Raw genomic sequence first — 56,999 nt, forward strand, 5'->3', positions numbered from 1 at the left:
CGCTTCACCCGCCTGGCGCACCTGAAGTCGCTCAAGGAGGCGGGCGTGCTCGACGACGAATTGCGCCGGATCAGGATCGAGGCGTGACGTGGCCGAGCAGGTCCAGCAGCGCCCGCCAGGAACCGGCGCCCGCGTCGCGGTCGGACACCACGGTCACCGGCTGCGGCCACGCGATGGCCAGGTCCGGATCGTCATAGGCCACGCCGAGATCCTCGGCGGGGTCGTGCGGGCGGTCGATGCGGTAGCAGACATCGGCCACCGGGGTCAGCGCCTGGAAGCCGTGCAGAAAGCCCGGCGGCACGTACAGGTGGCGGAAATCGCTGTCGTCCAACAGGAATGCCTGCCGCAGGCCGAAGGTCGGCGAATCCGGGCGGATATCCACCAGCACGTCGTGCACCGCGCCGTGCGCGCACCGCACCAGCTTGGCCTCACCGCGGCCGGACCGGCCGTGCAGGCCCCGCACCACACCCCGGAACGACCGCGACTGCGAATCCTGCACGAAGGTGGCCGAGCGCCCCGGCGCGCCCAGATACTCGTCGAACTCGGCGGCGTCGAAGGTCCGGGTGAACAGGCCCCGGCCGTCGTGATGCGGCTGCGGGGTCAGCACCAGGACGTCGGCGAGCTCGGTCGGTTCGATGCGCACCAGGCCATCGTGCCATGAGCGGCGAGACCGCGCGCGGGTGTCGCGGCTGCGGCTCCGCATCGCTGATCCGGATCCTCGACCTCGGCAAAATGCCTGCCGCAGACGACTTTCCGGAGCTGGAGACGGAATCCGCCGCGACCGAGGCCGCTCATCCGCTGGCCATGGACTACTGCACGGCGTGCGGGCTGGCGCAGCTCGCCGAGGACGACACCGTCACCGCCGAACCGCGCGGGGTGGAGCCGCAGGCGCTGCGGGATCAGGCCGCCGACGCCCTGGCCCGGGTCGCCGCCGCCGGATGGCTGTCCGGCGGCACGGTCCGGGAATTCGGCAGCCCGCACGGCGGCAGCTGGCTTCCGCTGCTCACCGAGCGCGGCTGCACCGAGACCCGGGACGCCGCCGATGTGGTGATCGACTGCTTCGGCATCATGCACGTGCCCGATCAGCGCGCGGCCTTCGCGGTGCGCGCGGCCGCCACCGCACCCGGCGGAGTGCTGCTGCTGCAGTTCCACTCACTGCACGCCATCGCCGCGCACGGCCAGTGGAATGCGCTGCGGCACGGGCATTTCGCCTACTACACCCTGGCCGCGCTGCGCCGATTGCTGGCCGACGCGGGCATGAGCGCGGTCACCGCGTGGGAGTTCCCGCTCTACGGCGGCACGGTACTGGTCGCCGCGGTGCACGGCGAGGCCGAATCCGATGCCACCGTGCAGCGCATTCTGGCGGCGGAATCCGATGTGGCGGAACTGCTCCCGGACCTCCAGCACGCCGCCGACGAGCAGGCTCGCGCACTGCGCGCCTGGCTCGAGGCCGAAGCCGTTGCCGGACACCGGGTGTACGCCTACGGCGCGGCCTCGCGGGCGGTGGCGCTGTTCCATCTGGCGGGCGTGCACCGGGGACTGCTCACGGCGGTCGCCGACGCCTCCCCGGGCAAACAGGGGCGGCGTATGCCGGGCACCGACGTGCCCATTATTTCCCCGGCGGAACTTGTTGCCGCGCAGCCGGATCGAGTCTTCCTGACGCTGCCGGACCTGCTGCCCGAGGTCCGGTCGCGGCTGCCCGAACTCGAAGGGAGGTGGGTGGTACAACCGGACGGGTCACCGTAGGCGCAAACGAAACAGCTTGGCACGCAATGTCGGTCGCCAGGCAGCGTTCGCACTATCTGTGACCGCGATCATGCGAATGCACTCACGCACCGGTCAGTCTGGTGGGATAGTCTCAGCGTGAGGTCGATCACCGGCCAAGGGGGAAGTACGGCGATGTCCTGCGTCCCGATCGCACTGGGGAAATCAATTGCGCGCGTGCCCATTACGCGCACGCTGCACCTGATGAGGGAATGGGAACAATCATGAAGCGCTCCATTTCGCGTGCCGCGGCGCGCACCGTGGCCATCGCGGCCGCCCTGACCATCGGCCTGTCGATGAGCACCGGCACCTCGCCGGCCGGCATCGACTCCGCCAACTCCATCGTCGACCGCCAGGACCGCACGGTCGAGGCCATCCAGATGGACACCGGCATCCAGTTCGTACCGCCGCTGGACGGAAACCCGCTGTCGCGGGAGTGGTTCCACAGCGGCAAGGCCGCCTGGAAGATCTCCGGCCCCAAGGCCGAGGACTGGTCGGGCACCATCTCCGTCGGCTACCAGGTCGGCTTCCCGGCCGCCCTCAACGGGAAGCTACGTTTCAGCTGGTACACCCCGAACCTGGGCGTCGAGGTCGACAGCGATCCCAGCCTCATCATCAACGATCTCGTGCCGCGCGCGGGTGTCGAGGTCGAGGTCGGCTTCGGCCCGGGCATCGAGACCATCGAGGCCGCCAGCGGCGATATCTCGGGCACCGACGGCTACATCCAGATGTCGGGCTTCCACGGCACGGTCACCGGCGTGCTGGGCCAGCTGTCGATCCGGCCCTGGGTCAAGATCGTGACCAGCAATGGCGACACCGTCATCACCTACGGGCCGCTCTGGCAGATCTGATCCGCGCGCGCAGGCGATCTGCGGCGGCGACGGCCAGTCGTAGATCGCCCGTCAGGACCGGGGCGCGGCCCACCAGCTCGGGGTACTCCGCGCGCAGCCGATGCTGGAAGCGCCACAGCTGGGCCAGCGGGGCGGCGCCCGGATCATGCCAGGCGGCAAGGGTTTCCGGCTGGCCGTAGAAGGACCCGAAGGCGCTCATCCGGGCGATCAGGTCCACATGCATGGGGAACGCCGGATCGCCGCGATAGCCGCCCACCCGATCGAAATCGGCGCGGCGGAAGACGGTGGCCGCGGTGGGGCCGAACTCGGCGGGACCACGGCGCACGATCGTGCGCATCAGGGTGCGAATATCGCGCTGCCCCAGCAGATTCGGCAGCCCTACCTCGGTGGCCAGCACCTGGCCCTGTTCGTCGAGCAGCTGGAATTTGGCGCAGCACACCGCGATCCCGTTGTCGGCCATCACCGTCACCTGCTGATCGAACGCGCCCGGCAGCAGGATGTCACCGGGGCACACCACCGTCACCAGCCGGCGGGTGGTCAGTGAGACCGCCCGATTGCGGTTCTCGCCCTCGGGCAGCGGCACCTCGTTGCGCACCACGCGCAGCCGTACGTCGGCGAAGGATTTCGCGATGGTTCCCGTCTCGTCGGTGCTCGCGTTGTCGAGCAGGATCACCTCGATATCGGTGTCCTGCTCCAGAATCGAGCGCATCGTCCGCTCGAGGCCGCGCCCGGCGTCACGCGCCGGGACGCACACCGACAGGATGCCCATCCGCTCCCCCTGATCCCACGTCGTCGAATCGACACATCATGCGTCAGAGCACAGTGCGGCGTCCACCACATCGTCGAGGTCCGCGCCGCGCTGCGCGCCGCCGAACATATCCGGGATCTGGTTCAGGCTGATCACCACCGAGCGGTCGCCGGCCGTGCCGCCGTAGACGAAGCTGCCGTGCATGGTGCCGCCGTGCCCCCAGACATCCAGGCCGCAGGAGCTCACCCGGTGGAACAGGCCCAGGCCGAAGTCGTCGGATCGGCGGAAATCACCGGAGGGAACGGTTTTCCGCATCTCGTCCAGCTGGGCCGGGGCCAGCACCCGGCCGCCGACGAGCGCGGCGAAGAAGCGGCTCAGGTCGGCGCTGGTGGACACCATGGCCCCGTCGGCCAGGCCCCAGCCGGGGTCGATATCGGTGAGATCGACGCGGAGTCCGTCGCCGAAATCGTGGTAGGCGCGGGCGTGCGGGCCACGAATCACCGACTCCGCCGGGAAGACCGGCCAGTAGGTGTCGGTCAGCCCCAGCGGCAGCAGGATGCGGCGGGTCACCTCCACGCCCACCGGGACGCCGGTCACGCGCTCCACGATCTGTCCGGCCAGCAGGTAGTTGGTGTTGGAGTAGACGGCCCGCTCACCCGGCTGCCGGTCGGCGGTCTTGGCCAGACCCATGCGGATCAGATCGTCGGCGGTGCGCCACTGCCGCAGTGCCGCAACCGATTCCGTATCCAGGTCGGTGAGATAGTCCGGGATCGCGCTGGTGTGCTGGAGCAGCTGTCGCACGGTGATGACCGTGCCGTCGCCGCCGGGGCCGCGCACCACGCCCGGCAGGTAGCGCTCCACCGGGACGTCCAGCTCGATGCGGCCCTCACCCACGAGCTGCAGCACGGTGGCGGCGACGAAGGTCTTGGTATTGCTGGCGATCCGCACCTGGGCATTGTCCGGGAAGGCCGCGCCGGTGCCGAGATCGCCTGTGCCGGAGTTGATCTGGCTGCTGCGCTCACCCCGGGTCAGCACCAGCTGCGCGCCGGGCACATCCATGCCCGCCACCAGGGCGTCCAGGTCGGCGTGCAGTCTGCCGTCGAGGGCGTCCGACTGGGCGTCGGGCGTTCCGGTGGTGACGAGCGCCGCCGCCGCGGCGATGACGACCACACCGAAGGTCTTGGCGGCCGTCGAGAGTGCGGCACCGCGTCGCATAGGTCCTCCAGAAAGAGAGTGGCCGGCGAGGGGAACCGGCCAGCAGGACATACGCGAGGTGTGCGCACGCGGTTCTAGATCGATACGGGTCGTGATTTCAGAAGGTCATGCCCGGGGCCGTCCATTCGCTGCACAGCCAGCGGCCGTCGACGTACTCCATGGTCATGGTGATGTTCTGGGTCTCGGTGGTATCGGCCTTGCCCTGCGTGGAATTGACCACCAGGATCTTCGCGTCGAACGTGTAGCGGGTGCCGCTGCCGGAGGTGACCGTGCAGGTGGCGTCGGTGCCGCGGGAATGCTCGGAATCGGCGGCCACCAGGGCGGCGACGCTGGGCATGATCAACTCCGCCTTCCCCTTCCAGGAGCCGGTCGCACCGGCCATGACCTTGGCCAGCCAGCCGTCGCCGTCGTTGTAGTCGTAGGTGGTCATGAGCAGGGCGTAATCGCAGGCGGCGCGGTTCGCGGCCTGCTCGGTCGCCCCGGCGTCCCCGGCGCCCGAGGAGGAGCCGGAGTCGCCGAATCGCACCGCGCCGCTGCCGAACCCGATACCGGCTCCGGCCGCGACCAGCAGCACGACGAGGAAGGCGAGCAGCAACCTGCGCCTGCCGCGGCGCGGGCGGGCCGGTGGCGCGCCGTGCCGGGTCGGTATGACGTCCTGTGGATCCGGACCCTGCTGCGGATAGGTGCTCGAATCGGTCGGATAGCTCACCGGCGGGCCGGGCGTGGACCCGCGCGTGCCGGGCGCTGTCGGCGGACGGCCGGGCTGGGTGGGGGCCACGGCGGCCCGGGTGGTGCCGAATCCCGGGTGGGCCGTGGGTGTTTCGCCTCGCACGAACGGCGCGGCCAGTGCCTGCGCGGCGGCGGCCGCCAGTTCGCCGCAACTGGTGAACCGGTGGTTCCGGTCCTTCGCCAGGGCGCGTTCGATCACCGGGTCGAACGCGGCCGACACATCCGGGTTCACCGCGCTGGGCCGGGGGATCTTGCCGTTGAGATGGCCGTTCACCAGTTGGGCGGTGGTGCCGCCCGGATAAGGCAATTCCCCCGTCAGCATGTGAAAGAAGGTGCAGCCCAACGCGTAGACGTCCGCGCGCTGATCCATATCGGCCCGCAGTTCGAACTGCTCCGGCGACGCGTACTGGAAGCTGGCGTACACCTCGCCGGTGCGGGTGAGCGCGCTGGTCTGATCCAGGGCTTTCGCAATCCCGAAGTCCGCCAGGAAGACTCGCTGCTCCGGCCCCCACTCCAGCAGGATGTTGCCGGGCTTCACATCCCGGTGCAGCACCCCGGCCCGATGCGCGTGATCCAGTGCCCGCGCGGTCTCCCCCAGAATCCGCACCGCGTAGTCCGCCCGCAACGCCCCCTGCGCCAGCACCGCGGCGACATCGGTCCCCTCCACGAACTGCATGGCCATCCACAGCCGCTCCGCGGCGGTCCCCCGCGCATACACCGCAACGATATTCGGATGCGACAGCCGGGCCGCGGTATCCGCCTCCCGCAGAAACCGCGCCCGCACCTCGACGTCGTCGCCCCCGGCACTACTCAGCAGCTTCAGAGCCACGAACCGCGGCAGATCCCGATCCCGCGCGAGATAGACCTCCCCCATCCCGCCCACGCCGAGCAACCGCTCGATCCGGTACCCCGCGAAGACCTCCCCCGCCGCCAGCTTCCTCCCCAAATTCCCACACCTCCGAGTGCGACTCGCCGCCCACCCTAGCGCGCCCCCGCAGCGCCAGCACCACAACGGCCAGGACACCCGCACCGGCGACGATCGGAAGAATGGATGTCCCAATCTGATCCGCGGCGCGGGCGATCGGATTGGCGAACCCGAGCCGATCGAGCGCCCATCCGAGCGCCGCGACGATCACCACCGCCGAACCGCCGACGCGCAGCACGGGCTGCGCCCGGGTGGTGGCCAGCACCAGCAGCGGCGGCAGCGCCAGCGCGACCAGCAGCAGCTGAACAATCTCGATACCCAGATTGAACCCGAGCACGCTGAGCGCCAACTGCCCCGTGGACAACTTCAATTCGGCCAGCGTGAACGAGAACGCCATCCCGTGAATCAACCCGAACACCCCGGCCACCAGAGCTTCCCGTCCCGGAAACAGCGGACGGATCGCATGCGCGCCCCCGACCAGAATCGTCAGCGCGATGAGCGTCTCCACCGGACTCGCCGGAATCTCGATCCGAGTGAGAGCGCTGACCACGAGCGCCACCGAATGCCCCACGGTGAACGCCACCGTGACCGCGAGAATATGCCGCACAGCCCGCCGCCACCGACTGTCGGCGTACCACCGCCCATTCCTCGCGATCAGCACAGCGGGCAGCAGCAGCGTGAACAGAAACAGCAGATGATCGGTCCCCTCCAGAATGTGATGCCCGCCGAGCACCACCATCCCCGCGAACCCCCGCCACACGCTCGCCTCATCGAGATCCACCGCCAGCGGCGGCACAGTCATGGTCTCGCCGTCCACCCGGACAACACCGACCTGCCTGGCAGAGTCATCCCCCTCGACCTGTCCCGCACCCCAATCCTGCCGAACCGACACCACAGCCACATGCGTGACCACCTCACGCATGACGACGTCATACCCCAGCACGAGCCGCCGCATATCACCCCCCGCAGGCGGCGTCAGCCCCGCGAGGACAACAACCTCCTTGTATCCCCCCACGGCCGATTCCGCGAAATCCACACGCACATCCCGGATCTCAACCTCCCACGGCACCCCCTCAGCCGAAGCGACCCGCAGATGCTCCCCCACATACCGCACCAGCCCCTCCGAATCCTCAGCCGACAGCTCCGTACGCACATCGACCGCGATCCCACTGGCCTCCGCAAGATTCCCCGCAGGTATCAACAACTCGGCATCGATCACCCCCTCCCCCACATCGAGCAGCACAGTGGTCCCCGGCATCGGATGCGCCGACCCGCCGATCGGATTGCACAGCACCACAATCACTGCACACCCCAACGCGACCAGCAGTCTCCGTAATATTCGTATCACCGCCACAGCGTGCGCTCCCCCCGCCCACCCCCGGATCGGTCGATCGACCTATCTTCCCGGGGAGACCCGCGCGCGGCCCCCGAGGGTGGTGAGGCATGGAATTACCCCGAGAACATGGGCGGAGTTCTCGAGGTAATTCCGGAACCGGTGGGCTGGAACGGGTTACGCTTGGATTACCTCGATTCCTACCAAGGCGTTCAGGGAATCGCAGCTGGCCCAGGACTGGTTCTGGCCGTATTGGATGGGGCCGTATTTCCAGTAGGTGAAGGGGACGGGCCAGGCTACGCAGGTGAGTTTCACCTGGTGCCAGGTGGGGAGCTCGCAATTGGCCATTCCACCGGTGTTGAAAATGTTGTAGACGTGGCAGTTGGCTTGCCATACGGGCACGTCAGCTTGGGCTACTCCGCCACCAGCGAGCACAGCGCCCGCAGCTGCGGTGGCTACGACGGCGCCGACAGCAAGCCGCTTCGCAGATAGCATTCCGACCTCCTGAATCGATGTTGTGTGGAAAACATCGTGCGCGGAGCACACTTGTTACTTTCGCAGGCAAAAAGAACCTGTCCACCGGAAATCAGGAAAAAAATCGCAACCGGGTCAGAAGTATTCGGTGGGGATTTCAGCGACTGTTCGGGAGGTCGGAAAAACGGACATTTTCGGCGACCGCGGTGACCGAAAGACCGCTGTCGGCCGGCGTGATGGCGGTGAGCCGAGCGCCGAGGGGAAGCTCCTGCAGGGGAACCGTGAAGGTCAGCGAATCACTCAGCAGGGCAAGGGAAATCGTGGGACCGCCCGCGATGGACTGCACCGAGACCGGGGTGACCTGGATGCCGTCCGGCACCGGCGCGACCGTCACCACCACCGTCGCGGGCACCGGAACCGGGATGCCCTGCACCGAGAAGGTTCCGGTGACCCGCAGGCCATCGGGGCCGTTGGCGAGGGACTCCGTTCCCTCGGGGGCATAGCCCCGCACGACGTCGTAGGGCACCAGGGCCGTGGCTGTGGCCGTCCCCGCGACCAGGTTCGAGGCATTCCCGCCGAGCACATCGCTCAGCGGCGCGGACACATCGGTCAGATCGACCTCGAGATCCCGCACGGAGATCGTGCGATCGGTCCAGGCCCCGACGGTGATGGTGACGTCACGATAGGTGCCGTCGATGGCCTGGGTCAGGAACGGGAACCCGCGAATGTCGACTGCCGGATCCTGCGCGAGGTTGTAGCCCGCGGCGATCCTGCGGCCGATCTCGTCCTGCGCCATCGACACCGCCACCCGGTCCCCGACGACGAACGCGATCGCCAGCACAACGATCGATATCAGCACTGCGCGCATGTACTCACCCTCTCGGCCATGCCTCCATCATGCTGCCGAGACCGCCCGGCCCGCGGGTGCGCCACCCGCGGATTCCCGCCCGGACCGGACGAAAAGCCAGGTTGCGTCACGCCGGAATGATCGTGTTAACTTGCCCCGCAAGTTATCTCGTGCACAGTTCTACCCCGGGGGGAACCTTGAAACTCATATCCATGTGTGCTGCCGCATGCTCGGCCGCCGCTGTCGCCACCCTCGGCGTGGTCGTCGCCGCCGGCCCCGCGCAGGCGCAGCAGCCCCGGACCTGCATCTCGGTCGACAACCGCCTGGGCCACGACATCACCGTCTCCTTCGACTACCCGGCCATCGCTCCGATGACCGTCGGAGCAGGCGCGCGGGTCACCCCCACCGACGGCCCCGGTGGCGCTCCCCTGCTGTCCCCCAGCGGTTCCTGGACCATCGTTGCCCCGGGCCAGAAGGAATGGATCTGGGACCCCCACTACCGGGCCATGCCGGGCTGCAACGGCCTGTGGACCGTGCGCCTGCACCCCTGACGCAGTCCCGACGCCGGGCTCCCGATCGGTTCGTCCGGTCGGGAGCCTTATTCGTTTCAGCCCGAATGCCCGGTTCCCGGCGCCCCGAAGACCGACAATGAGCGAGTCAGGGGTGGCCGGCGCGGATTGGGGTGTCGCCAATGTCCGGTATGTCACGCACGAAAGCGCTGCGCGTGCTCTGGGGTGCACTCGGCGCGGCACTGCTGCTCGCCGCATGCGGCGTGGCAGGCACCGCGACCCCCGCCGAAATCGATGTCCGCACGCTGGATGTCGGGTCCTATCCGGTCGACAAGTTCCGGCACGAGCAGGGCGCCCAGGGCAACGGCGCACTGATCGAGGGCATGCGTATGTCGGAGGCCGTGGCCGTCGGCCCGACCGTCGACGAGTCGCTGACGGTCGGCCTGCGCGGCGAGGTCGTCCTCGACGCGAGCGCCGCCGAGATCGGCTACCTGGCCGTCAATTCGGCTGCCGTACTGCGGAATCGGAACATGCTCGTCGGCTATGCCGCGATCGCCTCGGACACCGCCGCACCCGCCGACACCTACCTCCCGGATCCCCCCGCCACCACCGTGATCAACCTCGTCATGCGCTTCCCGACCGAAGCCGAGGCCACACTCACCGCCCGCGAACTCGAGGATGTCGACTTCGCCTACGCCGCCGACCAGAACAAGCGCCTCGGCCTCGCCGACTATCCGGACGCCTACATCCACTGGCGGCCCGGCATCGAGAATGTCGGCGCCTTCATGGCCTACAAGGATTTCGTGATCTCCCTGCTCGTCCAGCGGCCCAGCGCCGACTCCGAGGATCTGCTGGACTGGATCCGGAAGACCTTGGACGCCCAGGTCGCCCGCCTCGACGCCTTCGGGGCCACCCCGCCGACCGCGTCGACCGGCTGACCATCGACCCGGACGGCGTCCTCGATCGCGCCGTCACCGCGCATCGCGGCACCCGCGCCCCGGACCCCGAGACCTTCGGCGTGTACGGCCCGGCCTACTTCACCCACAACGCACCCGATCAAACCCTGGTCGGCCGCCTGATGAGCGACAACGGAACCGACCGCATCGGCATCGTCGACGGCACGGCGATCATGCGCACCCGCGACACCGCGGCGGCCCTCGCCCTGAGCTCCGGGCTGGCGAATAACCTCGGTACCGCCTTCGACCCGATCGCGGGCCCCGAAACCGTCCCCGCGGTGCGGTGTTTCGAACGCGCGTCGGCCGCCGCCGCGGGCCTGCCCTACCGCTGCTATGTCGCCTACAAGCGCTACGCCGCGATCGTCACCAGCGATTCGGAGCAGGACCTGAAGCGTAAGACCGCCGCTCAGTACGCGCTGCTGGCCAACAGCCTGTAGCGTCCTGAGCGGAGAGGGGGATGAACAGATATGCGGGACTTCGCACGTAGCAATGAGATTCAGGCTCGGCTGCACGATCTGGTGCCCGGCGGCGCACACACCTACGCCCGCGGCGCCGACCAGTACCCGGAGGCCATGGCCCCGATCCTGGTGCGCGGCAGCGGGGCCCGCGTGTGGGATGCCGACGGCAACGAATACGTCGAATACGGGATGGGCCTGCGCGCGGTCACCCTGGGCCACGGGTACGCCCCTGTCGTCGAGGCGGTGGCCCGCACCATCGCCGACGGTGTCAGCTTCTCCCGCCCCAGCGAACTGGAACTGCTTGCGGCACAAGACTTCCTGAGCCTGGTCCCCGGCGCGGACATGGTGAAGTTCGCCAAGAACGGCTCCGACGCCACCACCGCGGCGGTCCGGCTAGCGCGGGCGGCGACCGGACGCGAGACGGTGGCCATCTGCGATCAGCCGTTCTTCTCGGTGGACGACTGGTTCATCGGCACCACGGAGATGAACGCCGGCATCCCGGCCGGCCGCACCGTCCGATTCCGCTACAACGATCTCGAATCCCTGCACGCCGCGCTGACCTCGCACCGCGTCGCCTGCGTGGTCATGGAGCAGGCCACCGCGCTGGCCGAACCCGCGCCCGGATTCCTGGAAGGCGTTCGGGCACTGTGTGATCGGCACGGCGCGCTGCTGGTCTTCGACGAGATGATCACCGGATTCCGCTGGTCCGCGGGTGGTGCGCAGCAGGTATACGGCGTGCGGCCGGACCTGTCGTGCTGGGGCAAGGCGATGGCCAACGGCTTCCCGCTCTCCGCGCTGGCGGGCAAGCGCGAATATATGGAACTGGGCGGGCTGCGCACCGACGCCGACCGCGTCTTCCTGCTGTCCACCACGCACGGCCCGGAAACCGCGTCGCTGGCGGCATTTCGCGCTGTCGTCGAGGCGTACCGGACCACCGATCCGGTGGGCAGCATGACGCAGGCGGGCGCGCGGCTGGCGGCGGGCGTCGATGCCGTCGCGGCCGAGCTCGGCATCGCCGACCATCTCCAGGTCGCGGGTCGGCCCTCCTGCCTCATCTTCCGCACGCTCGATCCGGAAGGCGTTGCCTCCCAACCATTCCGGACCCTGTTCCTGCAGGAGCTGCTGGAGCGCGGGGTCCTCGGCCAGTCCTTCGTCACCTCGGCCGCCCATACCGACGCCGATATCGATCTCACCGTCGACGCCTGCCGCGAGGCCGCGGTCGTCTATCGCAAGGCTCTCGAACACGGCAGCGTCGCGGGCCTGCTCACCGGCCGACCGGTCGCTCCGGCACTGCGCAGGCGTGCCTTCCCGCGCCGACTGCCCGACTGAATCGCTCCGCATGCTGTATTCATGAATTCCGTAGCGAGTCGTGAATGCGAATGCGAGTGAGGCAGTGAGCGAAAGCGGCACACCGCGCGGAGCGTCGGCGCCCGGCGGACCGGCCGCGGTATCGGGCCGAAAGTCACTGCGCCGCACCCGGATCAGACCGAGGCCGACAGTATCGCCGCGACGCCATGCAGTGAGGAGCGCGACCCCATGCCCACCATTCCGATAGTCGACGGCCACCTGCACCTGTGGGACACGTCGCACGACTGGTATCCGAAGCTGGCCGCCTTCGCCGTACAGCTGGGCAAACCCGAACTGGCGCAGCCGTTCCTGCTCGCCGACTACGAGCGGGCGGCGGGCGAGACCCGGGTCGCGGGACTGGTGCACGTCTCGGCCACCACCGCGCCGCACGCCTATCTGGCGGAGACCCGGTGGGTATCGGACCTGGCCGCGCGGGCCGACCGGCCGGTCGCCCTCATCGGCACGGTCGATCCCACGCTGCCCACCGGCGACCTCGTCGACCACCTCGAGCAGCAGTCGCGCAGCCCGCAGTTCCGTGGCGTCCGCGTCTACCGGGGTCTCGTGCCGAACACCCCGGCCGCCGACACCGTCGCCGCCTGGCTGCGGGATCACGACGCCGTCTTCGATCTCGTCACCTCCCCCGCCGACACCACCGACTGGATCGACTTCCTCGCCGGCTATCCGACGCTGCGGGTCGTCCTCGAACACCTCGGCCTGCCCGGCGGTTTCGACCAGGATCAGCGCAATGCCTGGCAGAAGTCCCTCACCCTGGCCGCCAAGGAGACCGACTGGCGCTGCAAGGTCTCAGGTCTCGGCATGATCTGCCCCGACCTGTCCTGGGACTCCCTGGCCTTCTGGCTCGAGACCACCGCCGACCTGTGGGGCTGGCGACGGCTGCTGTTCGGGTCGAATATGCCCGTCGACACCAGGGCGGGCAGCTTCACCGAACTGCTGGCCACCGTCGACCGCATGGTGGCCGCCGACGCCACCGAGCAGGAGGCCGAATTCTTCTACGCCGACAATGCCGCGGAGACCTATCGGCTCGGCCCGCTCAGTGCGCGCTGAGCTGAGAGACCAGGCGGCTGCCGGTCAACCGGTACTCCGTGCCGACCAATTCGTACATGCTGATGAATCCGTCCAGATCGTCGGAGCCGGTGTCGCCGCGGACGATCCAGTAGTGCGGGATGCCGAGCATGGCGTACACGCGCAGTTTGTCGATGGCCTCGCGGACCTGCCCGTCCTGCCAGACCGCCTCCACCACGGTCAGCAGATGCGCCGGATCGTGGGTGGTGCTGTGCTTGTCCGGGCGGTGACCGGCCTGGAACACCACGCCGTCGGCGACGAAGTTGTGGTGGCCGGTGTCGCCCCGGGCGAATCCGCTGTCGGCGACGTACTGGTCGCCGGCGACCTCGTAACCGAGCCGGCGCCAGAACTCGAGCACGGTGAACACGATCCGGGAATACCAGAACGTGACGGGCATGAGTGTCAGCTCCAATCGACCGGCTCGCAGCTCCCACGCCCAGCCGCGCGGAACACGCGGCAGGGCTTCGAATTCGGCACGTGTACGGACGCCGGTCAGTGGTAGGTCGAGCTGTGCGGTCAACGACTCTCCCCTGCGGTTCCGGCGGCCGACAAGACTGGAACACCATAACCTCAGATTGGGCGCTTGCCCGGTAGGACACTCGACCGGTAACTGAGAGTTAGCCAACTGTGTCACGGAGTTACGCGAAAACTGTTGTCACACACAACATCTGGAATAGCGGTGTGGTGACCAGTCACACATGTGAGTAGGGCCGGTTTCGCTTGATAGGGATTTTCGTGACCCGTAAAGTTACCTATCAGTTAGGCACGAAGGTGTTCCTACCTCGGCCCGACTTCTGCTAGGGGGCCACTCACTCACGTCCGCATCCACCGACGCATGTCGGACGAACAACGTTGTGCATCAACAAGTTCGTATGAATAAGGAGGGGACGATGGTTTCCTACATCGTCACAGGCGGAACCGGATTCCTGGGGCGGCGAGTCATCGCCGATCTGCTCCGCCGCGACTCGGACGCCGTGGTTCACGCGCTGGTCCGCGAGGCGTCGGTGGCCAAACTGCACGAGATGGCGCTCGGCTGGGGCGCCGAGGACCGTGTCTTCCCGCTGGTGGGCGACCTCACCGCGCCCGGTCTCGGCCTCGCCGACGAGGCGCCGCGCGCCGACCACGTCATCCACCTCGGCGCGGTCTACGACATGACCGCCGACGAGGACGCCACCTACGCCGCCAATGTGCAGGGGACGCGCGCGGTCGCGGAACTGGCGCTGGCCCTGGGCGCGGTCATGCATCACGTGTCGTCGGTCGCGGTCGCGGGGGATCACCAGGGCAAGTTCTTCGAGGACGACTTCGACCTGGGGCAGCGGCTGAACTCGCCGTACCACCGGACCAAGTTCGAGGCCGAGAAGCTGGTGCGCGAGACCGCCGGACTGCGCTGGCGGGTGTACCGCCCGGCCATCGTGGTCGGTGATTCGCGAACCGGCGAGATGGACAAGATCGACGGGCCGTACTACTTCTTCCCCGCCATCGCCGGGCTGGCGGCACTGCCGTCGCAGGTGCCGTTCCCGGTGCCGGATCTGGGCGCGACCAATATCGTTCCGGTCGACTACGTCTCGGCCGCCATGGTCGAACTGATCCTGCGGCCCGGCCTGATCGGGCGCACCTTCCACCTGACCAATCCGGAACCGCAGCCGTTCGGCGAGGTGTACGCGGCGCTGGCGCGCGCGGCCGGAGCGCCGACCGGCATCGGCACGCTGCCGGGCAGCCACACCGCCCTGCACGCCCTGGGCGGGCTGCCGGGTGTGCCCGCCGTGCGCGATTTCCTGTTGGAGCGCTTCGGAATTCCGGCCGAGGTGGCCCCGCACACCGCCTTCGAATCGGAGTTCATCTCGGAGTCGACACAGGCGATCCTGCGCGGCACCGGTATCGAGGTGCCCGCCTTCGAGGACTACGCGGCCACCCTGTGGAACTACTGGGCCGATCATCTGGATCCCGACCGCGCCCGCCGCGGCGACGGTGAACCGCTCGACGGACGCATCGTCCTGATCACCGGGGCCTCCTCCGGTATCGGCCTGGCCACCGCGCACGCCGTGGCCCGGCGCGGGGCGACCGTGCTCATGGTCGCCCGCACCCCCGAGGATCTCGAGGCCGCGGCCGCCCAGGTGCGCGCCGAAAGCGGTGCGGCACAGGCGTACACCTGCGATATCACCGACGAGAAGTCGGTCGAACTGCTCGTCAAGCAGGTGCTGGCCGACCACGGTCACGTCGACTTCGTGGTGAACAACGCCGGGCGCTCCATCCGCCGCGCGGTGGTCAACTCCACCGACCGCATGCACGACTTCGAGCGCACCATGGCCGTCAACTACTTCGGCGCGGTCCGCCTCATCCTGGCCCTGCTCCCGTCCATGCGCGAACGCCGCTTCGGCCACTTCGTCAACATCTCCTCCATCGCCGTGCAGACCAAGGTCCCCCGCTTCGCCGCCTACGTGGCCAGCAAGTCGGCCCTGGACAACTTCAGCGAGATCGCTGCCGTCGAAAACGCCGACGCCGGAATCACTTTCACCTCGGTCCGGATGCCCCTGGTCCGCACCCCCATGATCGCCCCCACCGACCTCTACAAGTCCATCCCGGTCCACACCCCCGACCAGGCCGCCGATATCGTCGTCCGCGCCCTCGAACACCGCCCCACCCGCATCGACACCCCCATCGGCACCTTCGCCCAGTTCGTCGACACCGTCATGCCATCGGTCAAGCGCGCCATCCTCCACCAGGGCTACCGCATGTTCGGCGAATCCAAGGCCGCCAAGAACATCGAGCCCCCGGCGGACAGCACCGAACAATCACCCTCGAACCGCAGCCCGCTGCTGGCCCTGGCCCCCATCGTGCAACCCCTCATGGGCCTGCCGACCCCCGCCGCCCGCATCGCCAACCGCATCCCGGGCCTGCACTGGTAATCGCCGCCCGAGTCGCCGTGGACAACCTCGGCCGACGCTTCGCGGTCACCGATGGAGAACGAGTCACCATCATCCAACTCGGCTGAACTGGGCATCCCCTTAAGGTGAAGGCTGACGGGCCTGCCCGCCGAGAGGAGTTGTCGATGGACGCCGAAACCTATGTGCCGTTTCGGAAGAGTGCGGTGGTGTCGCTGTGCGCGGAGGAGTTGGCCGGGGGTGAGCGGGAGTCGTTCCTGGAGTTCGCCAAGCTGTTGGATGCGTTGACGCACTATGGGTTTCATGTGCGAGGTGAGGCCCTGCTGGATGCCTATCAGATGGTCGATCCGGCCGAGGATGTGCGGACCGTCCGGGCGGTGACGGCAGTACAGCGGGCGGCGGCGCGGCAGGCTGTGGAGCGGGAACTGATCGCCTTGGCGGAGGCCGCGGAGTTCACGCTCATCGAAAGTAGTGAGATACAGCGGGCTTTCGACGAGCACTCACTGGTGAAGGTGCGGTTGGAGGTCGATGACGATCAGATCGAGACCGCACTGTTCTTCCGTCGCGGGGTGTCGCAGCGCACCGAACGGGTGAAGTCGCTGTTCGGGTTGCGCAAGCGGGATATCGAATTCACCAGCTACGCCAAGGTTCTCGTCTACATCGCCTTCGCCGACAGTGCGGAGGGCGGAGCGGAGCGGCCACGCCGGGGTGTGCTGTTGAAGCTGTTTCAGAACGTCCCCGCCGACGACCTCGAGATGCTGTACCCGAATGTGCGAGTGGGCATGCGGTCGGTGGACAAGCTCCTCATCGGCGTCCCGGCGGTGGTCTCGGGAATCATCGTGGTGGTCACGAAGCTGCTTGCGGCACTGGGACCTTTGGTGCTCCTCCTCGCCTTCTGGTTGGGGGTTCGCGACGAATCCGTATCCCTGAACCAAGCCTCCCTGCTCACCCTGGGCGCAGGCGTGGTCGCCTTCGCGGGGTACGTGATCCGGCAGTTCTCCAAGTTCAAGAACCGCAAGATCAAACTCATGAAGAACCTGGCCGAACACCTCTACTTCCGTAACCTCGACAACGGTCCGGGCGTCTTCCACCACTTACTCGACGCCGCAGAGGAATCCGAGGTCAAGGAAACCCTGCTCGCCTACCACTTCCTGTGCACCGCCGAGACCCCGCTCACCGCCGCCGCCCTCGACGAGCGTGTCGAAACCTGGTTCCGCCGCCGCTGGCAGATGCCCCTGGACTACGACCTTCCCGACGCCCTGCGCAAACTCCGGAGTCTGGGCCTGCTCACCGAGGACGAGCACGGCGCACTCCACGTCCTCCCGCTGCCGGAGGCGAAGCAACGCCTGGATACCCAGTGGGACAATGTCTTCCGTGTTCCCGCTGCCGGTGCGGCGGTCAGTCCGTAGCGCACAGCGCCGCGTCGACCACCTCCAGGACACGCGTCGTGGGCTCGGCGGTGGTGGGCACCTGATTGATGGTCACGGTGACCGCCCTGCCGTCGTCGGTGACACCGCCACGCACCTCGAACCCGTCGATATCGCCACCGTGACCCCAGCTGTCCTTCCCACACGACAGTGAACTGCGCATGAGACCCAAACCGTAGTCCAAGGATTCGCCTGCGCCCGGCACCGGCACCGTCTGTTTCATCTCCGCCAACTGCGCGGGCGCGAGCAATTCACCATTCAGCAGGGCGGTGAAAAACCGATTGAGATCCGCACCGGTGGAAACCATCGCCCCCGCGGCCCCCGCCACGGACACATTCTGCTCCGTGTAATCGACCCGCACGCCATCGGTCTCCAGATAGCCGACCGGATGTGGCCCGCGAATCCCGGTCTCCCCCGGATCGGGATAGTAGGTGTCCCGCAATCCGAGTGGTTCGATGATGCGCCGCGTGATCTCCGCACCGAGCGAATTCCCGGTGATCTTCTCGATCACCATCCCCGCGATCGCGTAGTTCGTATTGGAATAGGCCCACCCCGCCCCCGGCTCGAATTCCGCCGGCGCGGTGAGCGCTTGACGCACCACCTCCGCCATATCCACCGTCATCCACCGAAGCTCCGCGCTCTGGACCGCGATCTGCCCCGGCCCCGGCGTCGCCCCGAACTCGGCCGCGTACTCCGGCAATCCACTGGTGTGCTGCAACAGATTTCGCACCGTGATCCGATCCCCATCGATCCCCGGCCCCCACACCACCCCGGGCAGATACCGCTCCACGCCCGCGTCGAGCTCGACCGCGCCCTCCCCCGCCAACTGCAACATCACCGTTGCCACAAACGTTTTCGTATTACTGCCGATCCGCACCCGCGCCCCTTCCGGAAACGGGGTCCCCCGCTCGATATCCCCCACTCCCGCCTGCGCACTCCACACCGACCCGCCCGCACCGACCACCACCTGCGCCCCCGGCACCGCACCACCGGCGACCACTCGATTCAACGCCTCGACCACCGCACCCCGCCCGGCCCCGTCCCCCGCGGCACAACCCACCACCAGCCCGGCAGCCGACACCCCGGCCGCCACCATCGCCATCCCACGACCCACCTTGACCCGCACCCTGATTCCTCTCTCGCAACGGACACGGTCACGCTACGAAAGCCACCCCCGTCCGCCCCACCCAGCGAACCCCCGTCTTTCCGGTGGTGCTACCCCCACCGGCCGTCGAACCGGGGCGAGGACGCTGTCACCAGCTGCCGTCGAAGAGGGCGGCGAGGGCGGGGGCCGGGTCGGCCGCGGTGGTGGTGTTCGCGATGACGACGACGATCAGGCCCGCGGCGACGACAGCCTTGAACGTGCCCAAACAGGCCAGCACGCGGCGGGTGCGGGTGTTGGAGGGTTCGGTGCGGGCGAATGCGCGCCACAGGGTGAGGCTCAAGGCGGTGCAGGCCAGGGCCACCGCACCGGCCAGAACTGCCATTGCCACGTGGTACCAGGCGAAGTCGTCGATCATCACCTGGAGGGCGGGCGAGGTGTCGGTGTGCGGTGCGCCCAGGCCCTGCCGGACCTGGTCGAGGGTTGCGGTGACGGTGCCGTCGGCGGGGTCGGCGGTGAGCATCGGGAGCAGCGAGGCGAAGGGGGCCGCGGCACCCTGGATGTTGGCGACTACCAATACGACCGAGAACAGGCCGAGCAGGGTGACGGTTACTCCGGACGCGCCGAGGGCGAGGCCCGAGCCCGCCCCGAAACCGCGGGCCCGGACGAAGGACTTCCACAGCTGGATTCCCAGGGCCGCGAAGACGATCACCAGCAGGGCGGCGATCGCGGCCTTGAGCATGTGGAAGCGGAACCAGTAGTCGACGACTCCGGCCAGGGCAGGAGTGAATTCGCGATCACCGGAACTCCAGTACTCGACGAAGGTGCCGCGCACGCTGGTGCCGAGGGCTTGTTCGTCGGGGTAACGGTCCCCCGATCCGGTGGCCCGGAGTTGGGGCGGCGCCAGGACGAAGGCGGCGGACAGCAGGCCTGCGAGAGCAACGAGTATGGCGAGTCGACGACCGGGCATGGGGACGCATTCTGCCTGGCGTACCGCACCGCCGTCGAGCGGGGCCGGTGAGCGGAGTAGTGCTCACCGGACCCGCAGTGCCCAGAGCGGTCAGAGGCGGTCGGCGGCGTAGTTGGCGGCGGCCACGAAGCTGTCGCCGTAGGCGACGTGGGCGGTGGCGTTCATGCCGCCGCCGCAGACCGGATCGCCTGAAGTGCACCAATTTCCGGTGCGCCACAGGTATTCACCGGGCACGGTCCAGCCGATGGCGCGCAACGGATCGCCGAAGAGCAGAACCGCTGCCACGCGGTCACCGAGATCGGCGGGCAGTTGCACGCGGCCGCCCACCCAGGACACCGCGCCGGTGCCGAGCGCGGCGTGCACGACGGACGCGCCCTGGGAATAGCCGACCAGGATGAAACGCTGCCCGGGGCACGCGTCGGCCTGAGAGGCCAAGTGCCCCACCAGATCCGCGCTGCCCGCGCCGAGGTTGAAGGAATAGTCGGCCGGATAGTTCACCGGGTACGCGCTCACCGACGCGGGAAGCCGGTCCTGCAGCATGCCGTAGAGCGGATTGCCCACCGCGTCTCCGAGCCAGCCGGTTTCGCCGGTGCCGCGGGCGACCACCACATCCACATCCGCACACCAGTCGGCGTGTGCGGCCGGTTGTCGTAGCGGGAAGAACATGCTCGCGGTCACCATCGCCATGGCGGCGAAAACCCAAGCCGTACGCCGATTTCCAGACAGAACCTTTCGGTCGCCCATTTCCCTCACCCCTCACGCCGTTGTGAGAAGCCCGGCGACTCTTGTCAGTGACAAGTGACGATTCGCCGGGCTTATGTGGCCCAAGGTAGGGAGATCACCGGAGAGCGGCAACGAATTCTACTGGAGAGTTACATGAATGGTGCCCAACCGTAGCGGTACGAAACTTGTTATCTACAAGCTACTTTGAGGCAACGAAGTGGCATCGGACCGGTTCGGGAGCGGTCCGCGAACCGCGCGCAAAGTGCAACCGGTTCCCATAGTGTGTTGATATGGAACGACTTACAGGGCTCGACGCGAGCTTCCTTTATCTCGAAACAGACACTCAACTCCTGCACGTGTGCGCACTGCTGATAGTCGACCCCGCCGCCGACGGCGTGGAATTCGACTTCGACAGGTTCACCGGCGAACTCGGCCGACGTCTGCACCTCATCCCCGCCATGACGCGACGCCTGCACAACGTCCCGCTCAACCTCGATCATCCGGTGTGGGTGCGGGATTCGGAGTTCGACCTCGGCTATCACGTGCGCCGCACCACCCTGCCCGAGCCAGCGGGCAGACAGGAACTGGCCGACCTGGCAGGCGAAATCGCGGGCAGACCACTGGATCGCAACCGCCCGCTGTGGGAGATGTGGGTGGTCGAGGGCCTGCCGCACGGCCGGGTCGCGGTGATCTCCAAGTACCACCACGCCATCGTGGACGGCATCACCGGCACCAATATGATGATGCACCTGTGCGATGTGCAGCCGGGCGTCACCTATACCCCGCCCGCCGAAACACCTACGGACGCAGACGAACCCAATGATCTTCTGCTCGCCGGTGAGGCGCTGCTGAAGTTCCCGGGCAAGCTCGGCCTGGTCGGCATGGTGCCCAAAACCGTTGGCATTCTGGGCGGTCTGGTGCAACGACGGCGTAGCGCCGCCGGAACCCGCGGCATGCCACTGCCGTTCACCGCGCCGCGCACGCTGTTCAATCGGGCAATCACCCGGCATCGCGCCGTCTCCTTCGTGCAGACCGACCTGGCCGATATCAAGGAGATAAAGACGGCCCACGGCGTCAAGGTCAACGACGTGGTGCTGGCGGTGGTGGGCGGCGCGCTGCGCGACTACCTCGAACTGCACGAGGCGCTGCCCGAAACCTCGCTCATGGCCTCGGTTCCCGTCTCCACGCACGACACCTCACGCCACGAGGAGGGCACCAACAAGGTCTCCACCATCTTCGCGCGGCTGCACACCGAGATCGCCGATCCGGTGGAACGGCTGCAGGCCATCGCGCAGGACAATCGCGGAGCCAAGGAGGAGCACAATCTGATCGGCGCGGACTTCCTGCAGGATTGGGCGAAGTACGCTCCGCCCAACACCTTTCAGCTCGCGGCGCGCGCCTACTCCTCGCTGAAACTGGCCGAGCGGCATCCGGTGGTGCACAACCTGGTGGTGTCGAATGTGCCCGGCCCCAACTTCCCCATGTACTTCCTGGGTGTGCGGGTGGCCTCGATGTACCCCTTCGGGCCGGTCTTCCACGGCGCGGGCCTGACCGCGACGGTCATCTCCACCAATGGAAATCTCGACTTCGGCTTCATCGCCTGCCGGGAGCTGGTGCCCGATGTGGACCGGATCGCCGACGCCGTACCCGAAGTGATCACCGAGTTGCTCAAGACAGCGCGCGAGAAGAGTTGACCACCGACTGAACGGCCTCGAGGAACACCGGGACAAAGACGTCCGCCTCGAGTGCACAGGCCGCATGACCGGCTTGTGCGAGGAAAATCTCCGCTCCCGGAATCATTTTCGCCATTTCCAGCTGACGATAGACGGGCAGGGCCCGGTCTCGCGTGGTGATCACCACGGCCGTCGGCGCTTTCACACTTCCCAGCCACGGCGACGAATCGAACCGTCCCAGCACGGCCACCGCCTGGCTGATGGCCCAGCCGCTGGTGCTGCGCCACTCCCGCATCGCCCAGCGATCCATCCGGCCCACCGGCCACGAGGTCTCCGGCAGTTCGGCCTGGCGCGCGGCATACAGTTCGGCCCGCCGGAACGACATCGCCGACATGCTCGCCATGACCGCACCCCAGGTGCGATGGAAGGCGCGTTCGCGCCACTTGTCCTGGAAGCGATAGGTGGTGGCGGCCAGGATCAGCCCGGCCACCCGATCCGGATGCCGATGCGCGATCAGCTGCGCGACGATGCCGCCCATGGAATAGCCCGCGTAGAACGGCTTGTCGACCCCGAGCACATCGGCGAGCGCCACCGCGTCATCGGCCAGATCGTCGAGATCGAAACGCTCCGAACGGATTCCGCGCCCGTGCCAGCGCTGGTCGAATACGACCACCCGATAGTTCTCCTGCAACTCGCGCAGCATCGGGAACCAGTTCAGCATGCCGGTGGTGGCCGAGCCGTGCAGCAGGAACAGCACGGGAGCGTCGGCGGACGGGCCGGGCAGATCCACCACATAGGTGCGCCCGCGGCCCGGCAGTTCCACCATCGACCCCGTCGGAACCTCGGTCAACCTGGAAATACGCTGTGAGAGTCGGCGACCGCGACGAGTCTCGCCCGTACTGGTCCCGGTCCGTGCATCCCAACTGGAGTTCGTCATCGATGGCCTCCCGGCGCGCCGCCCCCGCGAGCGGAAATGAAACACGTTTCACTTGATGATGCCATATCCGGCGGGGCCGGGCGGGACGGCGCGTCAGTCCTCGCACACCGTCGGCGCGGGGACGACCGTGGTGACCACGACCGGCGCCGGGGTGGTGGGCACCGTCGCGACCGGCTCCGGCACGGGCTCCTCGTAGAGTCGAATTCCGGTGTAGCGCAACTCGGTTGGCGCCGAGGTGACATCCGAGACCCAGGCGATGTGATTGTTGTCGTCGGTCACCACGAGCGTGAACGGCCCCGGACCCGCCCCGGAGACCGACCACACATTGTCGTAGCCGCGCCGCAGCGGAATGGGATCCCCGCCGTGATCCGGTTGCAAGGAGACCTGACCGAGGGGATTGCCGCTGCCGCCGACCAGCAGGCCCAGCCAGTCGGCATTGGAGCCCGGCTGCACCCGGTAGAACAGTTCGGGCGCGGGATTGGGGTCGCGCACCCGGGTGAAACGAATCTGCGCGACGCCGTCGGAGATATGCGCGATCTGCTCGAATGCCGCCCGGCTGAGATCGTATTGGTGCGGCGCGCAGCCCGGACACCGGTCCACGATCTGCGCGCGCACACTGCCGCGCGGGCCGTCGATGTCGATGTAGGAGCCGCAGGGCGCGGATCCGTCGTACTCACCGGTCGGTACGCCCACGTAGAACCCGTCGAGCGGCAGATCGGGCAGCGAGCAGGCCACCCCCGAGGAGAACGCGTAGTACCTGGCCTCGCCGCGCTCGGTGGCCGGCGCGGGCTCCGAGCCCGGAAGCTGCTGTGCGGTAACCGAACTCGGCGGTAATGGTGCGGGCACCGTCATCACCGTGGTGCGCGGCGCGGCGCTGCGACAGGCCGCCGGTTGTGGCCACATCGCCCATGTCACCGCCCCCACCACAACCGCCCCCGTGAGCGCCGTCCACATCCATGGTCTTCCGTTGCGAACTTCTTCAAACCCCGTGCGGTGCATGGCCGCTCCCCAGCCTCCGAATCATGTTTGCTGCAACGATGCTGAACCCCTTTCAGAAAAGCAGCCGTCATGGTCTCGTATGGCTCGAATCGGAAACTCGTAACGAAATATCCGGCGTGTCATCGGCGTGTCCAGGATCTCGAACGGCATGTCCATTCCGTACGTATCCCCTGGTGTCCATCCCGCGTCCAGGAGTAACCGACATGGCCGATCTCGCACCCTTCTACCGGCAGGTCCAGTCGCACTACGACCTGTCCGACGAGTTCTACGCGCTGTTCCTCGACCCCTCCATGACCTACAGCTGCGCCTACTTCGCCCACGACGACATGACCCTTGAACAGGCCCAGCAGGCCAAGATCGACCTGGCGCTCGGCAAACTGGATCTGCGGCCGGGCATGACCCTGCTCGATATCGGATGCGGTTGGGGCGCAACCATGTTGCGCGCGGTACACGAGTACGGGGTGCGCGTCGTGGGCCTGACGCTGAGCGCCAACCAGTACGAACACGTGCGCGGCCTCATCGAGAAATACGACATCCCGGGCGCGGAAGTGCGGTTGCAGGGCTGGGAGGAATACGACGGCACCCCCGACCGCATCGTCAGCATCGGCGCGTTCGAGCATTTCCGCAAGGAGCGCTACGCCGAATTCTTCGCCCGCTGCCACCGCATGCTGCCCGCCGACGGCCGCGTGCTGCTGCACACCATCATCGGCAACACCCTCGCGGACCTGCGCGCCCGCAATATCCCGGTCACCCGCGCGGACGCACTCTTCCACATCTTCATCAAGCGCGAGATCTTCCCCGGCGGCCAGCTCCCCCAGCCCGGCACCATCACCCGCATGGCCGAAACCGCCGGATTCCACACGGCCAGAATCCAATCCCTGCAACCGCATTACGCCCGCACCCTCGACCACTGGGCCGAGGCACTGGTCGCCCATCACGACGAAGCCGTCGCGATGACCTCCGAGGAGGTCTACGCCCGATACCTGAAATACCTCACCGGATCGGCGCACTACTTCCGCACCGGCCACCTCGACGTCATGCAGTTCACGCTGGTCAAGTAACCGCCCATCGCGCCGGGCAAATAGTTGCGGCGTCAGGGGGTAGGCCCTCGGTAAGCATCGGAGTCGAGTGATCGGAGGGCATTGTGGCCAGATACGGATACACCCTGATGACCGAACAGAGCGGGCCGCGCGAGCTGGTGCGGTACGCGGCGACCGCGGAGGACGCCGGATTCGACTTCGCGGTCATGAGCGACCACTACTCGCCCTGGCTGAGCGAGCAGGGTCATGCCCCCAACGCATGGGTGACGCTCGGAGCGGTCGCCGCGGCGACCCGGCGCATGGATCTGATGACCTTCGTAACGTGCCCGACCATGCGGTACCACCCGGTGATCGTGGCGCAGCAGGCAGCGACGCTGCAGATCCTCGCGCAGGGCCGGTTCACGCTCGGACTCGGCAGCGGCGAGAACCTGAACGAGCATGTGGTGGGACTGGGCTGGCCCGGCGTCGAGGAACGCCACGAGCGGCTGGCCGAAGCCGTGCGGATGATTCGCGAACTGCATTCGGGGGCGACGGTGACGCACTACGGGGAACGATTCCGGGTGGAGGCGGCGAAGCTCTGGGATCTGCCGGAGACGCCGGTGCCCCTCGCCCTCGCCGTCTCCGGGGAGCGGTCGGTCGAGAAGTTCGCGCCGCTCGCGGATGAGATGGTGCTGAACTCGCCGGAGCCTGACGTCGTGGCGGCCTGGCACGGGGTGCGGGCCCGCGTGCTCGGCGACACCGAGGGCTGCCGCGTCACCGGGCAGCTCCCGATCAGCTGGGATACCGACCGGGACACCGCGATTCGCCGGGCGCACGAGCAGTTCCGGTGGTCGGCCGGCGGGTGGGAGGTCAATGCCGAGCTGCCGAATACCGCCGGATTCGCCGCCGCCACCCGGTTCGTGCGCCCCGAGGATGTCGCCGAGGATATTCCGTGCGGACCCGATCTCGATGCGATCGTCGAGGCTGTCGCGCCCTATCGGGACGCGGGATTCACCGATATCGCACTGGTGCAGGTGGGTGGCGAGAACCAGGAGGAGTTCCTGGCCAAGGCCGCGCTGCCGCTGCTGGCAAAACTGCGTGACGCCGATATCGCGCCCCGATAGCATTGCGGCATGACCACAGTCGCGCAGCCGATGATGGCCCGCTCCCGGGCCTGTTGACGCTGCGCGCGATCCGATTCGAGGCCCTGTACGCGGGGCCTCGAGCCGTGTCGGCGCTCGGAGCCCCTGGAGACTATCCGGAGGATTCCGATGACCACCTACCTCACCACCACCCTGCCCTATGTGAATGCCAAGCCGCACTTGGGATTCGCGCTCGAACTCGTCCAGGCCGATGTGCTGGCGCGGGCCGCGCGCGGGCGCGGCGAGCGGGTGCGCCTGCAGTGCGGCACCGATGACAATTCGCTCAAGAACGTGCTGGCGGCCGAGGCGGCGGGCGTACCGGTGCGAGAGTTCGTGGACCGCAATGCCGCCGCGTTCACGGCGCTGGCGGGTCCACTGTCGCTGGCCGTCGATGATGTGATCCGCACCAGCCGCGATCCGCGGCACCGGGTGGGCGTCGAACGGTTCTGGCGGGCCGCCGCCGACGCCGGGGATCTTTATCGCAAACACTATGCGGGGCTGTATTGCGTTGGGTGCGAACAGTTCTACTCGCCCGCCGAGCTCGTCGGCGGACGCTGCCCCGATCACGACACGGAACCGCAGCGGGTGGCCGAGCAGAACTGGTTCTTCCGGCTGTCGCGCTATACGGATCGATTGCGGGAGCTGATCGGCTCGGGGACGGTTCGGATCGAACCCGTGGAACGGCGCAACGAGGTGCTGGCATTCCTCGACGCGGGGCTGGAGGATCTGTCCGTCTCGCGATCCGCACAGCGGGCGCGCGGGTGGGGCATTCCGGTTCCGGACGATCCGGAGCAGGTGATCTACGTCTGGTGGGATGCGCTGGGTAACTACCTGACCGCGCTCGACTACGGCACCGACGGCGCGAACCTGGAGCTCTGGTGGAATCGCGCCGATCGGCGAATCCATCTGGTGGGCAAGGGAGTTCTGCGATTCCACGCCGTGTACTGGCTCGCCATCCTGCTGTCGGCCGGCCAGCGGCTGCCCACGCACATCCTGGTGCACGATCACCTGACGATCGACGGACGCAAGATCAGCAAATCGTCGGGGGTGACCGTCGACCCGGTCGAGCTGGTGGCCGAGTACGGGACCGACGCCGTGCGCTGGTGGCTGCTGCGTGAACCGCCACGGGTGGGTGACGCCGATTTCACCGTCGCGCGACTGGTGCGCCGCGCCGACGACGAACTCGCGCACGGCATAGGCAATCTCGTGAATCGTACGGTCGGGCTGATCCATCGATATCGTGACGGCAGACCACCGGCAACCGAACAGATCGCACCACAGTCGGATACGCTGCGTCACGCACTCGACGCAGCCGATGCGCGTATCGAATCCGCGCTTGCCGCTTACGATTTCCGCGCTGCCACCGAGGCGATCCGGGCGATCACGGACGAGGGCAATCGCTATGTGAACGTCACTCGGCCATGGGAACTCGCCGCCGCGGGCGCGCGGGAGGAGCTCGATGCCGTGCTGTGCACGCTGTTGTGCGCCTGCCGCGCGGTGGCCGGCCATCTCGTCCCGTTCCTGCCCGGCCTCGCCGGGCGGATCTCCCGGCAGTGCGCGGTCACCGAGGGTGCGCTACCCCCGGCTGTCCCGGTGCAGCCCCGACTGTCGGCCGGAAGGTGAAGTGCCGCTCAGGATTGCGCGCCCAGCGCGGAGGCGAGGAAGCCGACGAGCTGGGTGCGCACCCGATCCTGGGTCAGGCCCTCGGAACTCCCGCGCAGCGCGGCGAGCAAGGCCGAGACGAGCACCGACATCAGGACCTCACCGGCGATATCCACGTCCAGGGCGGGATCGAGATAGCCGCGCCCGATGCCGTGGGACACCCGCGCCACCGCTTCGACGCCGTAGCGGCGGGCATTGTGCAGACAGCGGTCGATGACCCGGTCGTCGATCGACGACGCTTCCAGGAGAAAGAAATTCACCAGGCCCGGTTCGGTGGCCACCAGTTCGAAACAGCGGTCGATCACCCGGGCGTAGCGGTCGCAGAACTCCTCCAGCGACTCCGGGCGTCCGTCGCCCTCGGGGCCCAGCAGGCGGTCGCGCAGCAGATCGAAGCAGTGGTCGATGACGGCGTCGAGAATGTCGCGCTTGTTGTCGAAGTAGTTGTAGAAGGTGCCGTGGCTGACCTGTGCCGCCTGCGCGATATCGTTCACGCCGATGGCGCGGAAGCCGCGCGTGATGACCAGGTCGTAGGCGGCCAGCACCAGATCGGTGCGGCGCTGCTCAGCCCGCTCGGCGCGGCGTTCGGCCCGCGCGGGGCGCGTGGGGGCGGCGTGCGCGGGCCGGGCCGGATCGGCCCGCGGATGCCTGGAATCTGTTGCCACACCATCCATTTCGATCATGACACACTCCGCACCCGCAATACCTTCTCCAGCATGGCCATCACCATGGTCGTGCTGTGCGCACGCACCTGCGGGCTGCTGCCGCCGTGCAATTCCCGCAGGATCCACGGTCCCACGAGTGTCAGGATCGTATGTGCGATCACCTCGGGATCGATATCGGATCGGATCCACCCGGCCCGCACCCCGCGAGTGAGTTCCGCCGCGATGAGCGAGGCCGCGAAACCCTCCAGCCCGAACAGCCGCTCGGCCAGCTCGGCATCGATCGCACCGGCCTCCACCAGCAGCAGCCGCAACACCTGCGGCTCCCGGTCGACCAGCGCGTAGAGCCGCTCGACGATGCCGCGCAGCGCGTCCACCAGTTCGACGGCGCTGCCGGTGCTGCCGCCCAGGGTGGCCACATCGACCGCGTCGACCACCTTCTCCACCCCGAAATCGATGACGTGGTCCACGATTTCGCGTTTGCTGCCGAAGTACCGGTACACGGTGCCCTGCCCGATGCCGGCGCGGGCCGCCACATCCGAAATGGTGGCGGCCTCATAGCCTTTGGCGGTGAACACCTCGTAGGCGGCCTCGATGATCTGCGCGCGCCGCCGCAGCGGAAGCTCCCGCTGCGGCGGACGGCCGGTGCGTCGGGTTATTTCGCGGCCCCGTTCGTCGCGGCGACATCCTTGGGCCCGTAGTCGACCACCAGCCAGTCACCGTCGTTCTTGGCGACCGTGACGGTCAGCAGATTGGGCACGGTGGCCGGATCCTGCTGCTGGATGTTCTGGGTGCGCTGGGTGGCGTAGACGGTGACCGTGTACTGGTCGTTGCCCTGGGCCTGCACCGAGGTGCCCACCACCTGACCGGTGGCCACGACCTGCGCCTCGGTCATGATCTTGGACAGCGTGTCGTGCACCTCGGTGTAGCGGTTGCGCAGGGCGTCGGAGGTGCCGCGCTGCACACCGTCGAAGAAGGCGGGGACATTCTTGTAGTCGTAGGTGAGCGAGCGCAGCGTGTAATCCGACGCCACCTCGGCGGCCCGGTCACGATCGGCGTTCGCGGCCCGCAGGTCGTTCAGATCGCCCGCGGCGCTGCGCCATTGGAAGCCCAGCGCCACACCCAGCACCGCCAGCACGGCGACCAGCCCGGCGAGCACGGGCACCACCCGCTCGCGGACGCTCGACGACAGCGCTCGCTCGGCCGCGACGGGCGACGGCGCAGTCGGCTGCGCGGCGGGCTCGGACTGCACGGGCTCCACCGTAGCCGACGGCGACGACTCGGACGCCGCCTCGTCGGCGTTCTTGGCCAGCGGCACAACGGATTCCGGGGTCTTTTCGGTAACACTCACGATGGCCTTCTCTCTATCGGGGCAGGTCGATGCCGACGTGGGCGGTGCCGTCGCCGGGGAATACGGTGGACAGCAGATCGACGATCGATCCGGCGTCCACGCGCAGCGGTTTGATCACGGTGGTGGAGGGTTTGAGAGCGGTGGCGATATGCCCGAGATCCGGCCCCAGCAGCTGAATGTAGGCGTCGATCTTGTCGACCAGCGGTCCGATCGGATCGTCGAACATGAACTCGCCCACCGTGGAGTAGTTCTGGAACGCGGCGATGATGTGCAGCAGTTCCGGCATACCGGTGTCGATATCGGTGGCGGCCGCGCTCAGCACCGGAGCGCGACCGTCGAAGCGGTCACCCAGGTGCTGCACGTTGAAGTACAGCCGCGCGATGGCATCGCGCTTGTCCCGCAACAGATTCGCGGTGCCGATCAGGGCGTTGGTGAGGTTGGCGACATCGGCGTCGCGGCCCTCGAACCCCTCGGCCACGGTGGTGGCCAGCTGCGCCAGTTTCGCTGGATCCAGTTGCGCGGTCAGCGCATCCAGTTCGGCGAGCGCGTCGCCGACCGTGGTGGCGGTGCGCACCTGTTTCTTGGGCACGATGCCGCCGTCACCCAGATACGGCCCGGCCGTGGTCTCGGGGCGGAAGTCGAGAAACTGCTCACCGGCCGCCGACAGGTTCGCGATCTGCACGACACTGTCCACGGGGATGCGGTATTTCGCGTCGTACTCGATCCTGACGGCCAGCCCGTTCGCGGTGGCGTTGATCTCGCGCACCTTGCCGATCGGCAGCCCGCGCAGCGTCACCTCGGAGGTCCGCATCAGACCGCCCGAGGAATCCAGCAGCACGGTGATCGTATTGTTCTCGCGACGCGGATCGAGATTGAGCACGCCGACGGCCATATAGCTACCGCACACCAGCGTCATCACCGCCAGCAGCGCCAGCGAAACCGGTCCGGACAGTGAGAGTTTCATGGCACCATCCCAATCGAGCGCAGTGTGGTGACGAGCTGGTCGGCCTGCTCGTCGGCGCTGACCCGCGCCACCCGCACATCCGGTGCGGCGAGGAACGGAATCAGCTTCTCCCGCAACAGGGTCCGGAAGGTCTCCAGATTCTCGGCGACGGTCAGATCGGCGTAGCCGACGGTGACCGCGGTGGGCGCGAGAATCGACACGATGGTCCGGAAGTCGCCGACATGCGGCAGCAGCAGATCTCCGGCATTGCGGGCCAGCCCGCCACCGCTGATGATCAGCTTCACCACATTGAACAGCACATCCGACAGACCCGCCGCGCGGTCGGGACCGGCCACGAGAATGGTGTCCACCGCGTCCCGCCCGGCCTCCAGCTTGCCGGTGATCCGCTGGGCCGCCGCCAGAATGTCGTTCAGCTCGGCATTGTGGGAAGCCATATCGCTCAGGGCATTGCGGCCCGCGGCATTGATCCGATCCAATTCGGCCGGATCCGCGGGGAACGCGGCGTTCACGTCCACCACCAGCTGCTGGATATCGGCCCACCGGCCACCGGTGACGATATTCGACAGCGCGCGCAGAATGTCCTCCACATTGGTGGCGGGCACGGTCTGCTGCACCGGGATCACATCGCCGTCGACCAGGAACGCCGTCGCCGTTTTCTGCGGAGCCTCCAGCGCGATGTGGATGTCACCGAGAATCGTGCTCTGCCGCAATTCCGCCGTGGTGGTCTTGGGCAGTTTGGCGTCGGACCGCAGGGCCACCGTGGCGACGGCGGTACCGCCGATCAGATCGATACGCTCGAGCATGCCGATCTCGACACCGTCGGCGATCACCTTGGCCTTGTCGGGCAGGTTCAGCACCGAACCGAATTCGATGCGGACCGTGTAGGTGTCACCGCTGATATAGGTGCCCGGAATCGGGATATCGGTGGCCTTGAGACCACAGCCACCGGCCAGCAGCGCCACCGCGGTGATCGCCGGAACCAGTTTCGCCAGTGCGCGTGTGCGCATGAGTCCCCGGGTCATCGCGCACCACCCTGCGGAAGCTGATTCACCAGCGGCGGCAGCTGCGAGAGCAGATCGGTGATGGAGCCCTGATGGGTTTCCAGCATCTGCTCGGCCTGCGGCAGCACCTGATCCAGCAGCGCGAATACCTGCGCATCGTATTTGCCGACATTGCGGGCCAGCACCGGCAGGAACTCCACCGCGATATCCACCGCGCCCGCGAACTCCATGGAGAATTCACCGATCAGCTGCAGTCCGGCGCGCAGATTGTCCAGCACCAGCTGCATATCCGGCCAGTTGCTCACGAACATGGTGGTGAGCTGATCCAGATTGTCCACCAGCCGGCGGAACACCACATCCCGCTGCGACGGATCACCGACCACCGCCGAAAGCCGTTGCAGCAGTTGATTCCACTGCTGCCCGGTCCCGCTCATGGCCTGATTGGCCGCGGTGAGGGTGTCATCGAGCAGGGTGTCGGGCTGCCCATTGCCGCCGGTCAGATCCGAGGCCAGCACGCCCATGGCGTCGAGCGCCTCGCTGATGCCGATGGGCGTCTTGGTGCGGTCCATCGGAATACAGGTCGCGGTGTCGAACCGCGCACCGCCGGTATAGGTCTTGCTCAATTCCACGTGCCGGTCGGTCACGATGGAACTGGACATGGTGACCGCGGTGATATCGGCGGGCAGCGTGTACTTCTCGCCGATGGTCATGGTGACGCGCATGCGGTCACCGAGTGCCTCGATCTTCGAAACGGTGCCGATTTCGACACCGAGCATGGTGACGCTGTTGCCCTCGTACAGGCCGACGGTGTCCTTGAATTCGGCGCACACGTTCTGATCGGCGCTGCGCGTCTGGCTCGCCCAGGTCACCCCCGCCACGCCGGTGCCCACCACGACCGCGGCGACCCCGGCGGCGAGTGCCGCTCTACCCCAACTCATCAGCACGCCTTACCTTCGTAGGGAATGCACACCTGCACTCCGGCGGCCGGATCGGCGACCTTCACCTCGGTGCCGAGCAGGCCGTTCAATCTGGTGATGACATCGCGCAATCCATTGATCACGGTGTCGATGCGATTCGGGTCCTCGAATACCTTCGAGAACAGCTGCTCGAATTGCGTGACCGTCGGCTCGACGCTGTCGCCGTAGGCCATGATCGGCCGGTGCAACACCAGCAGCAGGCGTTTCACCAGGTTGAATACCGAGACCACATCGTCCTTGCGGTTGCCGAGCGAATCGGCGACGGTGCCGAGCTGCCGGACGAAATCGGCGAGCATGGCCTTGTCGGTGGCGATGGCGGCGATGTATTCGTCCGACACCTGCAGCGCGGTGTCGAGCTGCGCGGTGCGCTGGGCGAGCAGGCCGGTCAATTCGTTGGCATTGCCGATCACGCCGCGCAGGGCGTCGGGCTGACCTTCCAGCGCGGAATTCAGTTCACCGATGGTGCCGCGCAGGGTGGTGGCGTCCACCTGACCGAAGATCGGCGTGCCCCGGTCGAGGATGTCGCTCAATTCGAACGGGGTGGTGGTGCGCTCCGGCGGAATGTGCTTCTCCCCCAGGTCCTTGTCACCCACCGGGCTCAGCGCCAGGTAGTGACCGCCGATGGGGGTCAGCATCTTGACCTCCACCGCCGACCGATCACCCACGCGCACATCGGAATTCACGGTGAAGCTGACCTCGACGTGATCGCCCACCAGGTCCACCGCGCGGATCTTGCCGACATTGATGCCGGCCACGCGCACCTCGTCACCGGCGCGCGCGCCACCGGAGATCTTGAAGTCGGCGATGTAGGTGCGCTGTCCGAACGGGATCACATACAGCGTCCCCGCCGCCAGCAGCGCCACCGCGCAGACCACGACACCCGCTATGCCCCAGCGCAATTGGCTGGTTTGGTCGCCGCGGCCCGCGAGGATGTCGCGGATGAGCGCGCCGAAGTACTGGATCAATCCCTTCATTGGCACACCACCAGGTTCTGGTTGGCGAGGATCGCGGTCGCGACGGCGGGCAGTGCCGCCTCCCCGTTCGAGCAGGTAATTCGCGGCTGCACGCCGTCACCCGGCACCGACTGGTTCAGGCCGGTGACGAGCTGCGGGGTGAGCGCGAGCAATTCGGTGAGCTGATCGGTCTGCGGCACCAGCCGGCGCAGCAGGCCGTCGATCGGGCCGTAGGCCGTGTCGTAGGCGGCCTGACCCTGCTCCAGAATCGGAATCAGCGGCAGCAGTGTGGCATTCGCATTGTCGATGGCGGTCAGAATGGTCTGCGTCTTGGAGGTGAACTGACTCAGGATCGCCGAGAGCTGGCGCACCAGATCACCCACCGCCTGCGACTTGCCGCCGATCTCCTCCGACACCAGGCCCAGATTGCGGATGAGCAGCACGATCACCGCCTCGCTGCCGCGGGCGTTCTTGGTGAGCGTGTCCAGATCCGCCAGCACCGGGCCGATACCGGAACCGTCACCCTGCAGCACCCGCAGCAGGTTGGTGCCGAACTGGTTGAGCTGTGCGGGATCCAGGGTTTCGAACATCGGCTTGAAACCGTTGAACAGCTTGGACACATCGAAGCTGGGAATCGTCCGCTCCACCGGAATGGTCGTTCCCGCAGCCAGTTTCACGCCCGCCGGGCCGTCGGTCAGCAGCTCGACATAGCGCTGGCCGATCAGGTTCTGGTAGCGCACAGCGGCTTTGGTGTTGTCGTAGATCGGGCGATCCTGGTCGACGGTGAACCGCACGCGCGCCTGTGCGCCGTCCAGCTCCACGGTTTCGACCTTGCCCACCGCGACACCGGACATGCGCACCGAATCACCGGCGTACAGGCCCGAGATATCGGTGAACACCGCGTCGTAGGTGACCTTCTCCCCCGGGATCGGGGTGCGCAGCGCGGTCACGATGAAGACCGAGCACGCGCCCACCACGAGCAGGAAGACCACCAGCTTGGCGGCGGCTTTTCCGAGACCGGCGTTCACCGCGCACCCCCGTTCAGTGAATCTGCCAGGTACGGCATGGTTTTCGCGATCAGCTCGACCTGCAGCTGCACCCGGCCGTCGACCACCGGGAACGCGCCGTCGATGGCGCGCAACAGGTTAGGGATCCGGTTGTAGGCCGGGGCGACCGTGCCGATGGAGGCGCTGATCGGCACCGCCAGATCCAGCACCGTACTCAGGATCTTCTCCAGATCCGGATTGTTGACGGCCAGCAGATCCGAAATGCCGATCAGCACTGTCTGATCCACGCCATCGGTGGCCTTATTGGTGCGGGCCCGATTGTCGGGGTCACCGAAGTAGGCGGCCTGTTCGAGCACGGCCAGGATGGCGCGGCCCGCGGACGGGGTCAGGTCGGCGAACGCGCCGGTCATATCCCGGCCGATCTCCAGATAGTGCGCGAGCGGGGCCTGCTGGCCATCGGCGAGCAGGCGCGCGGTCTCGAAGAACGACGACAGCACCGGGCCGAGACTGTCGGCATTGTCGAGCATGAGGTCGAAAAGCCTGCGCACGGTGTCGGAGTCGAGCACCTGGGTGAGCCGGGCCGCTCGCCGGAAGACCCCGGCGACGGTGGCGTTGGTGGCGTTCTCGCCGATCGAGAGCACCGCACCCTCGCGCAGTTTCGCGCCACCCGCTCCGGCCACCAATTCGATGGCGCTGGAACCGAATACGTTGGACGAGGTGAAGCGTGCGGTCACGTCGTCGGTGAGCGCGTCGGCCTGGCGGCGATCGATCTCGATCTCGATGCGCTGATGGCCGTAGCCGACCGTCTCCACCTCGCGCACGGTGCCGATGGCGAAACCGCGGAACTTCACCTCCGCCCCCGGCGCGAGACCCTCGCCCAGGGTGGCGGCGTCCACGGTCAGCTGGAAGCGGTCCGCGAAAGAGCCTCGTGCGTAAGAACTTACGAGCACGGTCACCAGAACGATGACCACGGCCATCACCACACCGCGCAGGCGCAGCGCCCACTTGCCGGCGGCGCGCCCGGAATGATCCTGAAAAACGCCCATGATCTACCCCGAGATCCTGATGCCGACATCCAGGCCCCAGATCACGATCGTGAGGATCATGTCCAGGATGACCACCAGCACCAGGCTGGCGCGGATGGCCCGACCGGAGGCCCGGCCCACGCCCTCCGGCCCACCGGTGGCGTAGAAGCCCTGGTAGCCGTGGATGAGAATGATGGCGATGACGAAGATCGTCGCCTTGACCAGGGACGCTATGACGTCACCGGGTTGCAGGAAGGCGTCGAAATAGTGGTAGTAGGTGCCCGAGGACTGCCCGTGCAGCACGTTCACGACCGTCGCGCACGACAGGTACGACAGGATCAGCGTGAGCAGGTGCAGCGGCACGATGGTGATGACGCCGGCGATCACGCGGGTGGTCACCACGAACGACATCGGGCGGATGCCGATGGCCTCGAGCGCGTCGATCTCCTCGGAGATGCGCATGGAGCCGATCTCGGCCGTCATGCGGCACCCCGCCTGCGCCGCGAAACCGATGGCCGCCACCATGGGCGCCATCTCGCGGGTATTGGCGTAGGCCGAGACGAACCCGGTGAGCGGGCCCATGCCGACCATGTTCAGCGCGGTGAAACCCTCCACGCCGATGGAGCCGCCGACCGCGATGCCGAGGAAGGCCAGCACCGCCACGGTGCCGCCGCCCACGATGATCGCGCCGCTGCCCCAGGTGATGTCGGAAAGAATGATCATGGTCTGGCGCCGGTACACCCGCAGCGTGTGCGGAATGGCGGCCAGTACCTCGTAGACGAAAGTCGCTTGGTGCCCGAGTGATTCGAAAACCGTCATCGGGGCATCGGCCGAACGGACGACCGCTCGCCCCGCCGCCCCGAGCGGCTGATAGCGGGCTGGAACCTGAGTCATCAACCCACCTGAGTTGGAAGGAACATCGAAACCAGCTGGGTGATCACGAGATTCACCCCGAAGGCCGAGATCACGCCGATCACGACCGCCGCGTTCACGGCATTGGCCACGCCCTTGGGCCCGTTGGCGGCCTCCAGGCCGCGCTGACAGGACACGATGAGCACGATGATGCCGAAGATGATCGACTTCACGATCGCGACCCACAGGTCGCTCATCTTGGCGAAGGCGGAGAAGGCCGACAGATAGCTGCCCGGCGTAACCCCTTGGAAGCCGACGGCAATCACGTAGCCGGTGAACACGCCCATGAAAATGATCAGCATGCACAGCAGCGGCGTCAGCGCGATCATGGCCGCCAGCCGCGGCGCCACCAGGCGGCGCACCGGATCGATTCCCATGGTGCGCAACGCGTCCACCTCATCGCGGATGGTGCGCGCGCCCAGATCCGCGGCGATGGCGGAACCCGCCGCGCCACCCAGCAGCAGTGCGGTGACCATGGGCGCGCCCTGGCGGATCACCCCCAGCCCGCCGGCCGCGCCCGACACCGAGCTCGCGCCGACCTGCTGGGTCAGACTGCCGACCTGGACGGCGACGATCACGCCGAACGGAATCGCCACCAGCACAGCGGGAATCGCGGTGACCGAGACGATGAACCAGCCCTGCGCCACGGTGTCGCGCCACGGATGTTTGAGCCCGACGATGTCGGTGATCAGGTAGCGGAACGCCGCTACCGCGAGTTGCAGGGTGCGCCCGAACGTGCGCAATCCCGAGAGAACGAACTCGGTGACCTCCCGCACGAGCGGTTCCGGCCCCCGAATGACTTTATCGACCAATGCCTGTACCCCAATGCCCCACTGCAATGCCCCGTACCGGGCGACCCAGACACTAATACACTTTTCCGACTGACGTGTCAGTCTTCACTTGATTCAGCCAAACCCTTGACCAACCGGTCGGGTTGGTGAAAGATGTCCGGCCACCAGCGAATGACCCACGCCCACAGCGGCGTTCAGCAACAGATCCGCAATCTAAAGACCCACTGAATTGCGGGCTGATGCCGTGTCTCAGTCAAATTCCGGCCGAGCCCGCCGATAACCACCCCTCGTACGGCGTAGTGTCCCGTTCAGGCCGTTGCCCCGCCGGGACCCACGGCGCACACGTGACACGGCGCTCCCAGGGAACTCCCAGCGCATGCCCAGGGCGGTCGACAGCGGAGCCCCTACCGTCGCAGTCGATGAACAGCGTCGAGGAAAGGAGCCGCGGATGAGCGGCACCGGCAGGCACACCGGTGAGGTGCACGAACATGATCTCGGACTGGCCCACGATCTGCGGGTGATGTCGCGGCGGCGGGCACTGTCGTTCCTGGGCTTCGCAGGACTGGCCACCGCCGCGGCGGGATGTGCGGCGGCCACGAATTCCGGTGACTCCACCGGCGGCAACAGCGCGGCGTCCACGACGACGACCAGCGCCGCAGGAGCCGGGACGGTCGCGGCAGCGCCGCAGGAGACGGCCGGACCGTACCCGGGCGACGGGTCGAACGGACCCAATGTGCTCATCGAATCCGGGATAGTGCGGTCCGACATCACCGGCAGCTTCGGGTCGTATTCCGGTGTGGCGCAGGGCGTTCCCATGACGCTGACGCTGTCGCTGCGCGATCTCACCCGGGACGGGGCCGCGGGCAGCGGGATGGCCGTGTACGTCTGGCACGCGGATCGGGACGGGAGGTACTCGCTCTACAGCGGCGGGGTGACCGATCAGAACTATCTGCGCGGGGTGCAGGTGGCCGACGCGGACGGGAAGCTCACCTATACCTCGATCTTCCCGGCCTGCTACGACGGGCGCTGGCCGCACATCCATTTCGAGGTGTTCGACTCTCTCGAGACAGCGGTGGCGGGCGGAAACGCCCGGCTCACGTCACAGATCGCGCTACCGGAGGACGTGTGCGAGCGCGTGTACGCCTACGACTCCGGATACGCGCAGAGCACCACGAACATGTCGAAGGTGTCCCTCGCCTCCGACAATGTGTTCGGCGACGGGTGGGATGCCGAGCTCGCCACCGTAACCGGCAGTCCCGCAACGGGATTGACTACGGCCATCACGGTCGGCGTGGCCGCGAAGTCGGACAGTGTGGCGGCCGGTCCCCCGGGCGGCGGGCCGGGCGGGCCGCCGCCCGGGGGACGCTGAGCCGGTCCGCGATCGATGCGGTATCAGGCGAAAAGCCTTGCCACGAAAGGAATGCTGTCCGGCTGCGAGGCGTAGACGGTGCCGTCGTGATCCTTACCGGGATAGATGTGCGCCTCGGGGCGGACGCCGTTGAGCTCCAGATCGGCGATCAGCTTGGCGGTCATGGGGAACGGGACATCGGAGTCGTTGGTGCCCTGGCCGATGAACAGGGGGCGATCGTAGCCCGACATCGGGACATCCATCACCGGACGGGCCGTGGCCACGAAATCGCCCTCCGCCAGCGGCCGGGAGAACAGCTGATTCACGGTGACGCCCTCGGCGCGATCCGCGAGCGGGGTGAAGCACAGGGTCTGCGCGTCGGAGACCAGATCCCGTCCCACCGGGCTGAGGTAGCTGTCCAGATCGAAAGCCGGGCGGGCCGCCTTCAGACCGTTGAGGACGTAGGTGGCATAGGCGGTCAAATGCGCGGACCTGATGGCCGGACCGGCCGGGCCGATCAGCGAAAACGCTTCCACCACATTGGAAGCCGGACCGGTGGCCACCGCGCCCCGGTAGTCGAGTTCGGGGGCGTAGCGGGTGGCGAGCGAGGCGGTGAAGACGGCCGCGCCACCGCCCTGGGACTGGCCGATGGCCACCCACCGCGACGCCAGGGAATCGTCGACGGCACGGGCGGCGCGGACCATGTCGATCCCGGCGTGCGCTTCGGCGCGCCCGTCGAGGTAGGCGTGCACGCCCGGGGTGCCGAGGCCGATGTAGTCGGTCGCGACGACCGCGTACCCCTGCTTCATCCAGGTGCCCAGGTAGCTCATGTCGCGCGGGGACCGGCCCGCGGTCGAGGGCGCGCAGTCGTCGCCGACGCCCACCGTGCCGTGCTCCCAGGACACCACCGGCCAGCCGCCGGGCGGCGGAGTGCCGGCCGGGACGAAGATCGCGCCCGTGGACAGGGCCGGGTTGCCGTCGGAATCCTGGGTCCAGTAGGTCAGCCGGCGCGCGGACGCGGCGCCGTCCAGCCACAGGTGCCGGGGTAGCGCCTCGTTCGAGACGACCGTGCCCGGCGCGCCCGCGGCAGGCGGCGGATCCGCGACGGCGCTGCCCGCGAGTGGAGCCGTTGCCAGCAGGGCGGTCGAGACCAGGGTGATCACTGCGCGTCGGGTCATGCGTCCTCACAGAAATTTGGTGTCACTTTGAGACATTTGATACCACGCTATCCTCTGAAGTGTCACATAGAGACACCACATCGTGTGACATGGACGACGAAGGACGGGGCATGACGGAGGGTGTGGGGCTACGCGAGCGGGAGAAGACCCGGGTCCGCCGGGAACTGATCGATACGGCCCTGCGGCTGTTCGAACAGCAGGGGTACGAGCACACCACCGTGCAACAGGTCGCCGATGCCGCACGGGTGTCCCGCCGCACCTTCCACCGGCACTTCCCCTCCAAGGCCGCGGTCGTCTTCAGCCATGAGGAAGATCTGATCGCCTACCTGCTGGCCGCGCTCGACCGTCGGCCGACCGAGGAATCCGCACTCACGGCCCTGCGAGAAGCCCTGCGCGACTTCGTCCTCGACGAGACCGATTCCGAGAAACGACGGGCGCAGGCCGATACCGCGCGACGGGCCCGACACCTGCTGATCACCAATCCCGCACTGCGCCAGGAGAATTTCACCGGCGCGGTGAGCCGCCGGAATGTGCTGGCACAGCATTTCGCGCGGCGTGCGGGGCTGCCCACCGACGATCTGCGGCCACAGCTGGCCGCGGCGGCCTGCTTCGCGGCGCTGGGGGTGGGGCTCGATCACTGGATTCAGGGGGCGGATCAGTCGCTGCGGGCGCTGTACGAAACCCTCGACGGCACAGTCGCTTCCCTGCAGCACGGCATAGACTTCTGAGCCCTCAGAGGCGGACGGCCGACTGTTCGCCGGTACCCGGCAGCGAATGCGGGCGATCGGCTCCGGGCGTTGGACGGCTCACCGTGGAGACGAGAATTTGCCCGCGCGTTGCTTGGCGCACCCACTGGGGCGGCTGTGAGGATGACAGCATGGTGCAGCAGTGGTGGCGAAACCTCTCCCCGGCCGTCGGCGCGTATGTCATGGCCACCGGGATCATCTCCGTCGGCCTGCACCTGACCGGCAACGATGTCCTCTCGAAGATCTTTCTGGCGCTCGCCGCCATCGTGTGGCTGGTCCTCGCCGCCGACTTCGGCTACGGGCTGCTGTTCGATCGCTCCCGCTGGCGCGCCGAGGCCGTCACACCGCCCGCACTGACCGCCGTGGCGGCCACCACCGTGCTCGGCACCCGGCTGGCATTGCTCGGCTGGCATGCCGTCGCGGTGCTGCTGCTGATCGTGGCCGTCGCGGCCTGGCCGGTTCTGCTCATCACCGTCATCCGGCACTGGCACCGCCGGATGCCCGGGGCCGCGTTCCTGGTCTGCGTCGCGACACAGGGCCTGTCGGTCCTCACCGCCACCCTCGCCCTCGAGGACGTCGCCGATGGGCTCATGCCCGCGGCCCTGATGCTGTTCCTGCTCGGCCTGATCCTCTACGTGGCCGCGCTGGTCCACTTCGATTTCACGCAGATCTGGCGGGGCGAGGGCGATCAGTGGGTGTTCACCGGCGCGCTCGCGATCTCGGCGCTGGCCGCCTCGAAACTGGTTGCCTGGCACCGGTGGACGGGCGCCGACCACACCGCACTGCGCGGCACGGCCCTGGTCCTGCTCACCGCCAACCTCCTCATCTACGTCGTCCTGCTGACCGCCGAACTCGTCCGCTTCCGCCCCGGCTACAACGTCCGCCGCTGGGCCACCGTCTTCCCCCTCGGCATGACCGCCGTCGCCGCCATGTCCACCGGCGCGGCCACCGGCATCCACGCACTCCACACCACCGGAAAACTCCTGCTCATCGTCGCCGTGGCGGTCTGGGCCCTCGTCATCGCCGAACTGATCGCCACCCGCGTCATCGCCGCCGACGGCTGAGCTGTCCCGAAACCCGCTGTTCCTCATAACCGCAGCAAACGTCCCGCATCCAGCCGGGAGGCGGTCGGCTGGCATGATCGAAGTCTTGTGGCGGAGCTGAATGAGGGTTCATCGGGCGGGTATCGGGAAGAGGCGCCGCGGGTCGCCGGGGTGCGGGCGGGACTGTTCGGGGTGGGACCGGTCGGGGCGCGGTGGGACGCGGGCGTGCGATCGGTGGCGGCATTCGTGCTGCCCGCCGTGCTGGTGGTGGTGACCGGGCATCCGGGGGCCGCGTTCTTCGTCTCGTTCGGGGCGTTCGCGGTGCTGTACGGGGAGGGACGGCCGTATCGGGTGCGCTGGGCCGTGGTGCTGGCGGCGGGAGCGGGACTGCTGGCCGCCACCGGCATCGGCGCACTGCTGGGTGAGGTGCTGGCGGGAAGCGGAATCGTGGCGCGGGCGCTCGAGTTCGGGGTGCTGGTCGTGCTCGCCGTGGTGGCCGTGTACGTATTCGACGCGGCACGGCTGGGGCCGCCCGGAGCGCTGTTCTTCGTGCTGGTCTGTTCGGGCGCGGCGACCGCGGTCGCCGGAGGGGTGCCGGGGACGACGATACTGGCGTGCACGGCGTTGGGCGTGGGCGGGTCGCTGCTCGCGTCCATGGCAGGAGCGCTGCGGGATCCGCAGCGGCCGGAACGGATGGCAGTGGAGACCGCCGTGCGGGCGGTGGACGCGTACACGGCCGCGCACGCACAGGGCGTCGCCACCACCGTGGGACGGCATACCGCGGGCGATGCCATCACGAATGCGTGGGCGGCGCTTTATGATTCGGGGCCGGTGGATCGCGAGCCGCGATCACGACTTGTCGATCAACTGCTGACCGCACATCACGAGCTCTCGACGCTGCCGCAGGACGACCCCGCCGAACTCACCGAGGGACAACGGTTTCCGCTCGCCCGGCCCGCCCTCGGATACCGGCTGCGCCGACCGCTGTCCTGGGACGCGCACGCGGTCATCACGGCCGTCCGCGTCGGAATCGCCTGTGCCCTGGCCGGACTCGTCGGCGGACTGCTGGGTTCCGCGCGCCCGCACTGGGCCCTGCTGGCCGCGCTCATCGTGCTGCAGGCGGGGCCGAATCGCATCCAGGGCCAGGTGCGCGCCATCCAGCGCCTCGCCGGAACCGCCGTGGGCCTGGGCGTCTTCGCGCTGCTGATGCAGCTCTCCCCCACCGGCTACGCGCTCATCGCGGTCTTCGCGCTCCTGCTGTTCGGCATCGAACTGTTCGTCGCGAACAACTACGCCATCGCCGCCGTCTTCATCACGCCGGTGGCGCTGTTCGCCGGTGGCGCGGCAACATCCACCGAACCGCTCACCACCCTGATGTCCGACCGGCTGATCGAGACGGCCGTGGGCGTGCTGGTGGCGCTCTTCGCCCTGCACTTCGTGCTCACCCACGCCCACCGCCGCACCTTCACCTGGACCGAGAACCGAATCCGTTCCGCCGCACTGACTCTCGTCGACACCCTGCGGACCCATCCGGTGGATACGACCAATACCGAACTCCGGCGCGATCTGCAGTACGAACTCACCGGCGGCATGCGCGCCGCCCTGGACTCCCTGCACAACGACCCCGAGTGGACCCAACCCCGCTGGCCCCGGCACGCGAGCCTGATCCGCGAGGGCTACGACCTGCTCGCCGCCTGCTGGACCGTCCCCACCGGCGAACGGCTGCCGGACCCGGACGGCTGGGCCCGGCGCTTCCGGCCGGTATAGGACATCGGCTCAGTCCGCGGGGAGTTCGCCGCCGTCGGCGGCCAGCTTGGCGGCGACCTCGGTGGGGAAGATATTGCGGAAGAGGAACAGGTCGCGGCCGAGTTTCCAGCCGGGAGCCAGCGCTACGGCGTAGCGCTCGAAGTAGCCGAGCTGCTTGCCCATCAGGATCAACTGCTGGGGGCCGGACGCGCCGCGGCGCTTGCCGAATTCGAGCAGGCGGGCGGAGACGACGCCGAGGTCGAGTTTGTCGAGGCTGCCGGACAGGACCGGGCCCAGCGCCACGGCGAGCTGGCGGCCGATGGTGGCGTCGTCACCGCTGTCGTCGGAGACCAGGTCGAGTTTGCGGAGGGCTCGGGCCACGGGGCGGAAGTCGTTGTCGATCGACGAGGCGTAGAACAGGGCGCGGACGAAATCGCGCCATTCGGCCTCCATACGCCCGACGATGCCGAAATCGAGCATGGCGACGCGGCCGTCGTCGAGCAGCCAGAGGTTGCCGGCGTGCACGTCGCCGTGGAAGAGGCCGTGCACGGCAACGCTTTCCATCCAGGCCTTGACCAGGCGGCGGATCAGGAGTTCCGGCTCGGGATGGACGGCGCGGATGTCGTCGAAGCGGTCCAGCGGCATGCCGCGCATGCGCTCCATGCACAGCACGCGGGGCGCGCAGTAATCCCAATAGACCTCGGGGACAGCGACATTCGTATTGTCGCCGAACAGCGTCAGGTTCTCGCGGGCGCGGGACTGGTTGTCGGCCTCGATGAGGAAGTTCAATTCGGCGACGGTGCCCTCGTAGAGATCGCGCACCACCGCCTGCGCGTTCGCGACACGGGCGTTCTCCGAACGCTTTTCGAGCGACTGCGCCAGCCGCAGCGCGGCGCGCAGATCCACGATCATGCGGCGCGCGATATCGGGGCGCTGCACCTTCACCACGGCGGGCCGGCCATCGGCCAGCACGCAGCCGTGCACCTGCGCCATGGACGCCGCCGAGAGCGGCTGCTCCTCGAAGGACAGGAACAGCTCCGCGATCGGCTTCCCGAGATCGGCCTCGATGATGGCCTTGGCCTCGGCCGCCGAGAACGGCTTCACATCGTCGAGGCAGCGCAGGCAGGCGTCGGCGAACTCGCGGGGGAAGGCTCCGGGCGAGGAGGCGATGAGCTGGCCCAGTTTCACGAACAGCGGGCCCAGATGCTCGAATCCGTCCACCATGCCGTCGGCCATGGCGCGCCGCCGCTTCGACGGCCGCAGCCCCTGCGTGACCACCCGCTTCACGACCGAACCGCTCAGTACCGAACCAATGACTGCCGTGCGCTTGATCTCGGCGAATCCGAAGGTGTCGAGATTCGGGCGGATCACCTCACGGGCCGCGACCCGCGTCACTTCTCCCCTGCGCACGTCCTGATCATCAGCCATTACCGCGCTCACCGTCGTAGCCGCCCCTGTCTGCTCGTCCGGACCAGGCACTCTCAGCACCATGGATGTTCGATCCGAAGTGTACGGCCGGATGGTCACTTCCGACTGGTTGGTGGGCTGTTACCGGCCACAGTCTCCGACGGTTAGCTGGTTCGGCCCCGCCAACGCCCTGTAGCGTGGCGGGTCGGTGCTGCGATCCAGTATCCGACACGTGACCGGTACGGGTCACAACCCTGATGGTGAAAGGCAAGACCGAGGTATGACGGGCACACAGGAGAAGCTCGCGGAACTGCGCAAGCTCCTGGAGATCGCCGAAGAACCGGCCGGTGAGGCCGCGATCGAGAAGCGTCGCAAGAAGGGCATTCCCAGCGCACGAGAACGTGTGAACATGCTCTTGGACCCCGGCACCTTCGTGGAGCTAGGCGCGCTCATGCGCCAGTCCGCGGTGTCGAACGCGACGTACGGCGACGGTGTGGTCACCGGCCGCGGATATATCGACGGTCGCCCGGTGGTGGTGGTCTCGCACGACCAGACCGTGTACGGCGGTTCGGTCTCCGAGGTGTTCGCCCGCAAGGTGCGCATCGCCATGGAATTCGCCTACAACAACGCCTGCCCGGTCGTGGTCGTCAACGACTCCGGCGGCGCGCGCATTCAGGACGGCGTCACCTCGCTGGCCTGGTACGCGAATATGACCTCGCTGCAGGAGGATCTGTCGGGCTACGTGCCGATGGTGGCGGTCATGCTCGGCAAGTGCGCGGCCGGTTCGGTGTACGGCCCGATCAATATGGACGTCCTGGTCGCGACCCAGGATTCGTACATGTTCGTCACCGGCCCCGAGGTCATCAAGGCCGTCACCGGCGAGGAGATCTCCGCCGAGGAACTGGGCGGTGCGAAGACCCTCGAGCGCCTGGGCACCGTGCACCATGTGGCCGAGACCGAGCAGAAGGCTTTCGACTGGGTGCGCGAGTACCTGTCGTATCTGCCGTCGAGCTGCCTCGAGCAGCCGCCGATCGTGAACCCGGGCCTGGAGCCCGAGATCACCGATTCCGACCGTGAGCTGGACAAGCTCATTCCGGATTCGGACAAGATGGGCTACGACATGCATGAGGTGCTGCTGCGCATCTTCGACGACGGCGCCTTCCACGAGATCAGCCCCGGCACCTCCCCGAATCTCATCACCGGGTTCGCGCGTGTCGACGGCCGCCCGGTCGGTGTGGTCGCCAATCAGCCGATGGCCCTGGGCGGCGCGCTCGACGCGGCCTGCTCGGACAAGGGCGCGTACTTCATCCGCCTGTGCAACGCCTACAACCTGCCGATCATCTACGTCGTCGACACCCCGGGCGTGCTGCCCGGCGTCGAGGAGGAGAACAACCACGTCATCAAGCGTGGCGGACGGATGTTCCGGGCGCTGCTGGAGGCGACCACGCCGATCGTGACCATCGTGACGCGCAAGGCGTACGGCGGCGGGTACGCGGTCATGGGCTGCAAGCAGCTGGGCGCGGATATCGCCCTGGCATGGCCGACCGCGCGCCTCGCGGTGATGGGCGCGGAGTCCATGATCAGCATCGTCGGGCGCAAGCAGCTGGCCGCGACGCCGGAGGAGCAGCGGCCCGCGGTGCGGCAGAACATGATCGACTTCTACAACGCCACCGTGGCCACGCCGTGGACGGCGGCCGAGCGCGGCTACATCGACGCGGTCATCGAACCGTCGGCGACGCGCCTCGAGATCCGCAAGGCGCTGCAGCTGCTGCGCGACAAGGGCGCGGTGCGCAAGCACAACCCGCGCAAGCACAGCCTGTTCCCGATGTGACTCGATGAGAGACCGTGCCCCCGGCCCCCACGGGCCGGGGGCACGGTTGTTTCCGGAAAGAATTGCGCGCGTTCAGCATTCGCTGGCCGCGGGCTCACCCCGCAGGCGGGCGTCGAGCCACAGCAGCGATTCCGGGTAGCCGATGAACGCGGCGATGATGTGCTCGCCGAGCACGCTGCGGTACACCGCGTTCGCACCGAGGGCGCACTGCTCGGCGTAGAGGTTCTTCGCGCCTTCGGGCGGCACCCAGAACTCCTGCTCCCCGTGGTAGATGTACAGCGGCACAGGCGATTTCCGGCCCTCCATGCGCGTCACCGAATAGATGTCGCGGGCCAGATCGCTCTGCAGCGGGTTGGGGATGGTCGCCGCGATGTCGATGGGCAGCAGGAGCAGCCCGAACAGTGCGAAGGTGTCCATGCAGGTGTCCTTCATGACCGACACCGCCGCCCACTGCGCCAGATGATTCATCTGCTCCAGAATTTCCGGCCGCTCCCGCCCGATGGCGAAGGTGGCCGCCATGAACACCCCCGACGCCAGATTCGCGTTCATGCTGCGCGCGAGGATCTCGTAGTCGGCGGGCACCCCGCCCATGGCCGCGCCCACCACCACATCCCGCAGTTCGGGCGCGTAATCCTCCATCAACCGCACCGCGCCATTGGTGGCGATGGCCCCGCCGGAGTACCCGATCATCCCGAACCGGCTGTCCCCGAACTCCTCGGGCAGCGTATTGCGCACCGCGCGCATGGAATCCAGCACGGCGTGCCCCGCCACGAACGGTTCGGCATAGGCCATGCGCGGCCCCTCGTGATCGGGAATCAGCACCGCGTACCCGCGCAGCAGCGCCAGCTGGGTGGTCGGCGGAATGTAGTCCGCGAGGTTGGTCTTGTTCGAGAAGCCGTGGGCCAGCGTATGACTCGGATTGCAGTCCCGCCCGAGCGAGTTGATCGGCAGATTGTTCACCACCACCGGCCGGCCCCAGGGACCGTCCCACACGCCGGTCGGCGCCACCAGCGTGGCGATCGCGTACGACGGTGACCCGTCCGAATCCGTGGTCCGGTACTTGAGCTGCACCACCTGCCGCACCGGCACGAACAGCACACCCGAGGCCACCGCGGTGACATCGCGCCAGGCGATGAGCTCGCCCGCCGCGAAGTCGGGCAGATTCTCCGGCCAGTCGTCGACGAAGCCGTCACCGATGGCCGACGGCATGGCCGCCGCGCGCAGCGCCGCCAGTTCCGGGCTCAGGTGCGCACCGTCGACCAGCGGGGTGTCGGGCGCGGGCGGCAGGCTCGGCGGCGGCACGATCTGGTCGAGCCACTGCTGGAAGCCCGGCAGGTCGAGGCCGGGCAGGGCGCCGGAGACGGGTGCGCTCTCGTCGGTGGCCACGTCCTGTGGCTGGGCGTGGGCGGTCGCGGCGGAGCATCCGATCATCAAGGCGGCAGCGATGATTCGCAAACAACGAAACACAAAACCCCCACGGCGGAAGTGGTTCGAGTGGTCGAGCGATCCCCCTCATCTCGGGCGCAAGCCGATGCTAACGCCGCGGCGTGTTACGACACGGCAGCGTCGGCGCTTCGAAGTCGGTTCGACGCCACATCGAGACCGGTCCGCAGTACGACACGCGGCCTCGGTGATTGCGGTCGGGATGCGGGGGTATCCGGTATTCGTGGTCAGAACGAGTCTTCGAGAACTGATCGACCGGACCGGACCGTTCGCCTCGGTGTATTTCGACAGCTCCCACGACACCGAGGACGCCGACCGGCAGTTCGAGGCCAGCCTGCGGATGGTGCGCGAAAGCCTTTCCGCCGCAGGGGCTTCCGCAGGGCTGATCGGCGCGATCGGAATCGCGGTGGCGGCCGGGCCGCCCGCGCCGGGCCGCTCCGGGCGCGCACTGCTCGCCGATCACCGCACCGTGCTGGTTGACGAACAGCTACCGGCCCCGCCGCCGCGCGAGTTGGTGCGGGTGTCGCCGCTGCCCGCCGTGCTGCCGCTGCTGGAGCAGCGCACGCCGCGGGTTCCGCACGTGGTGGTCCAGGTGTACGCGAGCGGGTCGCGGCTGTATGCCATGGACTGCTACGGCGATCGGAGCTCCTCCGGAATCGACGTCACGCCGAATGCGCAGCGGGCCCGCCCGCAGCGACGGCACGCCCGCGACATGATGCGCAGGCGGATCGGCGAATTGGCCGATCAGGTGTGCCGCACGGCGGACCAGGTGGCGGCGGCCGTCATCATTCTCGCCGGTGACGCCCCGGCGCGCGCCGCGCTGCGCAATGCCCTCGACGCCCGCTACGGCACCGACGGCGATGCCGATTCGCACGGCGACGATCCGGAGGTATGCGGGCGGCGCGTGGTCGAGATCGACAGCGGCGAGCGCGAAATGATGCGCACGACGGTGCGCAAGGTGATCGCCGAAACGGCCGACGCCCATTTCCAGTGGACCCTGCGCCGCTACCGCACCGAGGCCGATCGCCCGTGGGGCGCGACCACCAGCGGCCTCGCCGAAACGACCGCCGCCCTGCGCGAACGCTCTGTCGAACAACTGCTCATCGACCCGACCGCCATCGACGACCGCCAGGTGCTGGTCGGCGACACCCACCTCGACGTGGCCACCGCCGCACACGAATTGACCGGCGCCGCCGAAATCCGCCGCGCCGACGAGGCCCTGCCCGCCGCCGCCCTGGCCGGCGACTCCGAGATCGTCCCCGTCGACGGCCGCCTGACGCTTCCCGACGGCGTGGGCGCGCTACTCCGCCGGATCTGAGCCTCCGGCACCAGGATTCAGGAGATCCCATGCAGCCGACCACCGAGCCCCCGCTCCCGGAACCACCCGGCCCCACCCCGCTCCCGGAACCGCCCGGTCCCCCACCACTTCCGGACCCCAACCGGCCGCCCGGCCCCGACCCCGCGCGGCCGCCGCTGCCCGACCCCGCGCGGCCGCCGCTGCCCGATCCCGCACGACCGCCGGCTCCGGATCCTGTCCCGGACCCGAACCGGCCGCCCGGTCCCGATCCGGTGCTACCGCCGGTGCCGGAACCACGGCCGCCGGTGCCGCCGCTGCCGCCGGATCCGATCACCGCGGGCCGTGCGACGGCATGAGCGAAGGGCTCCCGGCGATGCCGGGAGCCCTTTTCCGGTGGCGCACCCACCAGTCGTCGGCTAGTCGCGCAGTGCCTGTTCGCGAAGCCAGGTCAGGGTTTTGGAGAGGATGCGGGAGACGTGCATCTGTGAGATGCCGAGCTGGTCCGCGATCTGGGTCTGGGTCTTGGCCTCGAAGAAACGCATCACCAGCACGCGCTGTTCGCGGTCGGGCAGTTCGGAGATGAGGGGTTTGACGGCGAGGAATTCGTCGACCCGGTCGTAGCGGGGTTCGACGTCGCCGAGCACCTCCATGAGCGACAGCGGCGTGTTCTCGCTGTCGTCGCCGGTGACGGCGTCGAGGGAGGCGAGCTGATAGGCGTTTCCGGCGATCAGCGCCTGCGTGACCTCGACCAGGTCCACGTCCAGGTATTCGGCGAGTTCGCGCGCCTTGGGCAGGCGGCCCAGCCGCTGCGCGAGCTTGTCGATCGCCCCGCCGATACTGAGCTGAATCTCCTTGGTGCGCCGGGGAACTCGCACCGCCCAGGTATTGTCGCGGAAGTGCCTGCGCACCTCGCCCATGATGGTGGGCACCGCGAAGGACAGGAACGACGATCCGCGCGTGACATCGAAGCGGTCCACCGCCTGCACCAAGCCCACGCGGGCGACCTGCAGCAGATCATCGAAAGTCTCACCGCGCCCGGCGAATCGGCGCGCGATATGGTCGGCCAGCGGCATGCACCGGCCGATCAGCTTCTCCCGCACCATTTCCCGCATCGGGTCGGCGGGATCGATCGCGGCCAGTTCCTTGAACATCGGTTCGATATTGTCGTAGCTGTCGCCACGACTGCGGGATCGCCCGGGCGGGCGCGGTTTCGACTCATCCGTCATCGACTTCACCTCGCAGGCGACTGAATTCGATGACTGTGGGGTACCCGCCGGCGAGCGCATCGAACGGCCGCCGCTGCGCACGGATGGTCTCGGTAATGGTTTGCAGGACATGCCATCCGAACCCGTCTTCGTCGAACGTCTCGTCGTCGACGGTGACGGCGGATACCCGCACCGACATCTGCTCGTCGTCGAAGTCGAAGTCGCAGTCGACACACGAGCCCGGCGCGGCGGCCACGATCAGGCCGGTCGCGACCTCGTCGAGCGCGACCCGGATATCGGTCACCTCGTCGAGCGCGAAATCGGCGATGAGCGCCACCGTCTCGGCGAGCGCGCGCAGCATGGTCAGCTGCCCTAGATCAGCGGGCACCCGGATACCGACCGTGCTCGTGTCCGCGACTGGTTTGGAAAGCCACTCACTCATGCGTATCTCCGCCTGTCCGTCGCCGAGCCGCAGAGACGGAATGCGCCGAGCCCGGTCGTTGTTCGATCCATTCGTCCGTTGCATCATTCTCGGGCATCCAGTTCATCCGCGACCACCTATCGCGGGAGCTTTCGCCAGATGAGGGCACCCAGCTGTGTAGTCGACGCGTACCCTGCGGGTCGGCGCCGAAACAGCTCGAACGAATATTTATGCCGCGCGGTTCATTCCGGGCGCATCCGCTGATGCACCGTCAACAGCAGATGATCGAATCGCGTGCGGAGCTCCACCGCCGTGCCGCCCATGGCGGAGATCTCGGCCACGAGCTGCTGCGCGAGCGTGCGCAGTTTGGTGTTGGTCTCCTGCGACCGCCAGGTCAGCACCCGGAAGGCCTGTTCGGCATTGATGCCGTAGACGAGCATGAGCGCGCCCTTGGCCTGCTCGATCGTCGCGCGCGCCCGATACAGTTCGGGCAGCGTGTCGTCGAGCGTCTCCTGCCGGTGTTCGGCGAGCGTATCGGTTACATCGATGTAGTAGCCGGATGCCCCGACCACCATGTCCTTGTCGTCGACCATGTGGTCACCCACCACGATCACGTGGTGCACCGCGCCATCGGTGTCGATGATGCGATGCCGGCTGCTGAATGGTTCGCCGTTCTCCACGGTGCGGGCAAGAGAGGTGGCAACCCGTTCGCGATCTTCCGGATGTTTGTGTGCCAGAAGCAGTTCGGTGGTCGGTTCCACGGTCCCGGGGAGATAGCCGTGTATGGCGGCCACCTCGTCGGACCACTCCCAGCGCTGGTCGGCGAACCAGAATCGATAGCTGCCGACGGTCTGGGAGCGCCCCGGGCCGATCACCTGATCCAGTGCGTCGCTCGAGGAAATATTCCCTCCGGTTGTCACCTCACGAGTATCCGCCGTGAGCGCGTGTCCCGTAGGCGGATCGATGGGGCCGGGAGTATCCCGGCCCCATCCGGCCGAGCCGGAGATCAGGCCTCCAGTGCGGCCTGTACCGTCCGGAAATGGCAGAACAACGGCCGCACACCGGTTACTTCGAGGACGCGCTCGACCTCACGACGGGTGGCGACCACCCGCAGATCCACTCCACCGGCAGCGGCAGCCTCCTTGGCGGCGGGCAGCGCGAGCGCGCTGCCGATGCTGAGGAACCTGGTCTGACGGAAGTCGACGACCACGGCACGCGAACTGGAAGTCACTGCCTCATCCAGCGCTTTGGCGAATTCCGGGAAGACGGCGGCATCCAGCTCCCCTTCGACACGCACGATGGTGCACCCGAAACCCGGGTCCCGCGGTGACGGGGGATGGTGACTTCGGTCCCCTGGCGCGGAACCGACGGAGTTGGTGTCGCCGTCGACACCACGCTGAAGCACAGCAATTGCGGACATGACTAACCTCCCAGAGGGAAAAATCCAGTTCCCACGCGGAGACCCGTCGCCGATCAGAGATTCGAGCGCTGTGCACGGCACGGCGCGCGGTATGCACCGATGCGATATGCACTGTTTGCGAAAGCACTCGTGCGAAAACGAAGTGGCGATACTACGTGCTCATCGCAGCTCTCTGCGAACGGCCCCGGGCGCGAACCGGGTCGGCTGTAGTCTCAACCTGGTCACATTGTGTCACGGTTCCGGCCGCCTGTCACAGACGTACCGGAACCTGTCCGAAATGCGTAGGCGCACTTGGCTTTCAGCCGACGTGCCCGTGTGTCAGATACGTTTCCGCATCACCATGTCGAGCTGGGCATTGCTGATCTGACGGCCCGCGTTCGAGACCGAGGTGACCATGCAGCTACCGAAGGACCCGCGCCGGTCGAACAGGGTGGCCACCCCCACGGCCATACCCCGCTCACTGAAGTGACTGTCGGCCTCGACGCCGATCTCGAGCCCCTCGGGCAGCCGGGCCAGTGCCAGGGTCATATCGGTATTGATGAAGCCGATGCCCTTGTCACCCCAGTTGGTCATCATGCTGGTCGCCTCGCCCACCAGTGCGGCGCGCACGAAGGGGGACGGTTCCTCCCCGGTCACCACATGGATCGGATGCTGCCAGGTGCGCTTGCGCGCGCCGTCCTCGTGATCGGTGGGCAGCTGCGACCAGGTGCGCGAGGCATCGCTCTCGAAGTAGGGCACCCGCGGCGACCGCGACGGCGGCGCGATATCCACCGGCGGCGGGGACGGCTCGTGCTCGCGCTGCCACAGCTCTCCCGGCGGCTGCTCGGACGGTTGCAGCAGCACCGCCGAGGCACGCGCGGCGATGCCGCCGCCCTGCACCACGGTCACGTCGGCGACGCGGATGCGCCTGCCGTCGCGCACGCGCACGGTCGGGGTGGCGGTGTGCTCGAAGCGGGCGGCGCTGAACATGTCCACGGTCAGCCGGACCGGCACGAAACCGTCGGTGGCGTGCTCGCGTTCCAGTTCACGAGCCATGAGACCGCACAGCGCCGGACCGACCACCTGCGCGGCCGACCACTGGCTGCTGGCGAACCGGGTCGGGTAGTACCCGCCGTCCACCACATCGAAATAGGCCGGAATTTCGTCCACCACGGGCCACGGCTCCTGTCCAGTCCAGCTGATCAATCCACTGTTCCCAGACGTAACACACCCGTAGAACTTGTTTCAACGCGGGGGCCGGTGGGCGGCCGGTGGCATATCCCACAGCACAGCGAGAACGCGCCCGGCGATTCCTCGCCGGGCGCATGCTCTGCTCATTCCCGAAGGTCAGCTCTGACCGCGCTGATGTGCGCGCTGCCGCTGCTCCTCGAGTTCGGCCTGGGTGCGCTCCTTCTCGGCCTCGGCCTCGCGGCGGGCGGCATCGCGCTGATGGTCGGCGCGATCCTGCTGCGCCCTGCCCTCCTCACGCAACTGGTCGTTGCCGAAGACGCTGCCCGCGGCTTCCTTGGCCTTGCCCTTGACGCCTTCCACGGTGCCTTCGGCACCCTCACGGAACCCGCCCTTATCGTGCTCGGACAAGAGATTCACCTCCACGGTGTCGGTGGTTCGACTGACAATCCGGCGGTACCCGCGCCAATCGGACCGAAACCCGAGGGGCTCGAAACTCATTGCGGCTCTTGAGCATCGGTATCACCGGGACGCTGGCGCCACGGCTGCACCACCCAGACCAGCGCGAACAGCACCGCGAAACCCCCGCCCGCCAGTACGGCGGCGAGCGGCCCGGCGACCACGTCGAATATGAGCACCGCCACACCGATGAGCGCGATACCGAGCAGGGTCAGGCCGATACCGGCGGCCCGGTGGGCGTCGCGCACCACCCGGTCGAGGCGGTGCCGGCGAAAGAGGATGCGGTGCGCGGAAACCGGAGCGACCAGGAAGGCCGTCGCGGCGATGGAGGCCACCACCGTCGCCAGGTACAGCCCGCGCATGAGGTCGGTCAGCAGGTCGAATTTCGGCTGGAAGGGCAGGACGAGCAGGAATCCGGTGAGCAGCTGTACACCGGTCTGCACCACGCGGGTCTCCTGAATCAGGCTGGCCCAGTTGCGATCCAGTCGTTCGGTCTCGGTCTCGCGACGGACCGGGGGATTCTCCATCGGTCGCCTTTCCGTGCGTACGAACGGTCATACCCGCGACAGGCCCGGTCAATCGAGGGGTTTGCCGCTGGTCCGCCCGGCAATCCGAACCTATGACCTCACTGTGGTTACACGATTTCCAGCCCTCCGCCCGGCCGCCGCTGCCGCCGGGCCTGCGTTTCGACATCGTCGTGGTCGGCGGCGGACTCACCGGACTGGTGACCGCGCTGCTGCTGTCCGAATACGGCGCGTCGGTGGCCGTGGTCGAGGCCGATCGGCTCGGCTCCGGCACCACCGGCAACACCACCGGGAAGATCAGCCTGCTGCAGGGAGTGCGCGCCTCCCGAATCCTGAAGCGGCACAACGAACAGACGCTGCGCGCGTACCTCGAGGCCAACCGTGACGGTCAGCGGTGGCTGCTGCGCTACTGCGCCGAACACGACATCCCCGTCCAGCGCGAGCCGGCCTACACCTACGCCCAGACCGAACAGGCCCTGCCCCTGCTGCACGCGGAACTCGACGCCACCCGCCGGGCCGGGCTGGACACCGAATTCGTCACCGACCTCGACGTGCCGTTCCCCCTGCACGGCGCGGTGCGACTCGACGATCAGGCGCAGCTCGACATCATCGACGTGGTGGCGGCGCTGACGCGCGATCTCGACGCGCGCGGCGTGCCGATCTTCGAGGGCACCCGGGTGCGCGGCATGCGCACCGCGGGCACCGTCCGGCTGCTGGAAACCACGCACGGCGATCTGGCCGCCGCCACGGTGATCCTGGCGACCGGCACCCCGATCTTCGACCGCGGCGGCTTCTTCGCGCGGCTCACCGCCCAGCGCTCGTACGCGGCGGCTTTCACTGCGCCCCAGCCGATTCCGCGCGGCATGTACCTGAGCGCGGACTCCCCTACCCGCTCGATCCGCTATGCCCCGATGGACACCCTGCGCGGCACCGCCACCCCGGCCCCGGACGGCAGCCTCTCCCCGGCCGGGCCGCTCGGTAGTGCCACGCCGTCGGGCGAGAGCCCGACGAGACCGTTCGACCCCACCGCCGCGTCCGGTGAGAGGCTCACGACACCGCTCGGACCCTCCGAGCAGCCGGGCGAATCCCGCACCGCGCCAGGTGATCCGGCGGTGACGGGCGATCTGCTGATCGTGGGCGGCAACGGGCACGAAGTGGGCCGGGTCAGCCATCCGCGCAAGCATGCCGACGAGCTGATCGAGTGGACGCGGCAGATGTTCCCGGGCGCGGAGCCGATCCTGCGGTGGTCCGCGCAGGACTACTACCCGATCGGTGAAATGCCTTATGCCGGGCCACTTCTGCCGCGCCAGGAGCAGGTGCTGGTCGCCACCGGCTACGCCAAATGGGGTCTGGCCACCGCGGTGGCGGCCGCCCACACGCTGGTCGGCCGGATCGTCGGCAAGTCGCCGGAGTACGCGGACGCGTTCGACACCTGGAACGTCCGTGACCTGTCCGCGCCGCTCGCCGCGGTGCGCACCAACGCACCGGTGGCACTGCATCTTTCGACGGGCTGGCTGGGACTGGGCATCAGCAATGCCGTGCGCCGCTCCGGACCGCCCGCACAGGGCCGGGGCCGGGTCGAGCTGCGCCGCCTCGAACCCACGGCCGTCTGCACGGTCGACGGCCACACCTGCGCGGTCTCCGCGATCTGCCCGCACCTGGGCGGCATCCTGCGCTGGAACGACGCCGAAAAGACTTGGGACTGCCCACTGCACGGCTCCCGCTTCGCCCATGACGGCCGCCTGCTGGAAGGCCCGGCCACCCGTTCCCTGGCCGCCCGCTCGAACTCCGCACCGAACCCCGGCCCCGGCGACCGCACGGAGGGCGGTGTCGTGCGGTCCGATCCGGTCGACGCCGACCCCGACATGGTCCTGCGGCATCCGCGCGAGGGCGGCGACCGGTGATTAGCCACCCCACCGCCGGGTACGACCGGGTTATGGTCCGCACGATCGACCGCTTGCTCGACACGCTCACCCGGGTGGTGAACGCCCTGCTGGACAACGGCGTTCCGTTCGCCGTGGGCGGTGGCTGCGCGGTGTACGCGCGGGGTGGTCCGGCCTCGGACCATGACGTGGATATTTTCGTCAAGCCCACTGACGCTCAGCATGCCCGAGGTGTGCTGGCCGAGGTCGGACTGCGGCCGGTGGACCCCGCCGAGGACTGGCTGACCAAGGTCTACGACGGCGAGACGCTGGTGGATCTCATCTTCCGGCCCAACTACCGCACCGTCACCGACGAATTGCTCGGGCGCGCCAGCTGGATGCGCATCGGCCCCACCGCGGCCCCGGTGATCAGCGGCACCGATCTCATGGTCGACCGTCTCATGGTCCTGGACCCGCACCGCCTGGA

The 56,999-nt window shown here is 67.9% G+C and carries 57 protein-coding genes (2 of these 57 cut by a window edge); 23 read left to right on the forward strand and 34 right to left on the reverse strand.

What is annotated here, in order from left to right; genetic code table 11:
- On the forward strand, nt 1-87 hold the final stretch of the coding sequence (locus JK358_RS06710; RefSeq protein WP_201944914.1) for an NAD-dependent epimerase/dehydratase family protein. Its footprint begins 942 nt before the window's first position; 87 of the gene's 1,029 nt are visible here — the last part of the coding sequence; its start codon lies off the left edge, out of view; its stop codon occupies nt 85-87.
- Here JK358_RS06710 and JK358_RS06715 read toward each other — a convergent pair.
- Nucleotides 71-643, reverse strand: a complete 573-nt coding sequence (locus tag JK358_RS06715) for a dTDP-4-dehydrorhamnose 3,5-epimerase family protein (protein WP_201944915.1) — start codon at nt 641-643, stop codon at nt 71-73. The two genes, JK358_RS06710 and JK358_RS06715, sit on opposite strands and share 17 nt — an antisense overlap.
- A 14-nt stretch (nt 644-657) precedes the next feature.
- Here JK358_RS06715 and JK358_RS06720 point away from each other — a divergent pair, with 14 nt between their 5' ends.
- Nucleotides 658-1,746: a class I SAM-dependent methyltransferase gene (locus JK358_RS06720; protein ID WP_201944916.1), complete on the forward strand. Its 1,089-nt coding sequence runs from the start codon at nt 658-660 to the stop codon at nt 1,744-1,746.
- A 242-nt stretch (nt 1,747-1,988) separates the two neighbouring features.
- Nucleotides 1,989-2,615, forward strand: a complete 627-nt coding sequence (locus tag JK358_RS06725) for an MspA family porin (protein ID WP_232850828.1) — start codon at nt 1,989-1,991, stop codon at nt 2,613-2,615.
- On the opposite strand, the gene JK358_RS06730 is transcribed toward JK358_RS06725, so the two are convergent.
- The 6 genes from JK358_RS06730 to JK358_RS06755 form a co-directional block, all read right to left on the reverse strand.
- A complete protein-coding gene (locus JK358_RS06730) occupies nt 2,587-3,384 on the reverse strand; it encodes a glycosyltransferase family 2 protein (protein ID WP_201944918.1) in 798 nt (265 codons plus the stop codon). The genes JK358_RS06725 and JK358_RS06730 overlap by 29 nt on opposite strands.
- Before the next feature lie 36 nt (nt 3,385-3,420).
- Entirely contained in the window at nt 3,421-4,578 is a 1,158-nt protein-coding gene (locus JK358_RS06735; RefSeq protein ID WP_201944919.1) for a serine hydrolase domain-containing protein, read from the reverse strand.
- Nucleotides 4,579-4,675: 97 nt separating this feature from the next.
- Nucleotides 4,676-6,199 (reverse strand): serine/threonine-protein kinase, encoded by a 1,524-nt coding sequence (locus JK358_RS39025; RefSeq protein WP_232850957.1) that lies wholly within the window; start codon nt 6,197-6,199, stop codon nt 4,676-4,678.
- Nucleotides 6,114-7,535 (reverse strand): HupE/UreJ family protein, encoded by a 1,422-nt coding sequence (locus tag JK358_RS40280; protein ID WP_201944920.1) that lies wholly within the window; start codon nt 7,533-7,535, stop codon nt 6,114-6,116. The genes JK358_RS39025 and JK358_RS40280 overlap by 86 nt, the downstream gene beginning before the upstream one ends.
- A 207-nt stretch (nt 7,536-7,742) precedes the next feature.
- Complete coding sequence (locus tag JK358_RS06750) at nt 7,743-7,967, reverse strand: hypothetical protein (protein ID WP_232850829.1); 225 nt, start codon at nt 7,965-7,967, stop codon at nt 7,743-7,745.
- 229 nt (nt 7,968-8,196) lie between these two features.
- A complete protein-coding gene (locus JK358_RS06755) occupies nt 8,197-8,907 on the reverse strand; it encodes an LmeA family phospholipid-binding protein (RefSeq protein ID WP_201944922.1) in 711 nt (236 codons plus the stop codon).
- Nucleotides 8,908-9,098: 191 nt separating this feature from the next.
- Between JK358_RS06755 and JK358_RS06760 the strand changes: the two genes are divergently transcribed.
- From JK358_RS06760 to JK358_RS06780, 5 genes are all read left to right on the forward strand, one after another.
- A complete protein-coding gene (locus tag JK358_RS06760; protein WP_201944923.1) occupies nt 9,099-9,437 on the forward strand; it encodes a hypothetical protein in 339 nt (112 codons plus the stop codon).
- A 149-nt stretch (nt 9,438-9,586) separates the two neighbouring features.
- A complete protein-coding gene (locus tag JK358_RS06765; protein ID WP_201944924.1) occupies nt 9,587-10,333 on the forward strand; it encodes a DUF7373 family lipoprotein in 747 nt (248 codons plus the stop codon).
- Nucleotides 10,334-10,413: 80 nt separating this feature from the next.
- On the forward strand, nt 10,414-10,788 hold the full coding sequence (locus JK358_RS06770; protein WP_201944925.1) for a DUF7373 family lipoprotein: 375 nt from the start codon (nt 10,414-10,416) through the stop codon (nt 10,786-10,788).
- Nucleotides 10,789-10,818: 30 nt separating this feature from the next.
- Entirely contained in the window at nt 10,819-12,138 is a 1,320-nt protein-coding gene (locus JK358_RS06775; protein ID WP_201944926.1) for a glutamate-1-semialdehyde 2,1-aminomutase, read from the forward strand.
- Between the two features lie 207 nt (nt 12,139-12,345).
- Nucleotides 12,346-13,221 carry an amidohydrolase family protein gene (locus tag JK358_RS06780; protein ID WP_201944927.1) on the forward strand — a complete coding sequence of 292 codons (876 nt, stop codon included), beginning with the start codon at nt 12,346-12,348 and terminating at the stop codon, nt 13,219-13,221.
- On the opposite strand, the gene JK358_RS06785 is transcribed toward JK358_RS06780, so the two are convergent.
- Complete coding sequence (locus JK358_RS06785) at nt 13,208-13,759, reverse strand: Uma2 family endonuclease (protein ID WP_201944928.1); 552 nt, start codon at nt 13,757-13,759, stop codon at nt 13,208-13,210. The two genes, JK358_RS06780 and JK358_RS06785, sit on opposite strands and share 14 nt — an antisense overlap.
- 370 nt (nt 13,760-14,129) lie before the next feature.
- Here JK358_RS06785 and JK358_RS06790 point away from each other — a divergent pair, with 370 nt between their 5' ends.
- Both JK358_RS06790 and JK358_RS06795 read left to right on the forward strand, forming a co-directional pair.
- Nucleotides 14,130-16,145, forward strand: a complete 2,016-nt coding sequence (locus JK358_RS06790; RefSeq protein WP_201944929.1) for an SDR family oxidoreductase — start codon at nt 14,130-14,132, stop codon at nt 16,143-16,145.
- A gap of 143 nt (nt 16,146-16,288) precedes the next feature.
- Nucleotides 16,289-17,530, forward strand: coding sequence for a TMEM143 family protein (locus tag JK358_RS06795; RefSeq protein ID WP_201944930.1), 1,242 nt, complete (start codon nt 16,289-16,291; stop codon nt 17,528-17,530).
- On the opposite strand, the gene JK358_RS06800 is transcribed toward JK358_RS06795, so the two are convergent.
- The 3 genes from JK358_RS06800 to JK358_RS06810 form a co-directional block, all read right to left on the reverse strand.
- Entirely contained in the window at nt 17,520-18,674 is a 1,155-nt protein-coding gene (locus JK358_RS06800) for a serine hydrolase domain-containing protein (RefSeq protein ID WP_201944931.1), read from the reverse strand. The two genes, JK358_RS06795 and JK358_RS06800, sit on opposite strands and share 11 nt — an antisense overlap.
- Nucleotides 18,675-18,801: 127 nt before the next feature.
- Nucleotides 18,802-19,620, reverse strand: coding sequence for a hypothetical protein (locus JK358_RS06805; RefSeq protein ID WP_201944932.1), 819 nt, complete (start codon nt 19,618-19,620; stop codon nt 18,802-18,804).
- 90 nt (nt 19,621-19,710) lie between these two features.
- On the reverse strand, nt 19,711-20,307 hold the full coding sequence (locus tag JK358_RS06810; protein WP_232850830.1) for a cutinase family protein: 597 nt from the start codon (nt 20,305-20,307) through the stop codon (nt 19,711-19,713).
- A 326-nt stretch (nt 20,308-20,633) separates the two neighbouring features.
- On the opposite strand from JK358_RS06810, the gene JK358_RS06815 reads away from it, so the two are divergent.
- Nucleotides 20,634-22,037, forward strand: a complete 1,404-nt coding sequence (locus JK358_RS06815) for a WS/DGAT/MGAT family O-acyltransferase (protein ID WP_201944934.1) — start codon at nt 20,634-20,636, stop codon at nt 22,035-22,037.
- Here the strand turns inward: JK358_RS06815 and JK358_RS06820 are convergent.
- Nucleotides 22,012-22,842 carry an alpha/beta fold hydrolase gene (locus JK358_RS06820; RefSeq protein WP_232850831.1) on the reverse strand — a complete coding sequence of 277 codons (831 nt, stop codon included), beginning with the start codon at nt 22,840-22,842 and terminating at the stop codon, nt 22,012-22,014. The genes JK358_RS06815 and JK358_RS06820 overlap by 26 nt on opposite strands.
- 204 nt (nt 22,843-23,046) lie before the next feature.
- Entirely contained in the window at nt 23,047-23,868 is an 822-nt protein-coding gene (locus JK358_RS06825; RefSeq protein WP_201944936.1) for an expansin EXLX1 family cellulose-binding protein, read from the reverse strand.
- A 287-nt stretch (nt 23,869-24,155) separates the two neighbouring features.
- Between JK358_RS06825 and JK358_RS06830 the strand changes: the two genes are divergently transcribed.
- From JK358_RS06830 to metG, 3 genes are all read left to right on the forward strand, one after another.
- Nucleotides 24,156-25,013 (forward strand): cyclopropane mycolic acid synthase family methyltransferase, encoded by an 858-nt coding sequence (locus tag JK358_RS06830; RefSeq protein ID WP_201944937.1) that lies wholly within the window; start codon nt 24,156-24,158, stop codon nt 25,011-25,013.
- An 83-nt stretch (nt 25,014-25,096) separates the two neighbouring features.
- The gene (locus JK358_RS06835) at nt 25,097-26,095 is read left to right on the forward strand and encodes a TIGR03557 family F420-dependent LLM class oxidoreductase (protein ID WP_307817349.1); all 999 of its coding nucleotides are present in this window, start codon (nt 25,097-25,099) and stop codon (nt 26,093-26,095) included.
- 147 nt (nt 26,096-26,242) lie between these two features.
- Entirely contained in the window at nt 26,243-27,736 is a 1,494-nt protein-coding gene (gene metG, locus JK358_RS06840; protein ID WP_201944939.1) for a methionine--tRNA ligase, read from the forward strand.
- A gap of 8 nt (nt 27,737-27,744) precedes the next feature.
- Here the strand turns inward: metG and JK358_RS06845 are convergent, their stop codons facing one another.
- From JK358_RS06845 to JK358_RS06895, 11 genes are read right to left on the reverse strand one after another with little or no spacing between them, the layout of a single operon-like run.
- A complete protein-coding gene (locus JK358_RS06845) occupies nt 27,745-28,455 on the reverse strand; it encodes a TetR/AcrR family transcriptional regulator (RefSeq protein ID WP_201944940.1) in 711 nt (236 codons plus the stop codon).
- The gene (locus tag JK358_RS06850; protein ID WP_307817381.1) at nt 28,452-29,150 is read right to left on the reverse strand and encodes a TetR/AcrR family transcriptional regulator; all 699 of its coding nucleotides are present in this window, start codon (nt 29,148-29,150) and stop codon (nt 28,452-28,454) included. The genes JK358_RS06845 and JK358_RS06850 overlap by 4 nt, the downstream gene beginning before the upstream one ends.
- A complete protein-coding gene (locus JK358_RS06855) occupies nt 29,090-29,785 on the reverse strand; it encodes a hypothetical protein (RefSeq protein WP_201944942.1) in 696 nt (231 codons plus the stop codon). Before JK358_RS06855 ends, JK358_RS06850 begins: the two co-directional genes overlap by 61 nt.
- Nucleotides 29,786-29,798: 13 nt before the next feature.
- The gene (locus JK358_RS06860; RefSeq protein ID WP_201944943.1) at nt 29,799-30,749 is read right to left on the reverse strand and encodes an MlaD family protein; all 951 of its coding nucleotides are present in this window, start codon (nt 30,747-30,749) and stop codon (nt 29,799-29,801) included.
- Nucleotides 30,746-31,771 carry an MlaD family protein gene (locus JK358_RS06865; RefSeq protein WP_201944944.1) on the reverse strand — a complete coding sequence of 342 codons (1,026 nt, stop codon included), beginning with the start codon at nt 31,769-31,771 and terminating at the stop codon, nt 30,746-30,748. Before JK358_RS06865 ends, JK358_RS06860 begins: the two co-directional genes overlap by 4 nt.
- Nucleotides 31,768-32,688, reverse strand: a complete 921-nt coding sequence (locus JK358_RS06870) for an MCE family protein (RefSeq protein WP_201944945.1) — start codon at nt 32,686-32,688, stop codon at nt 31,768-31,770. The genes JK358_RS06865 and JK358_RS06870 overlap by 4 nt, the downstream gene beginning before the upstream one ends.
- The gene (locus JK358_RS06875) at nt 32,688-33,701 is read right to left on the reverse strand and encodes an MlaD family protein (RefSeq protein ID WP_201944946.1); all 1,014 of its coding nucleotides are present in this window, start codon (nt 33,699-33,701) and stop codon (nt 32,688-32,690) included. The genes JK358_RS06870 and JK358_RS06875 overlap by 1 nt, the downstream gene beginning before the upstream one ends.
- Nucleotides 33,698-34,708 carry an MlaD family protein gene (locus JK358_RS06880; RefSeq protein WP_201944947.1) on the reverse strand — a complete coding sequence of 337 codons (1,011 nt, stop codon included), beginning with the start codon at nt 34,706-34,708 and terminating at the stop codon, nt 33,698-33,700. The genes JK358_RS06875 and JK358_RS06880 overlap by 4 nt, the downstream gene beginning before the upstream one ends.
- Nucleotides 34,705-35,733: an MlaD family protein gene (locus JK358_RS06885; protein ID WP_201944948.1), complete on the reverse strand. Its 1,029-nt coding sequence runs from the start codon at nt 35,731-35,733 to the stop codon at nt 34,705-34,707. The genes JK358_RS06880 and JK358_RS06885 overlap by 4 nt, the downstream gene beginning before the upstream one ends.
- 3 nt (nt 35,734-35,736) lie before the next feature.
- Nucleotides 35,737-36,606, reverse strand: a complete 870-nt coding sequence (locus JK358_RS06890; protein WP_201944949.1) for an MlaE family ABC transporter permease — start codon at nt 36,604-36,606, stop codon at nt 35,737-35,739.
- The gene (locus JK358_RS06895) at nt 36,606-37,493 is read right to left on the reverse strand and encodes an MlaE family ABC transporter permease (RefSeq protein WP_372440639.1); all 888 of its coding nucleotides are present in this window, start codon (nt 37,491-37,493) and stop codon (nt 36,606-36,608) included. The genes JK358_RS06890 and JK358_RS06895 overlap by 1 nt, the downstream gene beginning before the upstream one ends.
- Before the next feature lie 370 nt (nt 37,494-37,863).
- Between JK358_RS06895 and JK358_RS06900 the strand changes: the two genes are divergently transcribed.
- The gene (locus JK358_RS06900) at nt 37,864-38,784 is read left to right on the forward strand and encodes a dioxygenase family protein (RefSeq protein ID WP_201944951.1); all 921 of its coding nucleotides are present in this window, start codon (nt 37,864-37,866) and stop codon (nt 38,782-38,784) included.
- 23 nt (nt 38,785-38,807) lie between these two features.
- Here the strand turns inward: JK358_RS06900 and JK358_RS06905 are convergent, their stop codons facing one another.
- On the reverse strand, nt 38,808-39,941 hold the full coding sequence (locus JK358_RS06905; protein ID WP_201944952.1) for a lipase family protein: 1,134 nt from the start codon (nt 39,939-39,941) through the stop codon (nt 38,808-38,810).
- Nucleotides 39,942-40,051: 110 nt separating this feature from the next.
- Here JK358_RS06905 and JK358_RS06910 point away from each other — a divergent pair, with 110 nt between their 5' ends.
- The 3 genes from JK358_RS06910 to JK358_RS06920 all read left to right on the forward strand — a co-directional run bounded on the left by JK358_RS06910 (nt 40,052) and on the right by JK358_RS06920 (nt 43,497).
- A complete protein-coding gene (locus JK358_RS06910) occupies nt 40,052-40,669 on the forward strand; it encodes a TetR/AcrR family transcriptional regulator (protein ID WP_201944953.1) in 618 nt (205 codons plus the stop codon).
- 149 nt (nt 40,670-40,818) lie between these two features.
- Entirely contained in the window at nt 40,819-41,751 is a 933-nt protein-coding gene (locus tag JK358_RS06915) for a tellurite resistance/C4-dicarboxylate transporter family protein (RefSeq protein WP_201944954.1), read from the forward strand.
- Between the two features lie 87 nt (nt 41,752-41,838).
- Nucleotides 41,839-43,497: an FUSC family protein gene (locus JK358_RS06920; protein ID WP_307817352.1), complete on the forward strand. Its 1,659-nt coding sequence runs from the start codon at nt 41,839-41,841 to the stop codon at nt 43,495-43,497.
- Nucleotides 43,498-43,506: 9 nt separating this feature from the next.
- On the opposite strand, the gene JK358_RS06925 is transcribed toward JK358_RS06920, so the two are convergent.
- Nucleotides 43,507-44,904: an ABC1 kinase family protein gene (locus tag JK358_RS06925; protein ID WP_201944955.1), complete on the reverse strand. Its 1,398-nt coding sequence runs from the start codon at nt 44,902-44,904 to the stop codon at nt 43,507-43,509.
- A gap of 259 nt (nt 44,905-45,163) precedes the next feature.
- Here JK358_RS06925 and JK358_RS06930 point away from each other — a divergent pair, with 259 nt between their 5' ends.
- Nucleotides 45,164-46,714 carry an acyl-CoA carboxylase subunit beta gene (locus tag JK358_RS06930; protein WP_201944956.1) on the forward strand — a complete coding sequence of 517 codons (1,551 nt, stop codon included), beginning with the start codon at nt 45,164-45,166 and terminating at the stop codon, nt 46,712-46,714.
- A gap of 72 nt (nt 46,715-46,786) precedes the next feature.
- On the opposite strand, the gene JK358_RS06935 is transcribed toward JK358_RS06930, so the two are convergent.
- The gene (locus tag JK358_RS06935) at nt 46,787-48,169 is read right to left on the reverse strand and encodes a lipase family protein (RefSeq protein ID WP_232850833.1); all 1,383 of its coding nucleotides are present in this window, start codon (nt 48,167-48,169) and stop codon (nt 46,787-46,789) included.
- A gap of 211 nt (nt 48,170-48,380) precedes the next feature.
- On the opposite strand from JK358_RS06935, the gene JK358_RS06940 reads away from it, so the two are divergent.
- Complete coding sequence (locus JK358_RS06940) at nt 48,381-49,475, forward strand: baeRF2 domain-containing protein (protein WP_201944957.1); 1,095 nt, start codon at nt 48,381-48,383, stop codon at nt 49,473-49,475.
- Between the two features lie 29 nt (nt 49,476-49,504).
- On the forward strand, nt 49,505-49,810 hold the full coding sequence (locus JK358_RS06945) for a hypothetical protein (protein ID WP_201944958.1): 306 nt from the start codon (nt 49,505-49,507) through the stop codon (nt 49,808-49,810).
- A gap of 60 nt (nt 49,811-49,870) precedes the next feature.
- On the opposite strand, the gene JK358_RS06950 is transcribed toward JK358_RS06945, so the two are convergent.
- The 7 genes from JK358_RS06950 to JK358_RS06980 form a co-directional block, all read right to left on the reverse strand.
- Entirely contained in the window at nt 49,871-50,680 is an 810-nt protein-coding gene (locus tag JK358_RS06950; RefSeq protein WP_201944959.1) for a SigB/SigF/SigG family RNA polymerase sigma factor, read from the reverse strand.
- Complete coding sequence (locus JK358_RS06955) at nt 50,670-51,101, reverse strand: ATP-binding protein (protein WP_201944960.1); 432 nt, start codon at nt 51,099-51,101, stop codon at nt 50,670-50,672. Before JK358_RS06955 ends, JK358_RS06950 begins: the two co-directional genes overlap by 11 nt.
- Nucleotides 51,102-51,322: 221 nt before the next feature.
- A complete protein-coding gene (locus JK358_RS06960) occupies nt 51,323-52,000 on the reverse strand; it encodes a PAS and ANTAR domain-containing protein (RefSeq protein WP_201944961.1) in 678 nt (225 codons plus the stop codon).
- A gap of 86 nt (nt 52,001-52,086) precedes the next feature.
- On the reverse strand, nt 52,087-52,377 hold the full coding sequence (locus tag JK358_RS06965; RefSeq protein ID WP_201944962.1) for an STAS domain-containing protein: 291 nt from the start codon (nt 52,375-52,377) through the stop codon (nt 52,087-52,089).
- Between the two features lie 441 nt (nt 52,378-52,818).
- Nucleotides 52,819-53,652: an acyl-CoA thioesterase domain-containing protein gene (locus JK358_RS06970; protein WP_307817354.1), complete on the reverse strand. Its 834-nt coding sequence runs from the start codon at nt 53,650-53,652 to the stop codon at nt 52,819-52,821.
- 174 nt (nt 53,653-53,826) lie between these two features.
- Complete coding sequence (gene mbp1, locus JK358_RS06975; RefSeq protein WP_201944963.1) at nt 53,827-54,078, reverse strand: microaggregate-binding protein 1; 252 nt, start codon at nt 54,076-54,078, stop codon at nt 53,827-53,829.
- 86 nt (nt 54,079-54,164) lie between these two features.
- Nucleotides 54,165-54,653, reverse strand: coding sequence for a DUF6328 family protein (locus JK358_RS06980; protein ID WP_201944964.1), 489 nt, complete (start codon nt 54,651-54,653; stop codon nt 54,165-54,167).
- A gap of 92 nt (nt 54,654-54,745) precedes the next feature.
- Between JK358_RS06980 and JK358_RS06985 the strand changes: the two genes are divergently transcribed.
- The gene (locus JK358_RS06985; RefSeq protein WP_201944965.1) at nt 54,746-56,554 is read left to right on the forward strand and encodes an FAD-dependent oxidoreductase; all 1,809 of its coding nucleotides are present in this window, start codon (nt 54,746-54,748) and stop codon (nt 56,552-56,554) included.
- A 32-nt stretch (nt 56,555-56,586) separates the two neighbouring features.
- Nucleotides 56,587-56,999 carry the 5' end (the start) of a BON domain-containing protein gene (locus JK358_RS06990; protein ID WP_201944966.1) on the forward strand. It continues 430 nt past the right edge of the window, so 413 of the gene's 843 nt are visible here — the first part of the coding sequence; it begins with the start codon at nt 56,587-56,589; its stop codon lies off the right edge, out of view.

Source organism: Nocardia acididurans (assembly GCF_016741815.1).
In the GTDB taxonomy this organism is placed as follows: domain Bacteria; phylum Actinomycetota; class Actinomycetes; order Mycobacteriales; family Mycobacteriaceae; genus Nocardia; species Nocardia acididurans.

What these genes read in the sequence shown, in the direction of transcription:
- JK358_RS06985 (WP_201944965.1), top strand. Translation starts at nt 54,746, where the DNA reads ATGACCTCACTGTGGTTACACGATTTCCAGCCCTCCGCCCGGCCGCCG.
- JK358_RS06780 (WP_201944927.1), top strand. Translation starts at nt 12,346, where the DNA reads ATGCCCACCATTCCGATAGTCGACGGCCACCTGCACCTGTGGGACACG.
- JK358_RS06890 (WP_201944949.1), bottom strand. Translation starts at nt 36,606, where the DNA reads ATGACTCAGGTTCCAGCCCGCTATCAGCCGCTCGGGGCGGCGGGGCGA.
- JK358_RS06885 (WP_201944948.1), bottom strand. Translation starts at nt 35,733, where the DNA reads ATGGGCGTTTTTCAGGATCATTCCGGGCGCGCCGCCGGCAAGTGGGCG.
- JK358_RS06790 (WP_201944929.1), top strand. Translation starts at nt 14,130, where the DNA reads ATGGTTTCCTACATCGTCACAGGCGGAACCGGATTCCTGGGGCGGCGA.
- JK358_RS06730 (WP_201944918.1), bottom strand. Translation starts at nt 3,384, where the DNA reads ATGGGCATCCTGTCGGTGTGCGTCCCGGCGCGTGACGCCGGGCGCGGC.
- JK358_RS06815 (WP_201944934.1), top strand. Translation starts at nt 20,634, where the DNA reads ATGGAACGACTTACAGGGCTCGACGCGAGCTTCCTTTATCTCGAAACA.
- JK358_RS06820 (WP_232850831.1), bottom strand. Translation starts at nt 22,842, where the DNA reads ATGGTGGAACTGCCGGGCCGCGGGCGCACCTATGTGGTGGATCTGCCC.
- JK358_RS06845 (WP_201944940.1), bottom strand. Translation starts at nt 28,455, where the DNA reads ATGATCGAAATGGATGGTGTGGCAACAGATTCCAGGCATCCGCGGGCC.
- metG (WP_201944939.1), top strand. Translation starts at nt 26,243, where the DNA reads ATGACCACCTACCTCACCACCACCCTGCCCTATGTGAATGCCAAGCCG.
- JK358_RS06925 (WP_201944955.1), bottom strand. Translation starts at nt 44,904, where the DNA reads ATGGCTGATGATCAGGACGTGCGCAGGGGAGAAGTGACGCGGGTCGCG.
- JK358_RS06980 (WP_201944964.1), bottom strand. Translation starts at nt 54,653, where the DNA reads ATGGAGAATCCCCCGGTCCGTCGCGAGACCGAGACCGAACGACTGGAT.
- JK358_RS06795 (WP_201944930.1), top strand. Translation starts at nt 16,289, where the DNA reads ATGGACGCCGAAACCTATGTGCCGTTTCGGAAGAGTGCGGTGGTGTCG.
- JK358_RS06910 (WP_201944953.1), top strand. Translation starts at nt 40,052, where the DNA reads ATGACGGAGGGTGTGGGGCTACGCGAGCGGGAGAAGACCCGGGTCCGC.
- JK358_RS06875 (WP_201944946.1), bottom strand. Translation starts at nt 33,701, where the DNA reads ATGAAGGGATTGATCCAGTACTTCGGCGCGCTCATCCGCGACATCCTC.
- JK358_RS06945 (WP_201944958.1), top strand. Translation starts at nt 49,505, where the DNA reads ATGCAGCCGACCACCGAGCCCCCGCTCCCGGAACCACCCGGCCCCACC.
- JK358_RS06930 (WP_201944956.1), top strand. Translation starts at nt 45,164, where the DNA reads ATGACGGGCACACAGGAGAAGCTCGCGGAACTGCGCAAGCTCCTGGAG.
- JK358_RS06720 (WP_201944916.1), top strand. Translation starts at nt 658, where the DNA reads ATGAGCGGCGAGACCGCGCGCGGGTGTCGCGGCTGCGGCTCCGCATCG.
- JK358_RS06760 (WP_201944923.1), top strand. Translation starts at nt 9,099, where the DNA reads ATGTGTGCTGCCGCATGCTCGGCCGCCGCTGTCGCCACCCTCGGCGTG.
- JK358_RS06775 (WP_201944926.1), top strand. Translation starts at nt 10,819, where the DNA reads ATGCGGGACTTCGCACGTAGCAATGAGATTCAGGCTCGGCTGCACGAT.
- JK358_RS06905 (WP_201944952.1), bottom strand. Translation starts at nt 39,941, where the DNA reads ATGACCCGACGCGCAGTGATCACCCTGGTCTCGACCGCCCTGCTGGCA.
- JK358_RS06950 (WP_201944959.1), bottom strand. Translation starts at nt 50,680, where the DNA reads ATGACGGATGAGTCGAAACCGCGCCCGCCCGGGCGATCCCGCAGTCGT.
- JK358_RS06955 (WP_201944960.1), bottom strand. Translation starts at nt 51,101, where the DNA reads ATGAGTGAGTGGCTTTCCAAACCAGTCGCGGACACGAGCACGGTCGGT.
- JK358_RS06865 (WP_201944944.1), bottom strand. Translation starts at nt 31,771, where the DNA reads ATGACCCGGGGACTCATGCGCACACGCGCACTGGCGAAACTGGTTCCG.
- JK358_RS06735 (WP_201944919.1), bottom strand. Translation starts at nt 4,578, where the DNA reads ATGCGACGCGGTGCCGCACTCTCGACGGCCGCCAAGACCTTCGGTGTG.
- JK358_RS06915 (WP_201944954.1), top strand. Translation starts at nt 40,819, where the DNA reads ATGGTGCAGCAGTGGTGGCGAAACCTCTCCCCGGCCGTCGGCGCGTAT.
- JK358_RS06810 (WP_232850830.1), bottom strand. Translation starts at nt 20,307, where the DNA reads ATGGCGATGGTGACCGCGAGCATGTTCTTCCCGCTACGACAACCGGCC.
- JK358_RS06900 (WP_201944951.1), top strand. Translation starts at nt 37,864, where the DNA reads ATGAGCGGCACCGGCAGGCACACCGGTGAGGTGCACGAACATGATCTC.
- JK358_RS06830 (WP_201944937.1), top strand. Translation starts at nt 24,156, where the DNA reads ATGGCCGATCTCGCACCCTTCTACCGGCAGGTCCAGTCGCACTACGAC.
- JK358_RS06725 (WP_232850828.1), top strand. Translation starts at nt 1,989, where the DNA reads ATGAAGCGCTCCATTTCGCGTGCCGCGGCGCGCACCGTGGCCATCGCG.
- JK358_RS06765 (WP_201944924.1), top strand. Translation starts at nt 9,587, where the DNA reads ATGTCACGCACGAAAGCGCTGCGCGTGCTCTGGGGTGCACTCGGCGCG.
- JK358_RS06805 (WP_201944932.1), bottom strand. Translation starts at nt 19,620, where the DNA reads ATGCCCGGTCGTCGACTCGCCATACTCGTTGCTCTCGCAGGCCTGCTG.
- JK358_RS06870 (WP_201944945.1), bottom strand. Translation starts at nt 32,688, where the DNA reads ATGAGTTGGGGTAGAGCGGCACTCGCCGCCGGGGTCGCCGCGGTCGTG.
- JK358_RS06860 (WP_201944943.1), bottom strand. Translation starts at nt 30,749, where the DNA reads ATGAAACTCTCACTGTCCGGACCGGTTTCGCTGGCGCTGCTGGCGGTG.
- JK358_RS06755 (WP_201944922.1), bottom strand. Translation starts at nt 8,907, where the DNA reads ATGCGCGCAGTGCTGATATCGATCGTTGTGCTGGCGATCGCGTTCGTC.